This is a genomic window from Solimonas soli DSM 21787, from assembly GCF_000474945.1.
In the GTDB taxonomy this organism is placed as follows: Bacteria; Pseudomonadota; Gammaproteobacteria; order Nevskiales; family Nevskiaceae; genus Solimonas; species Solimonas soli.
On the sequence record NZ_AXDW01000001.1, the window covers coordinates 338,699 to 396,369 of the forward strand.

General features: G+C 68.9%; 48 protein-coding genes and 3 tRNA genes (2 of these 51 running past the window's edge). 24 read left to right on the forward strand and 27 right to left on the reverse strand.

Translation table 11 applies throughout. The features are described 5' to 3' along the window. The 7 genes from K344_RS0101615 to pspF all read right to left on the reverse strand — a co-directional run. Positions 1 to 466, reverse strand: the 5' portion of a protein-coding gene (locus K344_RS0101615; RefSeq protein WP_043113458.1) for a tetratricopeptide repeat protein. It extends 188 nt beyond the left edge of the window; only the first 466 of its 654 coding nucleotides appear in the window; its start codon is at positions 464 to 466; its stop codon lies off the left edge, out of view. Then, positions 450 to 3,311, reverse strand: a complete 2,862-nt coding sequence (locus K344_RS19640) for a tetratricopeptide repeat protein (RefSeq protein ID WP_051361764.1) — start codon at positions 3,309 to 3,311, stop codon at positions 450 to 452. The genes K344_RS0101615 and K344_RS19640 overlap by 17 nt, the downstream gene beginning before the upstream one ends. Beyond that, on the reverse strand, positions 3,308 to 4,960 hold the full coding sequence (locus tag K344_RS0101625) for a hypothetical protein (RefSeq protein WP_157622709.1): 1,653 nt from the start codon (positions 4,958 to 4,960) through the stop codon (positions 3,308 to 3,310). The genes K344_RS19640 and K344_RS0101625 overlap by 4 nt, the downstream gene beginning before the upstream one ends. Next, positions 4,923 to 5,135 (reverse strand): hypothetical protein, encoded by a 213-nt coding sequence (locus K344_RS0101630; RefSeq protein WP_028079211.1) that lies wholly within the window; start codon positions 5,133 to 5,135, stop codon positions 4,923 to 4,925. Before K344_RS0101630 ends, K344_RS0101625 begins: the two co-directional genes overlap by 38 nt. Before the next feature lie 146 nt (positions 5,136 to 5,281). Continuing rightward, positions 5,282 to 6,487, reverse strand: coding sequence for a CmpA/NrtA family ABC transporter substrate-binding protein (locus K344_RS22710; RefSeq protein ID WP_245586085.1), 1,206 nt, complete (start codon positions 6,485 to 6,487; stop codon positions 5,282 to 5,284). A 5-nt stretch (positions 6,488 to 6,492) separates the two neighbouring features. Beyond that, a complete protein-coding gene (locus K344_RS19650) occupies positions 6,493 to 7,086 on the reverse strand; it encodes an ANTAR domain-containing response regulator (RefSeq protein WP_245586066.1) in 594 nt (197 codons plus the stop codon). 291 nt (positions 7,087 to 7,377) lie between these two features. After that, a complete protein-coding gene (pspF, locus tag K344_RS0101645; protein WP_028079212.1) occupies positions 7,378 to 8,424 on the reverse strand; it encodes a phage shock protein operon transcriptional activator in 1,047 nt (348 codons plus the stop codon). Between the two features lie 208 nt (positions 8,425 to 8,632). On the opposite strand from pspF, the gene K344_RS0101650 reads away from it, so the two are divergent. The 11 genes from K344_RS0101650 (at position 8,633) to K344_RS0101705 (ending at position 17,679) form a co-directional block, all read left to right on the forward strand. Further along, complete coding sequence (locus tag K344_RS0101650) at positions 8,633 to 8,872, forward strand: hypothetical protein (RefSeq protein ID WP_028079213.1); 240 nt, start codon at positions 8,633 to 8,635, stop codon at positions 8,870 to 8,872. 41 nt (positions 8,873 to 8,913) lie between these two features. After that, complete coding sequence (locus K344_RS0101655; protein ID WP_028079214.1) at positions 8,914 to 9,600, forward strand: PspA/IM30 family protein; 687 nt, start codon at positions 8,914 to 8,916, stop codon at positions 9,598 to 9,600. Between the two features lie 3 nt (positions 9,601 to 9,603). Further along, on the forward strand, positions 9,604 to 9,846 hold the full coding sequence (locus tag K344_RS0101660; protein ID WP_043113461.1) for a hypothetical protein: 243 nt from the start codon (positions 9,604 to 9,606) through the stop codon (positions 9,844 to 9,846). Further along, positions 9,833 to 10,258 carry a PspC domain-containing protein gene (locus K344_RS0101665; RefSeq protein ID WP_028079216.1) on the forward strand — a complete coding sequence of 142 codons (426 nt, stop codon included), beginning with the start codon at positions 9,833 to 9,835 and terminating at the stop codon, positions 10,256 to 10,258. The genes K344_RS0101660 and K344_RS0101665 overlap by 14 nt, the downstream gene beginning before the upstream one ends. 14 nt (positions 10,259 to 10,272) lie before the next feature. Beyond that, positions 10,273 to 10,482: a hypothetical protein gene (locus tag K344_RS0101670; RefSeq protein WP_028079217.1), complete on the forward strand. Its 210-nt coding sequence runs from the start codon at positions 10,273 to 10,275 to the stop codon at positions 10,480 to 10,482. A gap of 64 nt (positions 10,483 to 10,546) precedes the next feature. After that, on the forward strand, positions 10,547 to 11,182 hold the full coding sequence (locus tag K344_RS0101675; RefSeq protein WP_028079218.1) for a TetR/AcrR family transcriptional regulator: 636 nt from the start codon (positions 10,547 to 10,549) through the stop codon (positions 11,180 to 11,182). Positions 11,183 to 11,310: 128 nt separating this feature from the next. Further along, a complete protein-coding gene (locus K344_RS19655; protein ID WP_084196816.1) occupies positions 11,311 to 13,698 on the forward strand; it encodes an efflux RND transporter permease subunit in 2,388 nt (795 codons plus the stop codon). Further along, positions 13,695 to 15,053, forward strand: a complete 1,359-nt coding sequence (locus K344_RS0101685) for a DUF1329 domain-containing protein (protein ID WP_028079219.1) — start codon at positions 13,695 to 13,697, stop codon at positions 15,051 to 15,053. Before K344_RS19655 ends, K344_RS0101685 begins: the two co-directional genes overlap by 4 nt. 255 nt (positions 15,054 to 15,308) lie before the next feature. Then, on the forward strand, positions 15,309 to 15,617 hold the full coding sequence (locus K344_RS19660; RefSeq protein ID WP_043113462.1) for a hypothetical protein: 309 nt from the start codon (positions 15,309 to 15,311) through the stop codon (positions 15,615 to 15,617). A 38-nt stretch (positions 15,618 to 15,655) separates the two neighbouring features. Further along, positions 15,656 to 16,333, forward strand: a complete 678-nt coding sequence (locus K344_RS0101700) for a response regulator transcription factor (RefSeq protein ID WP_028079220.1) — start codon at positions 15,656 to 15,658, stop codon at positions 16,331 to 16,333. A gap of 53 nt (positions 16,334 to 16,386) precedes the next feature. Continuing rightward, positions 16,387 to 17,679, forward strand: coding sequence for an ATP-binding protein (locus K344_RS0101705; protein ID WP_245586068.1), 1,293 nt, complete (start codon positions 16,387 to 16,389; stop codon positions 17,677 to 17,679). A 21-nt stretch (positions 17,680 to 17,700) separates the two neighbouring features. Here the strand turns inward: K344_RS0101705 and orn are convergent, their stop codons facing one another. Then, positions 17,701 to 18,258: an oligoribonuclease gene (orn, locus tag K344_RS0101710; RefSeq protein WP_028079222.1), complete on the reverse strand. Its 558-nt coding sequence runs from the start codon at positions 18,256 to 18,258 to the stop codon at positions 17,701 to 17,703. Positions 18,259 to 18,336: 78 nt separating this feature from the next. On the opposite strand from orn, the gene K344_RS0101715 reads away from it, so the two are divergent. The 3 genes from K344_RS0101715 to K344_RS0101725 are packed head-to-tail and all read left to right on the forward strand — an operon-like array spanning position 18,337 to position 21,296. Further along, entirely contained in the window at positions 18,337 to 19,719 is a 1,383-nt protein-coding gene (locus tag K344_RS0101715) for a pyridoxal-phosphate dependent enzyme (RefSeq protein WP_028079223.1), read from the forward strand. Positions 19,720 to 19,734: 15 nt separating this feature from the next. Further along, positions 19,735 to 20,904: a cystathionine gamma-synthase gene (locus K344_RS0101720; protein ID WP_028079224.1), complete on the forward strand. Its 1,170-nt coding sequence runs from the start codon at positions 19,735 to 19,737 to the stop codon at positions 20,902 to 20,904. Positions 20,905 to 20,960: 56 nt separating this feature from the next. Next, on the forward strand, positions 20,961 to 21,296 hold the full coding sequence (locus K344_RS0101725) for a 4a-hydroxytetrahydrobiopterin dehydratase (RefSeq protein ID WP_028079225.1): 336 nt from the start codon (positions 20,961 to 20,963) through the stop codon (positions 21,294 to 21,296). 141 nt (positions 21,297 to 21,437) lie between these two features. Here K344_RS0101725 and recR read toward each other — a convergent pair whose 3' ends face one another. Both recR and ppsR read right to left on the reverse strand, forming a co-directional pair. Further along, on the reverse strand, positions 21,438 to 22,037 hold the full coding sequence (gene recR / locus K344_RS0101730; protein WP_028079226.1) for a recombination mediator RecR: 600 nt from the start codon (positions 22,035 to 22,037) through the stop codon (positions 21,438 to 21,440). An 88-nt stretch (positions 22,038 to 22,125) separates the two neighbouring features. Next, on the reverse strand, positions 22,126 to 23,172 hold the full coding sequence (ppsR, locus tag K344_RS0101735) for a posphoenolpyruvate synthetase regulatory kinase/phosphorylase PpsR (protein WP_245586069.1): 1,047 nt from the start codon (positions 23,170 to 23,172) through the stop codon (positions 22,126 to 22,128). A gap of 25 nt (positions 23,173 to 23,197) precedes the next feature. On the opposite strand from ppsR, the gene ppsA reads away from it, so the two are divergent. Both ppsA and K344_RS0101745 read left to right on the forward strand, forming a co-directional pair. Then, entirely contained in the window at positions 23,198 to 25,570 is a 2,373-nt protein-coding gene (gene ppsA, locus K344_RS0101740) for a phosphoenolpyruvate synthase (RefSeq protein WP_028079228.1), read from the forward strand. After that, positions 25,570 to 26,202 (forward strand): ribonuclease T2 family protein, encoded by a 633-nt coding sequence (locus K344_RS0101745; protein ID WP_157622710.1) that lies wholly within the window; start codon positions 25,570 to 25,572, stop codon positions 26,200 to 26,202. The genes ppsA and K344_RS0101745 overlap by 1 nt, the downstream gene beginning before the upstream one ends. Before the next feature lie 76 nt (positions 26,203 to 26,278). Here K344_RS0101745 and K344_RS0101750 read toward each other — a convergent pair. Together K344_RS0101750 and K344_RS0101755 are read right to left on the reverse strand one after the other, a co-directional pair. Next, positions 26,279 to 26,354 (reverse strand) — tRNA-Glu (locus tag K344_RS0101750). A gap of 16 nt (positions 26,355 to 26,370) precedes the next feature. Further along, positions 26,371 to 26,446, reverse strand: a tRNA-Ala gene (locus K344_RS0101755). 154 nt (positions 26,447 to 26,600) lie between these two features. Here K344_RS0101755 and K344_RS24535 point away from each other — a divergent pair. Both K344_RS24535 and K344_RS0101765 read left to right on the forward strand, forming a co-directional pair. Continuing rightward, the gene (locus K344_RS24535) at positions 26,601 to 29,579 is read left to right on the forward strand and encodes a discoidin domain-containing protein (protein WP_051361767.1); all 2,979 of its coding nucleotides are present in this window, start codon (positions 26,601 to 26,603) and stop codon (positions 29,577 to 29,579) included. Beyond that, positions 29,576 to 32,842, forward strand: a complete 3,267-nt coding sequence (locus tag K344_RS0101765) for a GH36-type glycosyl hydrolase domain-containing protein (RefSeq protein ID WP_028079230.1) — start codon at positions 29,576 to 29,578, stop codon at positions 32,840 to 32,842. Before K344_RS24535 ends, K344_RS0101765 begins: the two co-directional genes overlap by 4 nt. Here the strand turns inward: K344_RS0101765 and K344_RS0101770 are convergent. The 6 genes from K344_RS0101770 to cysC all read right to left on the reverse strand — a co-directional run bounded on the left by K344_RS0101770 (position 32,839) and on the right by cysC (position 41,690). After that, entirely contained in the window at positions 32,839 to 34,551 is a 1,713-nt protein-coding gene (locus K344_RS0101770; RefSeq protein ID WP_051361768.1) for an ABC transporter ATP-binding protein/permease, read from the reverse strand. The two genes, K344_RS0101765 and K344_RS0101770, sit on opposite strands and share 4 nt — an antisense overlap. 230 nt (positions 34,552 to 34,781) lie before the next feature. After that, positions 34,782 to 35,003: a DUF1161 domain-containing protein gene (locus K344_RS0101775; RefSeq protein ID WP_028079232.1), complete on the reverse strand. Its 222-nt coding sequence runs from the start codon at positions 35,001 to 35,003 to the stop codon at positions 34,782 to 34,784. A gap of 91 nt (positions 35,004 to 35,094) precedes the next feature. Then, positions 35,095 to 38,496 carry a pyruvate carboxylase gene (locus K344_RS0101780; RefSeq protein ID WP_051361806.1) on the reverse strand — a complete coding sequence of 1,134 codons (3,402 nt, stop codon included), beginning with the start codon at positions 38,494 to 38,496 and terminating at the stop codon, positions 35,095 to 35,097. A 263-nt stretch (positions 38,497 to 38,759) separates the two neighbouring features. Continuing rightward, entirely contained in the window at positions 38,760 to 39,728 is a 969-nt protein-coding gene (locus tag K344_RS0101785) for a hypothetical protein (protein WP_028079234.1), read from the reverse strand. A 101-nt stretch (positions 39,729 to 39,829) separates the two neighbouring features. Next, positions 39,830 to 41,029 (reverse strand): sulfate adenylyltransferase, encoded by a 1,200-nt coding sequence (gene sat, locus K344_RS0101790; RefSeq protein ID WP_028079235.1) that lies wholly within the window; start codon positions 41,027 to 41,029, stop codon positions 39,830 to 39,832. 46 nt (positions 41,030 to 41,075) lie between these two features. After that, positions 41,076 to 41,690, reverse strand: coding sequence for an adenylyl-sulfate kinase (cysC, locus tag K344_RS0101795; RefSeq protein ID WP_028079236.1), 615 nt, complete (start codon positions 41,688 to 41,690; stop codon positions 41,076 to 41,078). A gap of 149 nt (positions 41,691 to 41,839) precedes the next feature. Between cysC and K344_RS0101800 the strand changes: the two genes are divergently transcribed. After that, positions 41,840 to 42,730, forward strand: coding sequence for a LysR family transcriptional regulator (locus K344_RS0101800; protein ID WP_028079237.1), 891 nt, complete (start codon positions 41,840 to 41,842; stop codon positions 42,728 to 42,730). Positions 42,731 to 42,733: 3 nt separating this feature from the next. Here the strand turns inward: K344_RS0101800 and K344_RS0101805 are convergent, their stop codons facing one another. The 5 genes from K344_RS0101805 to K344_RS0101825 form a co-directional block, all read right to left on the reverse strand. Then, positions 42,734 to 43,273, reverse strand: coding sequence for a thermonuclease family protein (locus K344_RS0101805; protein ID WP_084196818.1), 540 nt, complete (start codon positions 43,271 to 43,273; stop codon positions 42,734 to 42,736). Beyond that, positions 43,254 to 44,525, reverse strand: a complete 1,272-nt coding sequence (clpX, locus tag K344_RS0101810) for an ATP-dependent Clp protease ATP-binding subunit ClpX (RefSeq protein WP_028079239.1) — start codon at positions 44,523 to 44,525, stop codon at positions 43,254 to 43,256. The genes K344_RS0101805 and clpX overlap by 20 nt, the downstream gene beginning before the upstream one ends. Positions 44,526 to 44,624: 99 nt before the next feature. Continuing rightward, positions 44,625 to 45,260, reverse strand: coding sequence for an ATP-dependent Clp endopeptidase proteolytic subunit ClpP (gene clpP, locus K344_RS0101815; protein ID WP_043113466.1), 636 nt, complete (start codon positions 45,258 to 45,260; stop codon positions 44,625 to 44,627). Between the two features lie 122 nt (positions 45,261 to 45,382). Further along, a complete protein-coding gene (gene tig / locus K344_RS0101820; RefSeq protein ID WP_028079241.1) occupies positions 45,383 to 46,705 on the reverse strand; it encodes a trigger factor in 1,323 nt (440 codons plus the stop codon). A gap of 49 nt (positions 46,706 to 46,754) precedes the next feature. Next, positions 46,755 to 46,840, reverse strand: a tRNA-Leu gene (locus K344_RS0101825). Between the two features lie 185 nt (positions 46,841 to 47,025). On the opposite strand from K344_RS0101825, the gene hemP reads away from it, so the two are divergent. The 5 genes from hemP (at position 47,026) to K344_RS24760 (ending at position 52,145) form a co-directional block, all read left to right on the forward strand. Beyond that, on the forward strand, positions 47,026 to 47,205 hold the full coding sequence (gene hemP, locus K344_RS0101835; RefSeq protein WP_051361770.1) for a hemin uptake protein HemP: 180 nt from the start codon (positions 47,026 to 47,028) through the stop codon (positions 47,203 to 47,205). 45 nt (positions 47,206 to 47,250) lie between these two features. Continuing rightward, positions 47,251 to 48,285 carry a FecCD family ABC transporter permease gene (locus tag K344_RS0101840; protein WP_028079243.1) on the forward strand — a complete coding sequence of 345 codons (1,035 nt, stop codon included), beginning with the start codon at positions 47,251 to 47,253 and terminating at the stop codon, positions 48,283 to 48,285. Next, positions 48,282 to 49,064 carry a heme ABC transporter ATP-binding protein gene (locus K344_RS0101845; RefSeq protein ID WP_043113469.1) on the forward strand — a complete coding sequence of 261 codons (783 nt, stop codon included), beginning with the start codon at positions 48,282 to 48,284 and terminating at the stop codon, positions 49,062 to 49,064. Before K344_RS0101840 ends, K344_RS0101845 begins: the two co-directional genes overlap by 4 nt. Before the next feature lie 131 nt (positions 49,065 to 49,195). Further along, positions 49,196 to 50,335 carry an acyl-CoA dehydrogenase family protein gene (locus K344_RS0101850; protein WP_028079245.1) on the forward strand — a complete coding sequence of 380 codons (1,140 nt, stop codon included), beginning with the start codon at positions 49,196 to 49,198 and terminating at the stop codon, positions 50,333 to 50,335. Positions 50,336 to 50,444: 109 nt separating this feature from the next. Beyond that, the gene (locus K344_RS24760) at positions 50,445 to 52,145 is read left to right on the forward strand and encodes an OmpA family protein (RefSeq protein ID WP_084196820.1); all 1,701 of its coding nucleotides are present in this window, start codon (positions 50,445 to 50,447) and stop codon (positions 52,143 to 52,145) included. Positions 52,146 to 52,240: 95 nt separating this feature from the next. Here K344_RS24760 and K344_RS0101860 read toward each other — a convergent pair whose 3' ends face one another. The 4 genes from K344_RS0101860 to K344_RS0101875 all read right to left on the reverse strand — a co-directional run. Beyond that, the gene (locus tag K344_RS0101860; protein WP_028079246.1) at positions 52,241 to 54,247 is read right to left on the reverse strand and encodes an acetyl/propionyl/methylcrotonyl-CoA carboxylase subunit alpha; all 2,007 of its coding nucleotides are present in this window, start codon (positions 54,245 to 54,247) and stop codon (positions 52,241 to 52,243) included. 22 nt (positions 54,248 to 54,269) lie between these two features. Further along, the gene (locus K344_RS0101865) at positions 54,270 to 55,895 is read right to left on the reverse strand and encodes an acyl-CoA carboxylase subunit beta (protein WP_028079247.1); all 1,626 of its coding nucleotides are present in this window, start codon (positions 55,893 to 55,895) and stop codon (positions 54,270 to 54,272) included. Positions 55,896 to 55,982: 87 nt separating this feature from the next. Then, a complete protein-coding gene (locus tag K344_RS0101870; protein WP_028079248.1) occupies positions 55,983 to 56,858 on the reverse strand; it encodes an SDR family oxidoreductase in 876 nt (291 codons plus the stop codon). Between the two features lie 152 nt (positions 56,859 to 57,010). Continuing rightward, positions 57,011 to 57,671: the 3' portion of an electron transfer flavoprotein subunit alpha/FixB family protein gene (locus K344_RS0101875; RefSeq protein WP_028079249.1), read on the reverse strand. Its footprint extends 272 nt past the window's final position; 661 of the gene's 933 nt are visible here — the last part of the coding sequence; its start codon lies beyond the right edge, outside the window — the gene reads right to left on this strand; its stop codon occupies positions 57,011 to 57,013.

The following is a 57,671-nucleotide window of genomic DNA, read 5'->3' on the forward strand; positions in this document are numbered from 1 at the left end:
CCGGCGCGTAGTCGGCCTGCGCGGCGAGCGCGCGCTGGTAGCACTGCTCGGCGCGCGCGAAATCGCCGCTCTCCCGATACAGCACGCCGAGACCGTTGAGCGCCACGGCGTTGCGCGGATTGGCCTGCACAGCCTGATTGAAGGCGGCGATCGCCTTCGCCGGCTTGTGGACCTGCGCGTAGAGAATGCCGAGGTCGGTGGCCGGCCCGGACAGCTTCGGATAATCCGCGCTCAGCACTTCGAGCGCGTTGATCGCCTCGTCGCGCCGGCCTTCCTTCATCAGCTGCAAGGCGGCGGCGAAACGCGCCTGCGGATCGCCCTTGCCGTCATCGGTCTTCGCCGCCGCGCGCGGCGGCGTGCTCGTCGCGGCACGCGAGAGTTCCGGGCGCGTCGGCGTGCCGCTGCCGCAGGCGGCGAGCAGCGCGCACAGCGCGGCGATCCACAGAGAGCTACTGCAGCGCGTCATAGCGGTCCTCGCGCATTTCGTGTTTGCCGTAGCGCGCCGGCGCCAGTTCGGCCAGCGACGCGGCGCTACGCCGGATCGCATCGTTCCACAGGCCCTGACGGACGCGGCCGAGATTGGCCTCGTAGGCTTCGATGGATTTCTGCTCGAACGGATCGGCCTGCTCCTCGAGCAGGATCTGATACTGCTCCAGCGCATCGCCGCTCAGGTTCCTCGGTCGCTCGGAATGCAGCAGCGCGGCGCCGAAATCGCGGTAGACGTTGCCGATCTCGTCGCTCGCCGCCGTGGTGATGTCGGCGTCGTTGCTGTTCGCCGCGCGCAGCAGCGTGGCGATCGCCGTCTCCGCCGCCTGCTTGCGGCGCGGCAGGCTCCTGGCGATCGGCGCGTCGAGTGCGATGCGCCGCGCCGCCTCCGCATCGAGCCGGCCGAGTTCGAGATTGGCCTGCGCCGCCATCAGCGCCGATTGCGGCGTGCGGCGCCCGCCGGCGTCGACCGCGACCAGGGTCTGCAGCCAGCGGCGATAGGTCGCGTCGTCGTGCAGCTCGTCGCGGGCGAGATCGGCGAGACGACGGCGCGCCTGCAGCTCGCGGTCGAGCGGCTGCGCGAAGCCGTCGAGGCTTGCCTCGTAGGCCTGCGCGGCCGGCGCCGCGAGCCTGGCCTTGTCGTAGAGCAGCGCGGCCTGCCAGGCGGCGTCGCGGCGCAGTTCCGGCGCCTCGCCGTCGCGCGCGGCGATGCGCCGGTAGGCGGCGGCCGCGGCGGCGAGCTGGCCGTCCTGCTCGTAGGCGAAGGCAAGCTTCTTGTCGACGTCGGCCAGCAGCGCGTGCTGCGGATAGCGTGAACGGAATGATTCGAGCGCCATCTCCGCGGCGCGCCAGTCCTTCAGCGTCATCAGTGCCGTCGCCGCATCGTAGTCGGCGGTGGCGCGGATGCTCGCATCGGGGGCCAGCTGACCGACGCGCTGGAAAGCGGCCGCCGCCGCGCGCGGGTCGCCGGCATCGCGCGCCGCTTCACCCTGGCGATAGATCGCCGTCGCCAGGCGCTCGACCCTGGCGCCGCGCTGCTCGGGCGCCACGCCGCTCTGCAGCAGCGCCAGGTACGCGGCCTCGGCCTTGGCGTAGTCCTTGGCACTGAACTGCGAATCGGCGATCACCGTCAGCAGTTCGGTGCGCTGCGCCGGCGTCGCGCGCCCGGCGTCGAGCGCGCGCTGCGCGACGCCGATCGCCGCGGCTTCCTTGCCGGTCTCGTAGAGATCCTGGGCGCTGCGCGTCAGCGCCGCCGTCCACTGCGGATGGTCGGGGTAACGGTCGGCGAAGCGCTGCGCCGAGGCGATCGCCGGCGCCAGCGCCGCGGCACGCTGCGCCGGCGGCACTTCGCCGGCGAGGCGCTGCCAGGCCTGCAGCGCGGCGTAGGCGGCTTCCGCGCCGTGGCGATTGCCGCTGTCGTAGGCGATCGCTTCGTAACGCTGCGCCGCGTCGCGCGTGCGGCCGCCGTCGTACAGCGAATCGGCGTAGTGCATGGCGATTTCGGCGGCCCCATCAGTGAATGCTACGCCGGCCGGCTCGAGTTCGAGACGGCGCCGGTACCAGTCGGCGGCGACCAGGAATTCCTTGCGGCGCGCGTCGCCGTCATCGGCCGGCATGTCCTGCGCCCGCGCCCGGTGCCAGCGGGCGAGATCGTCGAGGTCGCCGCGCAGCGCCGTCAGCACGGCCTCGGGCGGCGCCGCGTTCGCGCCTTGCGCCTGCCAGTAGGACGTGCCCGGGCTGTAGCGCTGCACATAGGTTTCCCTGGCGGCCATCATCGGTTCGTTGAAACCGCCGGCTTCGTAGGCGGCGATCGCGCGCTGCTGGAAGTCCGGCGCGAGCCGATGCTGCGGATGGCGCTCGATGAAGGCGGCGTAGACCTGCGCGGCGTCGACGTAGCGGCGCTGCTCGAGCAGGGTGCCGCCGAGCGCGGCGTAGAGCAAGGTGGCGAAGCGCGGTTCGCCGTGCTGCGCGAGATAACGGTTGATCGCCACGCCGCCGCCGAGCGCGGCGAACGAGCGGCCGGCGAGACTCAGGGCATCGCCGGCGAAATCGCCCTTGCGCTTCTCGGCGGCGGCGAGCGCGATCTTCGGATCTTCGAGCGTGCCCGGCGGCAGGTCGCTGTCGAGAATCGACAGCAGCACCGGCAGCGCGGTTTCGTACTTGCCTTCCTGATAGAGCGTCCAGCCGTACTTGGCGCGCGCCGGCGCGAAGTACGGCGTGTCGGCGCCCTGCGCGACGACCGCCGCGTACAGCGGCTCCGCCTCGTCGTAGCGCTGGCGCAGGTAAAGCAGCTCGGCGGCGCGGAAGCGCGCATCGGCGACCAGCGGCGAGCGGCCATAACGCTGGCCGAGATCGCGCAGCGCGACGATCGCCGCATCGTTGTCGCCGGCGAGCTGCTCGGCGCGCGCGAGCTGATAGATCGCCAGATCGTTGGCCGGATCGTCCGGGTACTCGCGCAGCAGCTGCCGGTAGATGGCGATGGCCTGCGCGACGTCCGCCGAGGAGGTCGTGCCGCCCTCGCCGTCGTCCGCCAGTTTCACGCGCAGATAGGCGGCGCGGCGCATGGCCTCGGCGCGCATCGCCGGATCGGCGTCGCGCAGCGCGATGATGCGGTCGTAGTGCGCGATCGCCTGGCGCGGGTCGGGCTTGACCGCTTGCGACGGTTCGATGCGAAGGATGTTCGGCGTCTTGACGATGAAGCGGCCGTTTTCGGTGAGGCCGTTGTTCTTGGTCACCGAGCCCACCGTCGGCACGTCGTCGGCCCGCGCCGCGCCGGCCGTCATCGCCAGCAGCACCATGGCCCAGCGGCTGAGACGAAACTTCATTGCTGTGCGACTCCGTGCGGATCGCGATCGTAGATGCGCGCCATGGCGAACTCCGCTTCGGCCTGATAGCGCGTCGTCTGCTGTTCGAGCTTCTGCAGCACGCCGAACATGGCGCTCTGCAGCCGCGCCGCCGCGGCGGCGCTGGCGGCGGCGATGCGCCCGCGCAGCGCGCCGGGGCTCGCCGACGTGTCGCCGGCTTCGCCGCGCGCCGCCAGCAGGCGGTCGAGCGTGCGCAGCTGGCGATACTCGCGCAGCGGTTCGGTGACGGCGGCGTCGGCCACCAGCATGCGCAGCGGCACCGCCAGCGCGTCGTCGCGCTGCTCGACCAGCAGGCGCGGCCAGCCGCTGGAGACATCGGCGTCGCGCGCATCGAGCGCCGCCAGCACCTGGCCGCCGCTGATTTCGCGACGCGCCGCCGCCAGCATGCCGTGCGCCGTGTCGAACGTGGCCAGGGCACGCTCGTAGTAGCGGCGCGCCTGCTCGTGCGCGCCGAAATGGTCGAGCGCGTACGGAATCGCCAGCAGGCCTTCCTGCACGGCCGGATCGAGCGGGTCGCGGCCCAGCAGCTCGGCCCAGGGAATCAGCGCGCGACGCAGATCCTCGGCGCGCGCGCCGGAGGCGATGGCCTGCAGATAGCGGAACGGCGTCTGGCGCCGCGTCGCGGCGATCGCGTCGGCGCCATTGGGCCGCAGCGACACCTCGCGGGCCGCGGCGTTGGCGTTGCTCGGCCACAGGTAGCACCAGCCGAGCCCGAGCATGGCGGCGCTCGAATACGGCCCCGGGCTGCGCACGAGGCGGAAGTACGGCATCGCCGCCTCGCCGCGCCCGGCCGACAGCTCGCGGTAGCCGGCGCTGACGTTGGCGAGGTCGCGCAGGGCGAGCGCGTCGGCGCCGGCGCCGGCATCGGCACTGCCGAGCGCGGCCAGCGCGGCGACATCGCCGGCGCCGAGCGCCTGGTTGTAGGCGACCAGCGCCGTCGGCGCTTCGCCCGGTGCCGGCGCCGCCAGACCGAGCGCGCGATAGGCGGCGTCGAGGCGCTGCGGATCGCGCGCCGACGATTCCAGCAGCACCGCCGCTTCGACGGCGCGGCCGGTCGCCAGCAGGTAGTCGGCCTCGTGCTGCGGCGCGGCCGGCGTCGCCGGCTGCAGATCGGCGCGCGCGGCGCTGAGCATGCCGCCGTCATCGAAGATCAGCTGATAGGACTGCGCGGCGACGGTCACGGTCTGATCGAAGCTGGCCGAGTAGCGCGTCGCGCCCGGCTTGCCGGTCGCCGCCCGCGCGACGATTTCGCCGCGCAGGCGGTGCTCGCCCGGCGGCAGCGGCAGCACGCGCTTGAGCCCGCCGGCGACGAGGGCACGCGCCTCGTCCTCGCTGAACTGGTAACGGATCACGCTGCGGTCATCGACCTGCACGCGCAGGTCGCGCAGCAGCGGCGCTTCCGCGGCGGCGCCGACGTAAAGGACCGCGGCACTGTCGCCGGCCGGCGCGGCGGCGAGCAGTTGCAGGCTGGCGCGCGTCAGCTCGGGCACGCCTTCGGCGGCAATGGCGGCGGCGCTGGCGAACACCATCAGCAGCGGCGCGAGCCAGTGCCGCGAGCCGCCGCGGCGCACTTCAGGAGGCGCTGGCTTGCTGATCGATCGTGGAGACATGGGCACAGGCCATGGCGTTCGCATCCGTGCGCGGCGAACGCCGCGTCCGGCGCTCGCGGGCGCGCAGGGCATCACTGAGGGAAGACAGGAAGAACAGTAGCACCAGAGCGGCGGCGCAGATGACGATGAGCCGCACGGCGGGATCGATGAACGGGAACAGCACGGCTTCCTGCATGACTACGACTCCTGGCAATACGGCTGGGGAGATCGCGGGCATCGTTGGCCGCGGTATCGATCGGTCGTTCTCCGACCGCTCGGTCTCGCATCGGAACTCGATTCTTGAAAAGCAACCACTGTGCCACTTTGGTGCAGGCCGGCGTCTTATCCGGCGATCACCGCACGCGCGACGTCGCGGTTCCAGCCGCGCGCCGCGAGGTACTCGGCCGGGTTGGCGGGATCGAGTTCGCCGCCGTCGATGAAGCGCGACTCGACGATCGCGCCGTCGGCGCCGAGCGGCACCGCGCCCGCGCCTTCGCGAATCGCGTCGGTGATCGGCAAGGGCAGTTCGAGCGTCGCCGCCGCGTCGCAGAAGGCACGGACGTCGACCACCGAGGTGGTCAGCTCGGCCAGGCTCAGCGGCGTGCTCCATTGCCGCCAGCGCAGCATCTGCAGCGCGCACCACATGAGCTGCGAGCGCCGCGGAAAGGCCACGAGGCCCTGCGCGAAGCGCGGCGGCGTGCCGGCGCCCTGGCCGCGCAGCACCTGCTCGATCCACGAGTCCGGCACCGATACCACCTGCAGGCGATGCAGCAGCGTGGTCAGTTCGCGTGTGACGTCGCGGCTGGTCAGCTCGTGCAGTGCCGACATCACCGCCGCGAGCAGGGCGCGATGCGTTTGCGGGAACTGCTGCGCCCATTCGCGGGTGACGCCCAGTACTTTCTCGGCGCCGCCGTCCCAGATGCTGCTGGTCGGCGTGACCACGAACCCGAGGCCACCCTTGACCGCCGCCGTGTTCCACGGCTCGCCGACGCAGAAGCCGTCGACCGCGCCGCTCTCCAGCAGGCGCACCATCTGCGGCGGCGGCGCGACCGATAGTTCGATGCCGGCGGTGTCGAGACCGATGCCGCCGAGCGCGAGCCAGTCGCGCAGCAGATAGTGGTGCATCGAGAAGGCGAACACGTGCGCCAGACGCAGACGCCCGCCGCCGCGCACGTACTGCGCGACCGCGGCGGCGCTGTCGGCGACGTTCATGCCGGAACGCAGGCCGATGCGATCGGCCATCGAGCGCGAGAAGGTGATCGCCGAGCCGCCCTGCGACAGGCACAGGCCGGTGACCATCGGCACGCCGACGCCGTCGGCGCCGAGCGTGGCGGCGACCGGCATCGGCGACAGGCATTGCGCGGCGTCGAGCGCGCCGTAGGCCAGCCGATCGCGCAGGCTGGCCCAGGACACCTCGCGCACCAGTTCGACATCGAGTCCGGCGGCGCGGAAATAGCCGCGATGCTGCGCCCACAGCAGCGGCGCCGAATCGAGCAGCGGCATGTAGCCGACCGTCAGATGCGTGATCTCCGGCCGGAACGGCAGCATCAGGTTCACGGCGCCGACTCCAGCGGGTCGAGGCCGGCGCCGGCATCGAGCAGCTCGGCGGCGGCGAGCACGGTACGCGCCGCCTCGCCGATGGTGATGCGGCGCGCCATCGCGCTCTTGCGCAGCAGGGTGTAGGCCTGCGCTTCGTCGAGCTTGCGCAGGCGCACGAGCAGCGCCTTGGCGCGCTCGACGTCGCGGCGGTCGGCGAGCCGCGTGCGCATTTCGTCGAGCTCGTTGCGCAGCTTCTGGTGTTCGTGGAAGCGGGCGATGGCGACGTCGAGGATCGGCTTCAGGCGGTGCGCCGCCATGCCGTCGACCACGTAGGCCGAGACACCGGCGCGCACGGCGCGGGCGATGGTGTCCGGATCGGAATCGCGGGCGAAGAAAATGATCGGCCGCGGCACTTGTTGGGTCACGGCTGCACAGTTATCGAGCACGTCGCGCGCCGGATTGTCCATGTCGACGAGGATCACGTCCGGCCGCACGCGGCGCACGGCCGCCAGCAAGTCCTCGGTCGCCGACATGCGCGCGACCACATCGTGTCCCGCTGCGCGCAGCGCCTGCGTCACGAACGCGGCACGCGCCCCGTCGTCGTCCACCAGCACGACGCGCAAACATGTGCCCGGCCTGCTGGCTGGCGTCCCCCGCCGGTCTTTCGAAGGACCTAGCTCGTCGAGCATCTGCATCTCCACACCCCGCAGTCGCAAATGATCCAAATCACCGATGGGATCCGTGGCTACGGATCCGTCGCTGTGGACGTCTTTGTCCTGTGGGCCCCTGATCCGCAACCGGACCGCACGGCAACACTGCCGCTGGCACTAAGTCGTTGATGTGCCAATTCCGTGCCATTCGGGCACGTAGGGAAACGCCGTTGAAGCTTCAGATTTTTCTTACTCGCTATCGAGCAATTTGTACTTTTTCAGCAGGCCGCGGAACTGGTGGTAGGTCAGTTGCAGCAGTTCGGCGGCACGGCGCTGGTTGTAGCGCCCGTCTTCGAGGGCCTGGCGCAGGAGGCGCGTCTCGAAATCGGCCACCGCCGCCTCAAAATCGAGCGGCAGCTGCGGCACGGCGGCGATAGACGGCGGCTCCTGACTCGCCGGCGCCGCGACCGGCGGCGCGGCGCCGGCCAGCTGCGCGGCCATCGCGCGTGGCCGGTATGGCGAGGCGAACGGATCGAACTCGATGCTCTCGACCACGCGGCGCTCGTTCTCGAGGCGATACACCGCGCGCTCGACGACGTTGCGCAGCTCGCGCACGTTGCCGGGCCATTCATAAGAAAGCAGCGCGCGCTCGGCCGCCGGCGAGAAGCCGGCGAAGTACTCGCGGCCCAGCTCGCGCGACATGCCTTCGGCGAATTTCTGCGCGAGCAGCGGAATGTCCTCACGCCGCTCGCGCAGCGGCGGCACCGTGACGACATCGAAGGACAGACGATCCAGCAAGTCCTCGCGGAACCTGCCGGCGCGCGCCAGCGCCGGCAGATCGACGTTCGCCGCGCCGATCAGGCGCAGGTTGACCTTCACCGTCTCGCTCGAACCGACGCGCTCGAACTCGCCGTACTCGACCACGCGCAGCAGCTTTTCCTGCAGACGCAGCGACATCGAGGCCAGCTCGTCGAGAAAGATCGAGCCGTTGTTGGCCAGCTCGAAGCGCCCGACGCGCGTCTTCGCGGCGCCGGTGAAGGCGCCGGCGACGTGGCCGAACAGCTCCGATTCGAGCAATTCCTCGTTGAGCGCGGCACAGTTGAACTTCACGTAGGGCCGCGCCCAGCGTTCGGAGAGGTAGTGCACGCGCGCGGCGATCAGCTCCTTGCCGGAGCCGCGTTCACCGATGATCAGCACCGGCTTCGACAGCGGCGCGACCCTCGAGACTTTTTCCAGCACGGCCAGGAAGTTGTCGGCTTGGCCGAGGATCGGGTCGAGAGTGTCGCGCAGTTCCATGCCGGCATTCTGCTAGATGTTGGCGAAAATCGCCAAGAGGCGGCTTACAATCCCAAGCAATACGGCGCCGCGCCGCGATGCGGAAAAACAAATCAAATATAATTCAATGTGTTACGACTAAAGCCCGGCTTGGCACGGACCTGGCGTTATCACTCCCGTCAACCACTCACGCAGTGAACACTGCAGAACGCCAACAAGGGGATTTGCCATGAACTTCAAGAGCCACCTGATCAGCGCCGCCGCCGCCCTCGTCATGACCGGCGCCACCTTCGCCAGCATCAGCGGCTACGCGACCCATGTCGCCGACGCCGGCCACCAGCAGGCCGTGCAGCTCGTCGCCGCGACGACGGCCGCGCGTCCGGCCGACGTGCACGAGGTCAGCTACAACGCGGTCGACACTGAACTGCCGACGGTGACGGTCGTCGGGCACCATAAGCGCGCCGCGTAACCGCAGCGGCGCCGTACCCGCAGTTTTTCGAGGATGGATGGATGGGAATTTTTTCCAGAACGCGAGACGTCATTGATTCGAATCTGAGCGCCTTGCTCAACAAGGCCGACGATCCGGAGAAGATGGCGCGGCTCATCATCCAGGAAATGGAGGACACGCTCGTGGAAGTTCGCTCGACGGCGGTTCGCTTCCTGGCACGCAAGAAGGAGCTGCAGCGCGCGATCGACACGCTCGGCGCCGAAGCGGCCGACTGGGAAGCCAAGGCCGAGCTGGCGATCCGCAAGGACCGCGAGGATCTCGCCCGCGGCGCGCTCGCCGCCAAGCGCCGCGCCGGCGAACGCATCGACGAGGCGCGCCGCGAACTGGCGAGCGTCGACGTCGAGATCGGCAAGCTCGACGAGGACATCGGCAAGCTGCGCAGCAAGCTTTCCGAGGCCCGCCAGCGGCAGAAGAACATTCATCTGCGCACGCAGTCGGCGAGCTCGCGCATCAAGGTTCGCGAGCAGATCGACGACAAGCGCACGGCGACGGCCAGGACGGCGCTCGATCAGGCCGAGCGGGCGGCCGACGAGCTCGAATCGCGGGTCGATGCCTTCGAGCTCGGCGCCGATCGGCTGCGCGACGAGTTCGCGAAGCTCGGCGACGACAAGCTCGAAGACGAACTGGCAAGATTGCGCGCCAAGGCCGGCAAGCAATCGCCGATGGACAAAGACAAGGCGCAGGAGTGAGGGGTGGAAACCATTTCGGCATTGCTGATTCCGCTGGTCGCGGTCACGGGACTGTTCATCGTCATCCCGCTGCTGATCTTCCGGCACGTCGCGCAGAAGCGCGAGCTGGAGCTCAAGCACAAGACGGTCGTCAGCGGCGAGCTGACGGAACTGGCGGATCGACTGGAAAAACGTATCGACACGCTCGAGCGCCTGCTCGACGTGGAAGCTCCGGGCTGGAGGGAGAAGCATCATGAGCAGCACTAGCAGAGCGCCGCGCGACGACAACGGCACCCTGTCGGCCATGCGCCGCTATCCGGGCGAAGGCTGGATCGCCGGCGTCTGCGCCGGTGTCGCCGACTACTTCGGCTGGAGCGTGAAGGTCGTCCGCGTGCTGGTCATCCTCGCGCTGATCTTCAGCGGCTTCTTCCCGGTCGGCGTGATCTATCTCGCGCTGTGGTACCTGATGGACCCGGCCGACGCGCCGGCGCCGTACCGCGGCACGGGAGCCGGCGGCGGCCCGCGCACGCCCCCGGCCGGCGGCCGTCCCGGCGGCCTGTCGCCGGGCGACGCCAAGGCGCGCTTCGAGAAGCTCGACCGTCGCCTGCGCCAGATCGAAGCCTGCGTGACGCAGGACGAACTCGATCTGCGCCGGCAATTCAAGGATCTGGAGGCCTGAGGCGCGCACGCACCATGAACGCTCTGCTCTTCTTCATCGGCTGGTGCCTGCTCGCCGCGCTGTGCTGGCCGCTGGCGCTCCTCGCGCTGCTGCTGGCGCCGCTGGTCTGGCTGGTCTCGCTGCCGCTGCGCCTGGTCGGCATCGGCGTCGGCGCGGTGTTCGCGCTGATCGGCGCCCTGCTCTACCTGCCCGCTCGCCTGCTCGGCCATCGCCGCACGGCCTGATCGCGACGTTATCCGACGCCGCGATCTGGCGCGACGCGGCGGTTTCATCGAGAATCGCGGCCCTATGCCGCGCAAGCCAGCCCACGAGCAGTTCGATACCGTCAAGGCGATCGGCGATCAGGCCTTCGAGCTGTTCGGCCGCTACGGCTACGAGGGCGTGTCGATCGGCGACATCGCCAAGGCCGCCAGGCTCTCGAAAGGTGCGCTGTACTGGCATTTCCACGGCAAGGAAGCGCTGTACCTGGATTGCCTGAAGCGCCTGCACGGCATCTTCGACCAGTACATCTTCGATCCGATGCGCGCCGAGGCCGAGCCGGTGCGCGCGGTGCTGCACGTCTTCACCGGCCTGCAGAAGCTCCTGCTCGATCGCCGCGTCGCCAAAGGCGTCGCCGGCTACTGGCTGATTCCCTCGCGCCCCGAGACCGCGACGCTGATGGCGGCGCAGCGCACGTTCGAGGCGGCCTCGATCGCGACCCTGCGCGACGTGCTGCAGCGCGCCGGCGAACGCGGCCAGCTCGAGCTCGGCGGCGACGCCGACCAGATGGCACGCGCCGTCATCGCCCTCATCGAGGCCTGCGTCGTGCCGATGCGCCAGTACAGCGCCGAGGAGATGCACGGCATTCTCGCCGTGCTCGCCCGCACCCTGTTCCGCGCCTACGCGAAATCCGAACAGCTGCTGCAGCTGGCGCGCACGATCTGAATCCCTCGCGCTGACGCCAGCGCCAGACGGCGCTGCCGCGGCGGACCTTGTTCGCCCCGCCGGCCGCATCCCACAATGCGGCCAAGTCCGTCGCCGCGACGGACGCAGAACAAGAAACGGAGAAACGGGTGGGCCCCTACGCCGAACGCATCCTGCGCCGGGTCGAGCCGCTGGTGTACGCGCGGCGCTGGCTCACGTTCGGCATCCTGCTGGCCTTCACCGCGCTGATGCTCTGGCAGGCGCTGCGCCTGCAGCCGGATGCCGGCTTCGAGAAGCAGATCCCGCTCGACCATCCGTACATGCAGGTGTTCAAGCGCTACGAGAAGGCCTTCGGCGGCGCCAATCTGATTTCGATCGCCGTGATGCAGAAAACGCCGGGCGACATTTACGACCCGGCCTTCCTCGACGCCCTGCGCAAGATCACCGACGAGGTGTTCTTCCTGCCGGGCGTCGACCGCTCGCGGGTGACCTCGCTGTTCACGCCGGGCGTGCGCTACATCGAGAACGTCGAGGGCGGCTTCGCGTCCGGCGACGTGGTGCCGCGCGACTACCGGCCGACGCCGGAGATGCTGGCGCGCATCCGCGCCAATGTCGGCAAGGCCAGCATCATCGGTCGCCTGGTCTCGCTCGACCAGCGCGGCGCCCTGGTGGTCGCGGAGCTGCTCGAGCACGATCCGGAAACCGGCGCCCGCCTCGATTACCGCGAGGTGGCGCGCAAGCTGGAGGCCATTCGTGCACGCTACGAGAACGAGCGCATCGGCGTGCACATCATCGGCTTCGCCAAGGTCGTCGGCGACGTCGGCGACGCGGCCCACGAGGTCGTCGGCTTCTTCGTCATCGCGCTGGTCGCCACGTTCCTGCTGCTGTGGGCCTTCTGCGGCTCCTGGCGCCTGGCCCTGCTGCCGCTCGGCGCCGCGGTCGCCGCGGTCTGCTGGGAACTCGGCCTGCTGCGCGTCGCCGGCTACGGCCTCGATCCGTTCGCGATCCTCGTGCCGTTCCTGATCCTGGCGATCGGCGTGTCGCACGGCGTGCAGTACGTCAATGCCTGGCGCTACGAGGTCGCGGTCAACGATCTCGATTCGCTCGATGCCTCGGTCGCCACTTTCCGCCAGCTGTTCATTCCCGGCAGCGTCGCCATCCTCACCGACGTGATCGGCTTCGCGACGCTGGCCTTCATCAAGATCGACATCGTGCGCGAAATGGCGATCAACGCGGCGATGGGCATGGCGGCGGTCATCGTCACCAACAAGCTGATGCTGCCGATCGTGCTGTCCTGGGTGCGCGTGCACGACGTGCAGCGCTTCCGCGCGCAGCAGCGCCGGCGCGTGGCGTTTTCCGATCGCCTCTGGCGCCGCCTGTCGGTGTTCGCCAGCGGCCGCGCCGCGCTGCCGGCGCTCGCCGCCGCGGTCGTCGCGCTGGCCTGGGCGCTGTGGATGTATCCGAAGCTGACCGTCGGCGATCGCCAGATCGGCGTGCCGGAGCTGCGGCCCGACAGCCGCTACAACGTCGACTCGCGCGTCATCGGCCGCAACTTCGCGATCGGCGTCGACGTGCTCAAGGTCCTCGCCGTCGCCGGCGAATACGGCTGCGTCGATGCGCGGAAGATGGAAACGATCGACCGCCTCGCCTGGCATCTGCAGAACACCGACGGCGTGCGCTCGGTGCTGGCGCTGCCACAGCTCGCCAAGCAGGTGCGCGCCGGCTGGTTCGAGGGCGCGCCGAAGTGGCGCGTGCTGCCGCGCAACCAGGACCTCTCGCAGCTGGTTTCGCCGATTCCCAGCCAGCTCGGCCTCGCCAATCCGGATTGCAGCGTCATGCCGGTGCTGGTCTTCACGCAGGATCATCGCGCCGAGACCATCGACCGTGTCGTGGTGGCGGTGAAAGCGTTCAACAAGGCCAACGCCGGCGCGGGCGTCGACTTCGAGCTGGCCTCCGGCAATGTCGGCGTGTGGGCGGCGACCAACGAGGAAATCCGCGCGCGCGAGCTGCTGGTGATCGTCTGGGTGCACGCGACGCTCGGCCTGTTCGCCTGGCTGTCGTTCCGCAGCGGCGTCGCCGTGCTGTGCATCCTCACGCCGCTGGTGCTGTGTTCGCTGCTGACCTACGGCCTGATGGCGATGCTCGGCATCGGCATGAAGCCGGCGACGCTGCCGGTCGCCGCCTTCGGCGTCGGCATCGGCGTCGACTACAGCATTTACCTGTGGAGCGTGTTCGCGCGCCATCTGCAAGCCGGCTCCGCCCTGCGCGAGGCGTACTACGAGGCGCTGCGTCACACCGGCAAGGCGGTGGTCTTCACCTCGGCCTCGCTGCTGCTGTCCGTGTTCACCTGGCTGTTCTCCAGCCTGCAGTTCCAGGCCGACATGGGCCTGCTGCTGCTGTTCATGTTCAGCACCAATCTCCTTGGCGCCGTCGTGCTGCTGCCGGCGCTGGCCTGGCTGGCGCTCGGCCGGCGCCCGAACCCCGGCGCCGCCGCCGCAGTCCAACATCGAGAAACCCGAGGCGAGGACCGCTCATGAACCCGTCGCACAACCGGCCGCTCATCATCCTCGCGGCGCTGTTCGGGCTGGCGCTCGCCGCCAACGCGAGCGCCAAGGTCGACGGCGACGAAGCCGCCAAACTCGGCAAGGAACTGACGCCGATCGGCGCCGAGGCCGGCGCCAACGCCAAGGGCACGATCCCGAAATGGGACGGCGGCCTGCCAAAGGCCGACATGCCGCGCGGCGCCAATCCTTACGCCGCCGACAAGCCGCTGTACACGATCACCGCGCAGAACGTCGTCCAGTACGGCGAGGTGCTGACCGAGGGCTACAAGGCGCTGTTCAAGACCTTCCCCGACTACAAGATGATCGTCTACCCGACGCATCGCAGCGCCTCGTACCCGGCCTGGTTCTACGCCGCCACGAAGAAGAATGCGAGCACCGTCGAGCTGACCGACAACGGCTACGGCTTCTGTTGCGCGGCGCAGGGTTATCCGTTCCCGATTCCGAAGAACGGCACCGAAGTGATGTGGAACCACATCATGCGCTACAACACGCGCGGCCTGCGCGGCTACGTCAACTCGGCAGCGACCGCGCCCGACGGCAGCTTCGTCGTGCAGCGCGACTATGTCGAGCTGGCGTTCATGTACAACAATCCGGAGGCGACGCCCGACTCGATCAAGGGCATGAACCTCTACGCTTTCCAGAAGACCATCGCGCCGCCCAATCTCGCCGGCGAGGCGCACCTGCTGCACGTGCCGATCGACCGCATCGCCGACGAAACCGGCGTCTGGGTCTACAACAACACGGTCGGCCGCGCGCGGCGCATCGGCGAAGTGGGCTACGACAATCCGCTGTACGACGGCCTGATGACGCACGACCAGCTCGACATGTTCAACGGTCCGCTCGACCGCTACACGATCAAGCTGATCGGCAAGAAGGACCTGCTGATCCCGTACAACAGCTACAGGCTCTACGACCCGAAGCTGAAGTACAAGGACATCGTCAAGGCCGGCCACATCAACCAGGACCTCGCGCGCTACGAGCTGCACCGCGTCTGGGTCATCGAGGCCAATGTGAAGCCGGGCTTCGCGCACCGCTACAAGAAGCGCGTGTTCTATCTCGACGAGGACTCGTGGATCGTCCACGCGCAGGACATCTACGACGAGCGCGACCAGTTCTGGCGCACCGCCGAGTCGCATTCGATCGCCTTCGCCAATGTGCCGGTCGTGGTCAACGGCGTGCAGGTCCACTACGACCTGCAGTCGCGGCGCTACGTCATCATCAACATGACGAACGAAGAACGAAAGCTCATGGAATACGACGTCGGGCAGAAGCCCGACTACTTCTCGCCGGCCACGCTGAAGCGCTTCGCGACCACCGCGCAGCAGTGAGTGAGGCCCGGGAGCCGCTCTGGTCGTCGACCTTAGTTGCTGAAAAATCGATAAAAAGTTAAGGACGAATTCAGTTTATCGCGATACGCTGGCGCCGATGAGATGCTGCATGCAGCCACGTCGAGCAACGGAAGGACGATCATGAGCCAGTTGACGCACTTCTCCTGCCGCGTGGCCGCCGGCCGAGCTCTTCACGATGTCGCCCCGCCCGTCCGGTGCGTGGACGTTCGCGCCGGGGCCGATTAAATTCCGGCCATGCCCATCTTCCGGACCGTCGCCGCGCTGATCGTCAGCGGCATGTTGCTGCATGCCGCCGAGGCGGCGTATGCGCGGGCACCGGGCAAGGAGCGCGAGAGCACGCCGCCGTCCTTGCCGCCGGCCGGCCTGGTGCAGGGCGAGTCGCTGCGCGCCCCGAGCGGCCCGGCCCTGACGCCGGACGACGCCGCCCGCGAGATCCAGCGCCGCCACGGCGGTCGGGTGCTGGCGGTGCAGCCGGACGGCGCGGGCTATCGCGTGAAGATGCTCAAGGACGGCGAAGTCCGCATCTATCAGGTCAATCCTTAGGCGGCGTTCGCCGCCATTCCAGCCAGGGAGTTTCATCCATGCGCGCTTTGGTCATCGAAGACGATCCGGATCTGCGCGAGCAGGTTTCCAAGTTTCTCAGCGACGAGGGCTTCGCCGTCGATGCGGCGGCCGACGGCGACAACGGCGCCTACATGGCCGAGGAGTATCCGGCCGACGTCGCCGTCATCGACCTCGGCCTGCCCGGCCTGCCCGGCATCGACGTCATCCGCCGCGTGCGCAAGGCCGGCCGCAAGTATCCGATCCTCATCCTCACCGCCCGCGACGGCTGGCAGAGCAAGGTCGAGGGCCTCGAAGCCGGCGCCGACGACTACCTCGTCAAGCCCTTTCACAAGGAAGAGCTGATCGCCCGCGTGCGCGCGCTGGTGCGCCGCGTCGGCGGCTGGACGCAGGCGACGCTGAGCTCCGGCCCTTACGTCGTCGACACCAGCGCCAAGTCGGTCGCGGTCGACGGCAAGCCGGTCGACCTGACCAGCTACGAATTCCGCGTGCTCGAATATCTGCTGACGCACGCCGGCAAGGTGATCTCGAAGAGCGAGCTGACCGAACACCTCTACACCGAGGACGAGGAGCGCGACAGCAACGTCATCGAGGTCTTCATCCGCCGCCTGCGCGCCAAGCTCGACGCCGACAGCCGCTACAACCCGATCACGACCCTGCGCGGCTCCGGCTACCGGTGGGATCTGCCGCGCGCCTGAGGCGCCCCCCGCGGCTCAGCTCACTGCGGGCGCGGCTGCTCGTTTCGACGGCCGTGGTCCTGCTGGTGTTCGTCGGCCTCGGCGGCTTCGCGCTCGAGAAGGCGTTCGAGAGTGCCCTGCTGCAGGCGCAGCAGGACAAGCTCGAGGGCCTGATCTACGCGCTGCTCGGCGCCGCCTCGCTCACGGAGGCCGGCGAACTCACCATCGCGCTCGACGCCGTCCCCGACCGCCGCCTGCGCGAGCCGCTGTCCGGCCTGCAGGCGGCGCTGTTCAACGAACTCGGCGTGATGGTCTGGAGTTCCTCGCATACGCTCGATGTACCGCCGCCGCCACATCTGCAGGTCGGCGAATGGCGCTTCCAGCGCCTGCGCTCGCCGGACGCCTTCAGCCTCAGCTTCGGTCTGCGCTGGGTCGATTCGGACGGCAACCAGCCGCGCCAGTACGTCGTCAGCGTCATCGACGACACCAGTTCCTTCGATCGCCAGCTGGTGATCTTCCGCCGCACGCTGTGGCTGTGGCTCAGCGCCACCGTCGCTGCGCTGGTCGTCACCCTGCTGCTGATCCTGCGCTGGGGCCTGGCGCCGCTGCGCAAGCTGGGCCGCGAGCTGCAGCTCATCGAAACCGGCCAGCAGACCGGCATCGAGGGCAGCTATCCCGACGAGCTGACGCCGCTGACGCGCGATCTCAATGCGATGATCGTCAACGAGCACAACCAGCAGACGCGCTACCGCAACGCGCTCGGCGATCTCGCGCACACGCTGAAGACACCGCTGGCCGTGCTGCGCGGCGTGTCGAGCGACGGCAACATTCCGTCGCCACAGCAGCAGCAGCTGCACGAGCAGCTGAGCCGCATGCAGCACATCGTCGATCACCAGCTGCGCCGCGCCGCCGCCGCCGGCAGCCGCACGCTGACCGAGCCGGTCGTGCTGCGGCCGCTGGCGGAGAAGCTGATGATGGCGCTCGCCAAGGTCTACGGCAGCCGCAACATCCGCTTCGACAACGCGCTCGATCCGGGCCTGCGCCTGCGCGCCGACCAGGGCGATCTCTACGAGCTGCTCGGCAATCTGCTCGACAACGCCGCCAAGTACGGCAACCGCCGCGTGCGCATCGCCGCGCAGGTCGACGGCAAGCTGTGCCGCATCGACGTCGACGACGACGGCCCGGGCTTCCCGCAACAGCCGGAGAAACTGCTCGAGCGCGGCGTGCGCGCGGATACGCGCAAACCCGGCCAGGGCATCGGCCTGGCGGCGGTGCGCGAAATCATCGAGGCCTACGGCGGCAATCTGACGCTTGAACGCGCGCCGCTCGGCGGCGCGCGGGTCAGCGTCATCCTGCCCTTGCGCTGACGAGCATCGCGCGCCCGGCGCTCACACCGCCGGGAAGCGCAGGAAGTGGTTGCGGTAGTAGCGCAGTTCCTCGATCGACTCCTTGATGTCGTCGAGCGCCAGATGCTTGCTCTGCTTGTTGTAGCCCCTGGCGATGTCCGGCGCCCAGCGCGCGCAGAGTTCCTTGAGCGTGCTGACGTCGAGATTGCGGTAGTGGAAGAAACGTTCGAGCGCCGGCATCCAGCGCGCGAGGAAGCGGCGGTCCTGGCAGATCGAGTTGCCGCACATCGGCGACTTGCCGGCCGGCACCCATTTCTCGAGGAAGGCGATCGTCTGCCGCTCGGCCTCGGCATCGTCGATACCGCTCTCGCGCACGCGGCGCGTCAGGCCCGACCTGCCGTGCTGGGTCACGTTCCACTCGTCCATCATCGCCAGTTCCTCGTCCTTGCGGCGGATCGCCAACACCGGGCCTTCGGCGAGGATGTTGAGATGCAGATCGGTGACGACCGTGGCGATCTCGATGATGCGGTGCTGCTCCGGAACCAGGCCGGTCATTTCCAGATCGATCCAGATCAGGTTCAGCGGATTCGGTTCGGTCACGGGGTTTTCTTTCATTCGAGGGATCGGGGAGCGATGGTATCGTGAAGCCATCGCGCACAACACGACGCGGAGGAGCCGATGGCCCACCAAGGGGCTCACCAGGGTGCGATCCTGCAGGCGATCGGCAACACGCCGCTGGTCGAGCTGAAGAATCTCGATGGCGGCCACTGCCGCCTGTTCGCCAAGCTCGAGAACCAGAATCCGACCGGCTCGATCAAGGACCGCATCGGCCTGTCGATGATCGAGGCCGCCGAACGCGAAGGCCGCATCGCGCCCGGCGGCACGCTGATCGAAGCGACCGCCGGCAACACCGGCCTCGGCCTCGCGCTGGCCGCGAGCCAGAAGGGCTATCGGCTGATCCTCGTCATCCCCGACAAGATGGCGCAGGAGAAGATGCTGCATCTGAAAGCGCTCGGCGCCGAGTGCCGCATCACGCGCAGCGACGTCGGCAAAGGGCACCCCGACTACTACCAGGACGTCGCCGAGCGCCTGAGCCGCGAGATTCCCGGCAGCTTCTACGTCAACCAGTTCGCCAACCCGGCGAACCCGCTCGCGCACGAGGCGAGCACCGGCCCGGAGATCTGGGCGCAGATGGGCCAGATGCTCGACGCGGTGGTGGTCGGCGTCGGCAGCGGCGGCACGCTGACCGGCCTGTCGCGCTACTTCGCGCGCGTCGCGCCGCACGTCGAAATGGTGCTCGCCGATCCGCAGGGTTCGGTGCTGTCCGACGTCGTGCGCACCGGCAGGATCCAGAAGGAGGCCGGCAGCTGGCTGGTCGAAGGCATAGGCGAAGACTTCGTGCCGCCGAACTGCGATCTCGCCCGCGTGCGCCAGGCCTACGAGATTCCCGACCGCGAGAGCTTCGCCGCGGCGCGTGAACTGCTGCGCCGCGAAGGCATCCTCGGCGGCTCGAGCACCGGCACCCTGCTTGCCGCGGCGCTGCGCTACTGCCGCGACCAGACTGCGCCGAAGCGCGTCGTCACGCTGGTGCCGGACAGCGGCAACAAGTATCTGTCGAAGATGTACAACGATGCCTGGCTGTTCGAGCAGGGCCTGCTCGAGCGGCCGAGCGCCGGCGGCGTGGTCGATCTCATCGTGCGCCGCTACGCCGAGGGCTCGGCCGTCACCGTGCGGCCCGACGACTCCCTGCTGCACGCCTACCGGCGCATGAAGCTGTTCGACGTCTCGCAGCTGCCGGTGATGGACGGCGACCGGCTGGTCGGCATCGTCGACGAATCGGATCTCGTGCAGCACGTCGCGCTCGATCCGGCGCGCTTCCGCGATCCGATCGGCACGGCGATGGTCGGCAGTCTCGAGACCGTCTCGCCCGACGCGCCGATCGCCGACCTGCTGCCGGTGTTCGCGCGCGATCACGTCGCCATCGTCGCCGGCCGCGACGGCTTCGTCGGCTTGATCACCCGCATCGACCTGCTGAACTATCTGCGCAAGCAACTCGCCTGACAGGAGAGCCACACGATGAGCGATTCCTCGCCGCGCAGCGCCTTCGCGACGCGCGTCATCCACGCCGGCCAGGCTCCCGATCCCTCGACCGGCGCCATCATGCCGCCGATCTACCAGACCTCGACCTACGTGCAGTCCTCGCCGGGCGTGCACCAGGGCTACGAGTATTCGCGCTCGCAGAACCCGACGCGCTTCGCCTACGAACGCTGCATCGCCGATCTCGAAGGCGGCCGCCACGGCTTCGCCTTCGCCTCCGGCATGGCGGCCACCGCGACGCTGCTCGACCTGCTGGAGCCGGGCGCGCACGTGGTCGCCAGCGACGACATGTACGGCGGCAGCTACCGCCTGTTCACGCGCGTGCGCGCCGCATCGGCGGGCCTGCGCTTCTCCTTCGTCGACATGCGCGAGGCGAACAAGGTCGAGGCGGCGATCACCCCGGACACCAGGCTGATCTGGGTCGAGACGCCGACCAATCCGATGCTAAAGCTCTGCGATCTGGCGGCGATCGGCGCGATCGCGCGCCGTCGCGGCGTGCTCGCCATCGCCGACAACACCTTCGCCAGCCCGTATCTGCAACGGCCGCTCGAACATGGTTTCGACGCCGTGATGCATTCGGCGACCAAGTACATCAACGGCCATTCCGACGTGGTCGGCGGCATCGTCGTGGTCGGCGACAACGCGGAACTGGCCGACCGCCTGCGTTTCCTGCAGAACGCGACCGGCGCAATCGCCGCACCGTTCGACAGCTTCCTCGCCCTGCGCGGCGTGAAGACGCTCGCCGTGCGCATGCAACGCCACTGCGAGAACGCGCTGGCACTCGCGCAGTGGCTGGAAACGCATCCCAGGGTTTCCCGCGTGCACTATCCCGGCCTGCCTTCGCATGCGCAGCACGCGCTGGCCGCGCGCCAGATGCACGGCGGCTACGGCGGCATGATCAGCCTCGAGCTCAAGGGCGGGCTCGACGACGCGCGCCGCTTCCTCGAACGCTGCCGCGTCTTCGCGCTGGCCGAATCGCTCGGCGGCGTCGAAAGCCTGATCGAGCATCCGGCGATCATGACGCACGCCAGCGTGCCGCCCGAGGCGCGCGCCGCGCTCGGCATCAGCGACACGCTGTGCCGGCTGTCGGTCGGCATCGAGGATCTCGACGATCTGCGCGCCGATCTCGCGCAGGCGCTCGACGCCTGAGCGACGGCCAGGCGATACGCGTAGAATCGCGCGCCTTCCCGTCGGAACCGCCTGCCATGACCGATCTCGCCTCCCGTCGTTGCAAGCCCTGCGAGGGCGGTGTGCCCGCGCTCGATCTCGGCGCCGCCAGCAAGCTCAAGGAACAGCTGGACAAGCGCTGGAAATGGGCCCGCGAGGGCAAGGGCATCGAGGCCACGTTCGACTTCGACAACTACTGGCAGACCACCGCCTTCGTCAACGCCGTGGCCTGGATCGCGCACACGACCGACCACCATCCGGACATCAGCTTCGGCTACAAGAGCTGCACGGTGACGTACTGGACGCACACGGTGAACGGGCTGACCGAAAACGACTTCATCTGTGCGGCGAAGATCGACACGCTCCTCGACTAGCCTGGGGCCCCAGCCCCAGGCGTTCGCCGGGCATGAAGTGCCACTGGCACTTCATGAAATCCCCGGCTCACTCTGTGCGGCGAAGATCGACACGCTGCTGGAATAGGTCGCGCCGTCGGGCCCGCGCGGCCGGCATGACCTTCAGACCGCGCGCCGGTCGCTCAGGGCGTGCGCCAGCGTGCCGCCGTCGATGTATTCCAGTTCGCCCCCCATCGGCACGCCGTGCGCGATGCGGGTGACGCGAAGACCGCGCGCCTTGGCCATCTCGGCGAGGTAGTAAGCCGTCGCCTCGCCTTCGACGGTCGGATTGGTGGCGATGATCAGCTCCTGCACCCAGCCTTCGTCCAGCATCGCCGCGAGGCGCGGCAGGCCGAGTTCGTCGGGGCCGATGCCGTCGAGTGGCGACAGGCGGCCCATGAGCACGAAGTAGCGGCCGCGGTACGGCGTGCCCTGCTCGATCGCCATCAGGTCGGCCGGTCCTTCGACGACGCAGAGCTGACCCTGCTGCGCGCGCGATGCGCTGCAATAGCGGCAGGCCTCGTCCTCGCAGAACATGCGGCAGCTCGGGCAGCGGCCGATGCCGGACAGCGCGTCGCCGAGCGCCGTGCCGAGCAGCGCCGCCGCGTCGCGGTCGCGGTCGAGCAGGTGGAAAGCCATGCGCTGCGCGGATTTCGGGCCGACGCCCGGCAGGCGGCGCAGCGCCTCGATGAGGCGGTTGAGGCGGGGACTGTAGAGGCTCACTTCTCGTGATTCATGATTCGCGACCCGTGATGGGCAAGTATGGCGCTTTTACGAATCACCAGTCACGAATCGCCGCTCACGCCTTCATTCAGAACGTCTGCCGCCGCAGGCTCTTCTCCTGCATGACGGTCGCGGCGATTTCCTCGACCGACATGTTGCTGGAGTCGACGTAGGGAATGCCGTGGCGCTGGTAGAGCTGCTCGGCGCGACGCAGTTCGTAGGAGCACTGCGCGAGCGAGGCGTAGCGCGAACCGGGGCGCCGTTCGTTGCGGATCTGCATCAGGCGCTCGGCGTCGATGATCAGGCCGAAACAGCGGCTTTCGCAGCCGCGCAGGACCTTCGGCAGCACGAGGTTCTCGAGGTCGTCCTCGGTGAGCGGGAAGTTGGCGGCGAACACGCCATGCTGCAGGGCCAGGTACAGCGTGGTCGGCGTCTTGCCGCAGCGCGACGGCGCGACGAGGATGACGTCGGCGCGGGAGAGATCGCGGGTCGAGGCGCCGTCGTCGTGCTCCATCGAGTAGTTCATCGCCGCGATGCGGGCGTTGTAGCGGGCGGTGTTCGCGCCGCCGTGCGCGCGGCCGGCCGCGTGCGACGAATCCTGGCCGACTTCGGCCTCCAGGATGTGGATGAACTGGTCGAACAAATCGAGGAACAAGCCATTGACGGTGCGGAGGATTTCCCGCACTTCGTCGTTGACCGTGGTGCTGAAGACGAGCGGCCGGACCGCGCTCTGGGTAGCGACGAAATTGATATAGTCGACTATGCTTCGCGCCCGCTCGGCGGAGTTGATGAATGGCAGGGTGGTTTTTTCGACCTCCAGGCCGTCGAACTGCGTCAGGAGCGTGTTGCCGAGAGTTTCGGCGGTGATGCCTGTGCCGTCCGAGACGAAGAAAACGGTGCGTTGTGTCATCGGCGCAGTTTCAGTTTTTTTCGGCGGGCGTGCCAGTCCGCCGCCGGCAACGGGAGATTCTGCAGTCTTGCGGTCCGCGGCAGGCGGTGCCGCGGCGCATACGGATTCGTGCAGCGCCTCGGCGTCGCGTCGAACCGGCGCCGCGCCAGTCTGCTTCAGCCCCAGGACAGCTTGATCGCCAGATAGTCCGCACGTTTGTGTCCTGAAGAGGCCAGCCGTGCACACCCCTACCCATCATCGAGATTCGATAGTGACCCGCAACGTCCTCTGGTACTCCGAACTTGGCATGCACGACGTGGAGATCGTCGGCGGCAAGAATGCCTCGCTCGGCGAAATGATCCGCAACCTCGCCGCCTCCGGCGTGCGCGTACCGAACGGATTCGCGACCACGGCCGATGCGTACCGCCAGTTCCTGAGCCACGAAGGCCTCGCCGCGCGCATCAACGAGATGCTCGCCAAGCTCGACGTGGACGACGTCACCGCGCTCGCCAGGACCGGCAAGGCGATCCGCGAGGCGGTGCTCAAGGCGCCGTTCCCGGCCGAGCTCGAGCAGGAAATCCGCGCGCACTACGACCAGCTGGTCGCCGAGTCGGGCAAGGAAATCTCCGTCGCCGTGCGCTCGTCGGCGACCGCCGAAGACCTGCCGGACGCCTCGTTCGCGGGCCAGCAGGAGACCTTCCTCAACGTCAATGGCATCGACAACGTCCTGCACGCGATCAAGGAAGTCTTCGCCTCGCTCTACAACGACCGCGCCATCGCCTACCGCGTGCACCACAAGTTCGACCACGCCGCCGTCGCGCTGTCGGCCGGCGTGCAGCGCATGGTGCGCTCGGACAGGGGCGCGTCCGGCGTCATGTTCACCATGGACACCGAATCGGGCTTCCGCGACGCCGTGTTCGTCACCTCCAGCTACGGCCTCGGCGAAGCCGTCGTGCAGGGCTCGGTGAATCCCGACGAGTTCTACGTCTACAAGCCGAACATCCGCGCCAAGCGTCCGGCGATCCTCAAGCGCGGCCTCGGCGAGAAAGCCAAGAAGCTCATCTACTCGGCCGACAGATCGGTCGGCAAGACCATCGAGTTCGCCGCCGTCACGCCGGAGGAGCGCAACCGCTTCTCGCTGTCCGACGCCGAGGTCGAAGCGCTCGCCGTGCAGGCGCTGACCATCGAGGAACATTACGGCCGGCCGATGGACATCGAGTGGGGCAAGGACGGCATCGACGGCCAGCTCTACATCCTGCAGGCGCGTCCGGAAACCGTGCAGTCGCGCGCCAGCGCCAACGTGCTGCGCCGCTACAAGCTCAAGGGCAAGGGCCCGAAGCTCGCCGAAGGCCGCGCGATCGGCCAGAAGATCGGCGCCGGCGCCGTGCGCCTGCTCAAGTCCATCGACGAAATGCACCGCGTGCAGGCCGGCGACGTGCTGGTCACCGACATGACCGACCCGGACTGGGAACCGATCATGAAGCGCGCCAGCGCCATCGTCACCAACCGCGGCGGCCGCACCTGCCACGCGGCGATCATCGCCCGCGAGCTCGGCATCCCCGCCGTGGTCGGCTGCGGCGACGCCACCGAGGTGCTGAAGGACGGCGCCAAGGTCACGGTGTCCTGCGCCGAAGGCGACACCGGCTTCGTCTACGAGGGCAACATCGACTTCAGCGTCGACGAGATCGCCCTCGACAAGATGCCGGACATCCCGGTCAAGATCATGATGAACGTCGGCACGCCGGAGCAGGCGTTCGACTTCGCCTCGTTGCCGCACAAGGGCGTCGGTCTCGCCCGCCTCGAGTTCATCATCAACCGCCAGATCGGCATCCACCCGCAGGCGCTGCTCGAGCTCGACAAGCAGCCGGCCGAGCTGCGCCGCATCATCGATCCGATGATCGCGCCGTACGGCAGCCCGGTCGACTACTTCGTCAAGCGTCTCGCCGAGGGCGTGGCGACGATCGCCGCGGCGTTCGCGCCGGAACCGGTGATCGTGCGCATGTCCGACTTCAAGTCGAACGAATACGCCAACCTGATCGCCGGCAAGCGCTACGAGCCGCACGAAGAGAACCCGATGATCGGCTTCCGTGGCGCCTCGCGCTACATCGCCGAATCGTTCCGGCCGTGCTTCGAGCTGGAGTGCCGCGCGCTCAAGTACGTGCGCGACGAGATGGGCCTGACCAACGTCAAGATCATGATCCCCTTCGTGCGCACGCTCGACGAGGCGCGCCAGGTGGGCGAGATCCTCAAGGCCAACGGCCTCGAGCGCGGCAAGAACGGCCTGCAGCTGATCATGATGTGCGAGCTGCCGTCGAACGCCGTGCTCGCCGACAAGTTCCTCGAATACTTCGACGGCTTCTCGATCGGCTCCAACGACATGACGCAGCTGACGCTCGGCCTCGATCGCGACTCGGGCCTGATCGCCCATCTGTTCGACGAGCGCAACGAAGCGGTCAAGCGCATGCTGCACATGGCGATCGACGCCTGCCGCAAGCAGGGCAAGTACATCGGCATCTGCGGCCAGGGTCCTTCCGACCATCCGGACCTCGCGCGCTGGCTGCTCGACGAGGGCATCGAGTCGATGTCGCTGAATCCGGACACGGTCGTCGAAACCTGGCTGTTCCTGGCCGGCCAGAAGGCCTGATGCCGATGCGGCGCCGTTGCGGACTTCTCGTCGCGGTGCTGCTGTCCCTGCTGTGCAGCGCCCGGACCGTCGCCGGCGATGCGCCCGGGCGCTTCGATTACTGGGTGCTGTCGCTGTCCTGGTCGCCGGAATATTGCCAGGCGAACGTCGGCGACGAGCAGTGCCGTCAGCATTACGCCTTCGTCGTGCACGGCCTGTGGCCGCAGTACGAGCGCGGCTACCCGTCGCGCTGTGCGCGGCGCGAGCGCGTGCCCAAGCCGCTGATCGCGCGCATGCTGCCGCTGATGCCGAGCGAGGCGCTGATCCAGCACGAATGGGACACGCACGGCAGCTGCTCGGGACTGTCGCAGGAGGACTACTTCGCGCTGGTCGAGCGCGTGCGGCGCAAGATCGAGATTCCCGCCGAATACCGCGAGGCCGAGGACTATCTCAGCACCAGCGCCGACGCCATCGAACGCAGCTTCATCCGCGACAATCGCGACTTCGACCGCGACGGCATCGCCGTGCAATGCCACGGCCGCTACCTGCGCGAAGTGCGCATGTGCTTCGACACCGATCTGCAGCCGCGCGCCTGCGGCCGCGACGTCGACGATCGCTGCCGCGATCAGGTCGTGCTGCGCCCGAACCGCTAGCGGAGCGGCCGGCGTGGCGCACCAACAAAAATGCCCGCTGCGTGCGGGCTCTTTTTCATGCGGCCATCGTTCGAGATGGCGTCCCCACGGGGATTCGAACCCCGGTACTTACCGTGAAAGGGTAATGTCCTAGGCCTCTAGACGATGGGGACGAGGCAATCCTGTATTTGGTGGAGCTAGTCGGGATCGAACCGACGACCTCTTGCATGCCATGCAAGCGCTCTCCCAGCTGAGCTATAGCCCCACGACAGGGGCGCGCATTATAGCCAAAGAGCGCCCGATGGGAAGCTTTTTTTGCGCTGCCGGCGGCATCGCCGGTCGTGCCGGGCCGCAGCGCCGCGACGACCTTGACGGCGGTCCATGCGCCGCCGCGAAGTGCGCAGTAATCTGCCTTCACGATGCCGCCCCGCCAGCCCTCCGACCTGCTCGACGTCTCGACCTGGCGCAGCATCACGCCGGGCACCGGCCGCCTGACGCTGTCGGCGACGCGGCGGGCGCGACGCCCCGCCCTGCGCCTGGACTTCGATTTCCGCGACGGCAGCGGCTATGTGATCGCGCATCGCGACTGGTGTCGCCGCATGCCGGAGGCCTACACCCTGCGCCTGCATCTGCGCGGCGAAGGGCGCCTGAACGATCTCGAGATCAAGTTCGCCGATCGCGGCGGGCACAACGTGTGGCGGCATGTGCTGCACGATCTGCAGCTGCCGGCGCACTGGCGGCGCATCGAAATTCCCAGCCGCGCGCTGCCTTTCGCCTGGGGCCCCGACAGCGGCGCGCCGCTCGAGGAAATCGGCTCGCTCGAATTCGCGGTGGTCGCCGGCGAAGGCGGCCGCGGCAGCTTGAGCATCGCCGACATCGAGCTGATCGACGAGACGGCGCGGGCCGCGCCACGGCCGACCAGTTCGAGCGGTCGGGCCAGCGCCGACGCCGCACGCCGCGACACCTTCGGCTGGCATCCGCAGGGCGACGATCCGGCACCATGGCTTGCGCTCGATGCGCACGCGCCTCGCGACATCGGCGGCCTGATCCTCGAATGGCAGGACACGGCGCCCGCGCGCGGCTTTCGCGTGCGCGCCTCCAACAGCGGCACACGCTACCGGACCGTGTATGAAACCCGGCGCGCCGGCGGGCGGCGCAGCTACGTGGCTCTGCGCGCGCTGCGCGCACGCTGGCTGCGCATCGAGCTGCACGGGCCTTCGTCCGGCGCGCAGCTGGCGCTGCAGTCCTTCGAGTTCTCGCGATCGCCCGAAGCGTTCTGGCAACAGCTCGCACGCCACGAACCGCGCGGCTGGCATCCGCGCTGGCTGCATCGCGAGCAGGCGCCGTGGACACCGTCCGGCACGGCGCATGGCCGCGACTGCGCCCTGCTGTCGATCGACGGCATCGTCGAGCCGCACCGCGGCGCCTGGTCGCTGGAACCGATGCTGTGGCTCGGCGATCGTCTCCACACCTGGGCCGAGGTGCAGACGCGGCCGGCCCTTCGCGATGGCTGGAAGCCGCAACCGTCGGTGACGTGGACGCTTGAAAACTGGCGCCTGCACATCGCGCTCGACGTCGACGATCAGGGCAGCCCGCGCGTGACCTACCGCTACGAGCACGATGACCCGGCGGCGCCCGAGGCGCGGCTGTTCGTCCTGCTGCGGCCCTTTCAGCTCATGCCGCCGTGGCAGCAGTACGACGGCATCGGCGGCGTGCGGCCGATTCACGCACTGCGCTGGCGCGATGGCGCGGTCGAGATCGACGGACTAAGCAGCGTGCGGCCGTTGCGGTCGCCTTCCGGCTTCGGCGCACAGGGCTTCGCCGAGGGGCCGCTGGCCGGGCAGCTCGCCGGCGGCGAGTTGCCGCCGCGCCGCAGCGTCGACGATCCCGCCGGCTTCGCCACGGGCGCACTGCGCTTCGATCTCTCGCCGCGCGGCGCGACGTCGTGCATCACCCTGCTCTGCCCGTCGCCGCAGGCCGTCGATGCGGCGACGACGCGGCCGGCGTTCGACTGGGCGACGCCGTTCGATAGCGTGCACTGGTCGGCGCCCGGCTGGGGCCGCGACGTGCTGGGCACGATGCGCACCGCCGCCAGCCACATTCTCGTCACGCGCAGCGGCGCGGCGCTGCAGCCCGGGCCGCGCCGCTATACGCGGGCCTGGATCCGCGATGGCGCGGCGATGGGCGCGGCGCTGCTGCGCATGGGCTGCAGCGCGCCGGTGCGCGAGTTCATCGACTGGTATGCGCCGTACCAGCGCGAAGACGGCTTCGTGCCCTGCTGCGTCGATCGCCACGGCCCGGACTGGCTGGTCGAGCACGACAGCCACGGCGAGCTGGTCGCCTTGATCGCCGATCATTTCCGCTTCAGCGGCGACGCGGCGGCGCTGGCGCGGCACTGGCCGCATCTCGAACGCGCCCTCGCCTGCATCGAGAACCTGCTCGACGACAGCGGCCTGCTGCCGCGCTCGGCCAGCCACGAGGGCTATCTCGGCAATCCGGTGCACGCCTACTGGGACGATTTCTGGGCGCTGCGCGCGCTGCGCGACGGTGCGGCGCTGGCGCGGCAGCATGGGCTGGCACCGGCGGCGCTGCACTGGCAGGCGCTGCACGACCGCCTGGCGGCGGCGCTGCTGGCATCGATCCGCACGACGCGCGCCACGCATCGCATCGACTATGTTCCGGGCAGCGTCGAACAGCACGATCTCGATCCGACCGCGACCGCCGACGGCATCTCGCGGCTCGAGCTGCCGCCCGGCCTCGACCGCGGGCCGGTCGATCGCACTTTCGATCGCTACCTCGAAAACTGGCGCGCGCGGCGCGCCGGCACGGCGGCGTGGACCAACTACACGCCCTACGAAATCCGCATCATCGGCGCGCTGCTGCGCCTCGGACGTCGCGAGGACGCGCTCGAGTTGCTGCGCTATTTCCTCGACCAGCGTCAGCCGCCGGCCTGGCACCAGTGGCCGGAAATCGTCTGGCGCGAGCCCGCCGCGCCGGCCCATCTCGGCGATCTGCCGCATACCTGGATCGCCGCCGAATACGTACTCGCCGTGCGCGCCTTGTTCGTCTATGAAAGCGAGGCCGAAGACGCGCTCGTGCTCGGCGCCGGACTGGCGCCGGAATGGCTCGAAGGCGATGGCGTGCAGGTGCGCGGCGCACCGACCATGGCCGGCCGCCTGCACTACACGCTGCGCCGCGTCGACCAGCGCACCCTGCATTTCGAGATCGCCGACGGCGTGCACTGCGCCCTGCTGCTGCGGCCGCCGCTGGACGGCCGGCGCATCCTCGCCGTCGACGCCGAGGCCGGCACCGTCCTGCATGTCGACGCGCAATCGCTGCGCATCGCCGCCGCGCCGGCGCGGCTGCGTCTGCATCTGGCGCCGAAGGACCTGACGTGAAGCGCCGGGCGCCCGCGGCGATCCACGATCTGCTGCGCGGCCACTCACGCGTGCGGCTCGGCGAAGCCGGCGGCGGCGTCTCGCTGTGGAACGCGCTGGCGCTCAATCGCTGGCCCGGCGACGCGGTCGAGGACGCGCACGGCTTCTTTCTCTACCTGCGCGACACCGACGACGACCGGCTGTGGTCGGCCGGCCTGCAGCCGGTCGCGGCGCAGCCCGCGCATTACGCCTTCGCCGCCGATGCGCAGCGGCTGCGCATCGAGCGCCGCGACGCGGACATTGCGACCCGGCTCGATGTCGAGCTGATCGACGACGGCGTCGAACGTCGCCGCCTGACGCTGCGCAACGCGTCTTCGCGCCGCCGCCGCATCGAAGTGACGAGCTATCTCGAAATCGCACTGGCGCCGCCGCAGGCCGATCTCGCGCATCCCGCCTTTCTCAAGCTGTTCGTGCAGACCGCCTGGCAGGCGGCGCCGGCGGCGCTGCTCGCCCGTCGCCGGCCGCGCGCGAAGGACGAATGCTGGCCGACGCTGTTCCATACCCTGCGCGGCGCGCCGATCCGGCAGTGGGAAACCGATCGCGTCCGCTGCGTTGGCCGCGGCCGCAGCGTCGCGCGACCCGCCTTCGATCTGCGCGGCACGACCGGCAACGTGCTCGACGCCGCCTTCTGCCTGCGCACCCACGTCGAACTCGCGCCCGGCGAAACGCGCGTGCTCGACTTCCTGCTCGGGGCCGCCGCCGACGACGACGTCGCGCGCACCCTGCTGCAGAAGCACGCGCCCGACGCCGTCGCCGAGCCTTCGGCGGTCGCCGCGCATGACGACGCCGGCGCGCCGCGCGCGCGATTCAGCGAGGACGGCCGCGAATATCTGCTCAGGCTCGAAGCGCGGCGCGACGGCCTGCGCCTGCCGCCGATGCCCTGGGTCAACGTCATCGCCAATCCGCGCTTCGGCACCATCGTCAGCGAAACCGGCGCGGCCTGCACCTGGGCCGGCAACAGCCAGGCGTGGCGCCTGACGCCGTGGGCGAACGACCCGGTCTGCGATCCGCACGACGAGGCCCTGTACCTGCGCGACGAGGACGACGGCCACGCGTGGACGCCGCTGCCCGGCCCGCTGCCGGCCGCCGCGCCCTACGACGTCCGCCACGGCTTCGGCTACACGCGCTTCGAACTGCAGGCCGAGGGCCTGCGTCACGAGACCACCGTCTTCGTCGATCGCGAGCTGCCGCTGAAGTTCGTGCGCCTGTGCCTGCGCAACACCGGCACGCGGCCGCGGCGGCTGTCGCTGTACGCCTATCAGCGGCTCGTGCTCGGCACGCTGCCGGACCCGGCCGGCGTTCGCAGCTGGCGGCACGAGGACGTGCTGTGCGCCGCGCGCGAACGCGGGCCGATCGCTTTCACGCTGGTGCTCGGCGACGGCGAGACACGCAGCGTCAGCACCGATCGCGCGCATTTCCTCGGCATCGGCGGCAGCCCGCACGCGCCGCGCGCCCTGCGCGAGGCGCAACTCGAGGCCGCGCCGGGCGACGGGTCCGATCCCTGCTTCGCGCGGCAGGTCGCGCTGCACCTGCCGGCCGGCGCCCGGCTCGACTGCTGCATCGCGCTCGGCAGCGCGCGCGACGCCGATGAGCTGCGCCAGCTCGTCGCGCTCTGCCGGCAGCCCGGCGCGGTCGAGGCGGCCTTTGCCGCCGCGCGCGACGCCTGGCGCGACGCGCTCGACGGCATTCGCGTGCGCACGCCCGCGCCGGAACTCGACGCGATGATCAACGGCTGGCTGCCCTATCAGGCCCTGTCCTGTCGCCTTCACGGCCGCAGCGCGCTGTATCAGTCGAGCGGCGCCTATGGTTTTCGCGATCAGCTGCAGGACGCCGGCAACCTCAGCCTGCTGTGGCCGCAGCGGACGCGCGCGCAGATCCTGCTGCATGCCTCGCGCCAGTTCGTCGAGGGCGACGTGCTGCACTGGTGGCACGAGGAGGACCCGCCGCGCGGCGTGCGCACGCGCTTCGCCGACGATCTGCTGTGGCTGCCCTTCGTCGCCCTGCGCTACGTGCGCGAAACGGGCGACGCCGCGCTGCTCGACGAGCCGGTGCCCTTCCTCGCCGCGCCGCCGCTCGACGCCTGTGAGGACGAACGCTACGCGGCGTTCACTGCCGGCGGCGAAACCGCCAGCGTCTACGAGCACTGCGCGCGCGCCATCGAGCGCGCGCTGACCGCCGGCGCGCACGGCCTGCCGCTGATGGGCAGCGGCGACTGGAACGACGGCATGAATCGCGTCGGCCGCGAGGGCCGCGGCGAGAGCGTCTGGCTCGGCTTCTTCCTCTGCGACATTCTCGCCGCCTTCGTTCCGCTGGCCCGCGCGCGCGGCGACGCGGCGCGCGCCGAACGCGGGGCGGCGTACCGCGAACGTCTCGCCGCAGCCCTGAACGACAGCGGCTGGGACGGCGGCTGGTATCGCCGCGCCTACTACGACGACGGCACGCCGCTCGGCACGCGTGACGCGTCGGAATGCCGCATCGACGGCCTTGTGCAGGCCTGGGCCGTGCTGTCGGGCATCGCGCCGCCGGCGCGCGCCGCGCAGGCGATGGATGCGGTGGAAGCACAGCTGGTCGACGCCGCGCACGGCTTGATCCGCCTGCTGACGCCGCCCTTCGTCGACGCCGCCGAAGATCCCGGCTACATCAAGGGCTATGTGGCCGGCGTGCGCGAGAACGGCGGCCAGTACACGCACGCCGCCTGCTGGATGGTCGCCGCCTTCGCGGCGCTCGGCCGGCGCGATCGCGCCGCGCCGCTGCTGGCGATGCTGAGCCCCATGCACCACACGCGCGACGCCGCCGCCGTGGCGCGCTATCAGGTCGAGCCCTACGTGATCGCCGCCGACATCTACGGCGCCGCGCCGCACGCCGGCCGCGGCGGCTGGACCTGGTACACCGGCGCGGCCGGCTGGGCGTTCCGCGTCGCGCTCGAAGCGGTGCTCGGCCTCGCGCTCGAAGACGGCCGCACGCTGCGCATCGGGCCCTGCGTGCCGGACGACTGGCCCGGCTATCGCATCGACTACCGTGTCCCCGGCGGCACGACCCGCTACGAGATCGAGGTCCGCAACACGCGGCGGTGCTCGGCGGCGGTGGTCGCCGCCACGCTCGACGATGCCGCGCTGCCGGTCGATCACGGCGTCGCCCGCATCCCGCTGTGCGCGGACGGCGCGACGCACCGCGTCACGCTCGATCTCGGGCCGTGGCCGGACGCGGCGATCCAGGACCTCTAGCCGCCCGGCGGCTGCCAGCTCCAGCGGCCGTCGGCGGCGATGTCGAGCACCGCGTCGAAGCTGCCGCCCGGCGCGTCCTCCGCCTTGCCAAGCACGAGATAGCCGATCCCGCGCGCCGCGACCGCCTGCAGAATCGTCGCCGCTTCGTCGCGATGCAGGGCGAGGCTGAGGCGATCGAAGAACACGAACTGCGGCCGCTCCAGCAGCACGCGCACGACGGCCAGTGCCGCGCGCTCGCGGACGGCGAGCCGCTCGTTCCAGTCGCGCTCGACGTCGAGGCCGCCGGCCTGCTCGATCGACGCGTCAAGGCGCAGCTCGCGCAGCACGCTCCAGATCTCGGCATCGTCGCCCGCCGCGCGCCCGTCGTCGCGGCGCAGGAGATCGCGAATGCTGCCGCGCGCCACGAACGGCATGTCCGGCACGAACAGCATCGCCTCGTCCGACGGCCGCACGATGACGCCCTCGCCTTCTCCCTCGGCGAGCAGGCCGGCCGTGGCCTTGAACAAGGCGACCTTGGCATGGCCGTACGTTCCCGTGATGAGCACGCGCGCGCCGGCGTCGACGGCCAGCGTCAGCTGCGCGAGCAGCACGCGGCCGTCCGGCCGGCGCAGCGTCAGATTCTCGAAGGCGAGCCGGCCTTCGCTCTCGCGAATGTCGAGCCGCGCGTGCGGCACGCCGGCCTGCTCGAGCGCCGCGAACAGCCTGCCGAGACGTCCGGCCACCGCCGCGTACGAGGAAATCGACTGGAACTGCGTGATCGCCAGCGAGAACGCGGCCATCAAGGTGGAGAACGCCATCGCCGACTGCGTCACCACACCGAACTGCACTTCGCCGCGCATGAACATCGGCGCGACGATCAGCGCCGGGATGATCTGCACGAGATAGTTGTAGCCGTTGGTGAAACCATTGAGATTGCGGTTGATCGCGATCATGCGCCGCGTGTTGTCGGCGATCTGCGTGAAGCGCTGCAGCAGGCGCCGGTGCATGTGCACTTCGCCGTGCATCAGCGCGAGCGTCGCGGCGTGATCACGGATCAGGATCAGATCGGTGCGGAAGTTGGCTTCCTTGTCGAGCTGCGCGCTGTTGAGGCCGATCAGCCGCTTGCCGAGAAAGATGGCGATCAGCGAGCCGACGCCCGCGTAGGCGACCGCGACCACGAACAGCCGCGGCGCGATCGACCACAGCACGCCCGAGAAGGCGATGATGGTGAACGACGCATTGAGCAGCAGCAGCAGAAAGGACAGCGAGGTGGTCGTAAAGGTGCGCACGTCCTCGGCGATGCGCTGGTCCGGATTCTGCAGCCCGCCGTCTTCCTCGATGCGGTAATAGCGCCGCTTCGCGAGGTAAAGATCCAGCAGCTGCCGCGTCTGCCAGGTACGCCAGAGCAGGCCGAGCCGTTCCTCCACGTAGCGCCAGGTCACGGCGACGACGGTCGAGCCGGCGAACACCGCGACGTACAGCCAGGCTTGGCGAACGAAGCGCGCGGCGTCGCGACGCTCGATCGCCGACATGAAATCACGGCCAACGTAGCTGTTGAGGACGTTGAGCGCGTTGAACGAAATCAGCGCGGCGACCAGCAGGCCAAGCATCGCCAGGGCTTTCATGCCTTCCGCCGTCGCCGCGAACAGGCGCAGCTGGCGAATGACCCGCCGCCAGGCCTCGCGCCCGAAGCGCTCGCCGCCATCGATCACCGGATCGGGCGCGGTCATGACGGACACGCGAACGCGCCGCACGGCGAACGGCGGACCGGACCCATGCAGTGGAAACGCATGCGAGCGTGCGACGGGCTCAGGCGCGACGCCGGACGGGCGCCGCGGTCTCGCCGCGGCCGGGCGAGGACAGCGGCCATCCGCGGGACGCGGCGCGCGCCGCCGGACACGGCTGCGCGCGCATCAGCCCACGCCGACATTCGCGATCGCGGTGACGTGTCCGGCGCCCTTCAGCCGCGACGGTAGACGATCTTCTTCGTGCCGCCGTCGCAGCTGCCGACTGTCCTGCCGTCGACCGTCGCCGCGGTGTCGACGACCTCGAGCCTGTAGGCCTGCACGCCGTGCGACCGGATCTTGGCGTCGATCTCGGACTTCAGCGACTCGCAGTCCTTCGCCGCCCAGGCGGGCAGCGCCGGCAGCGACAAGGCCAGACACAACAGGATCGATCTCATGAGCGCAGTCCCCCGGCAACGCAGACCGCCGGCACGGCGGCGGCGCCACTGTAGCGCCAAGCGCCGCGCGACGCGACGCGCCGGCGCGGCCTCACGCTTCGAGTTCGATCAGCAGGTCGCGCGCACCGACCGGCTGTCCGGCGATCGCCAGTACCCGCCTGACGCGCGCATCGCGCGGCGCGGCAATGACGGTTTCCATCTTCATCGCCTCGATCGAGACCAGCGGATCGCCCTTGCTCACCGTGTCGCCGACCTTCACCGCGACGCGCGACACCATGCCGGGCATCGGCGCGCCGATCTGGTTGGCGTCGCCCTCGGCCGCCTTCGGGCGCTCCTGCTGCGATGACTTCGCACCCGCTTTCGGCACGCGCACGGCGCGCGGCTGGCCATTGAGCTCGTAGAACAGCTTCTCGCTGTCCTCGGCCTCGGCCCGGCCCTGCAGCCGGATGACCAGGGCCTTGCCCCGGTCGATGTCGACGCTGATCTCGTCCTGCTGTTCGCGCAGGCCGTAGAAGAAGGCGGTGGTCGGCAGCTTCGAGACGTCGCCGTATTGCTTGAGATGCTCGGCGTAGTCGCGAAAGACCTTGGGGTACATCAGGTAGGAAGCCAGATCGGTATCGGACAGCGGCTCGCCCAGGGCTTTCTCGGCCTCGGCGCGCGCCGCCTCGAGATCGACCGCCGGCAGGCTCTTGCCCGGCCGCTCGGTGAGTGCCGGCTTGCCCTTGAGGATCTTTGCCTGCAGCGCCTTCGGCCAGCCGTCGGGCGGCAGGCCGAGCTCGCCGCGGAACAGCTGCACGACGGACTCGGGAAAGTCGATCGGCCGGTCCGGATGCTCGACGTCGTCCGCCGTCAGGCCGTTGCCGACCATGAACAGCGCCATGTCGCCGACCACCTTCGAGGTCGGCGTGACCTTGACGATGTCGCCGAACAGGCGGTTGACGTCGGCATAGGCCTTCGACACTTCGCCCCAGCGCGATTCGAGGCCGAGCGCGCGCGCCTGCTCGCGCAGATTGGTGTACTGGCCGCCCGGCATTTCGTGGCGGTAAACGTCGGCGGTGCCGGAGCGGATGTCGGCCTCGAACGGCGCGTAGTAGCGGCGCACGTCCTCCCAGTAGTCCGACAGCTGCTGCAGCGCGTCGAGATCGACGCGCGGATCGCGCTCGCTGCCCGACAGGCCCGCGGCGATCGCGCCGAGGTTGGGCTGCGAGGTGAGGCCCGACATCGCATCGAGCGCACCGTCGACGGCGTCGCAGCCGGCCTCGACCGCCGCCAGCACGCTGGCCGCGGCGATGCCGCTGGTGTCGTGCGTGTGGAAGTGGATCGGCAGGCCGATCTCCTGCTTCAGCGTGCGCACCAGCTCGCGCGCCGCGCGCGGCTTGCAGACGCCGGCCATGTCCTTGATGCCGAGAATGTGCGCGCCGGCCTTTTCCAGCTGCCTGGCCATGTCGACGTAGTACTTGAGGCTGTACTTCGGCCGCGAGGCGTCGAACAGATCGCCGGTGTAGCAGATGGTGCCTTCGCAGACCGCGCCCGACTCGATCACCGCGTCCATCGCCACGCGCATGTTGTCTACGGCGTTCAGCGAATCGAAGACGCGAAAGATGTCGATGCCGTTCCGCGCCGCCTGCCGCACGAAAAACGTCACCACGTTGTCGGCGTAGTTGGTGTAGCCGACCGCGTTCGCAGAGCGCAGCAGCATCTGCAACGGCAGGTTCGGGATCGCGCGGCGCAGCTGCGCGAGTCGCTCCCAGGGATCTTCCTTAAGGAAGCGCATGGCGACGTCGAAGGTCGCGCCGCCCCAGCATTCCAGCGAGAACAGGTTCGGGGCCAGGCGCGCGTAATACGGCGCGATGGCGAGCATGTCGGCGGTGCGCATGCGCGTCGCGAACAGCGACTGGTGCGCGTCACGCATCGTCGTGTCGGTCAGCAGCACCCGCTGCTGGTCCTTCAGCCATTGCGCGAAACCGGCCGGGCCGCGCTCGAGCAGGATGTCGCGCGTGCCGCCCGGCGCCGGCGCGGCGAGGCTGAGCTTCGGCAGGCGCGGCTCCGGCAGCGGCAGCTTCGGCGGCTCGCGGCCTTTCATCTCCGGGTTGCCGTTGACGATGACCTCGCCGAGGAAGCGCAGCAGCTTGGTGGCGCGATCGCGCTTCGGCGTGAAGACGAACAGCTCCGGCGTGGTGTCGATGAAACGCGTCGTGCATTCCCCCGACTTGAACAGCGGGTGATTGATGACGTTCTCGAGGAAGGCGAGATTGGTCGACAGGCCGCGGATGCGGAACTCGCGCAGCGCGCGATCCATGCGCGCGATGGCGTCGCCCGTGGTCGGCGCCCAGGCCGTGACTTTCACCAGCAGCGAGTCGTAATACGGCGTGACGACGGCGCCGCCGTAGGCGGTGCCGCCATCGAGACGAATGCCCAGGCCGGCCGGGCTGCGATATGCGAGCAGGCGGCCATAGTCGGGCGTGAAGCCGTTCTCCGGATCTTCCGTCGTCACGCGGCACTGCAGGGCATGTCCGCTGAGCTGGACCTGCGCCTGCGTCGGCAGCGCCGGCACGTGGTCGTGCGCCGGATCGCCGATCTTCGCGCCTTCCGAGACCCGGATCTGGCTCTTGACGATGTCGACGCCCGTCACTTCCTCGGTCACCGTGTGCTCGACCTGGATGCGCGGATTGACTTCGATGAAGTAGAACGCGCCGGTGTCGGCGTCCATCAGGAACTCGACGGTGCCGGCATGCGAGTAGCTGACCTGGCGGCACAGACGCAGCGCGGCTTCGCACAGTTCGCTGCGCTGCGCATCGGACAGATACGGCGCCGGCGCGCGCTCGACGACTTTCTGGTTGCGGCGCTGCACCGAGCAGTCGCGCTCGAACAGATGGATCAGGTTGCCGTGCGTGTCGCCGAGCACCTGCACTTCGACGTGCCGAGCGCGCCGCACCAGCTTCTCGACGTAGACCTCGTCGTTGCCGAATGCGGCCTTGGCCTCGCGGCGCGCCGTTTCCATCTGCAGCGGCAGCTCGGCTTCGCTCTCGATCACGCGCATGCCGCGTCCGCCGCCGCCCCAGCTGGCCTTCATCATCACCGGGTAGCCGACTTCGGCGACCAGCTTCTTGCATGCTTCCAAATCATGCGGCAGCGCCTTCGATGCGGGCAGCACCGGCACGCCGGCGGTGATCGCCGCCTGGCGCGCCGCGACCTTGTCGCCGAGCGTCCGCAGCACGATCGGCGAGGGGCCGATGAAGGTGATGCCGGCGGCCGCGCAGGCTTCCGCGAACTGCGGGTTCTCGGACAGAAACCCGTAGCCCGGATGGATCGCGTCGACGTCCGCTTCGCGCGCGATGCGCACGATGTCGGTGATGTCCAGGTACGCCGCGATCGGCTTCTGGCCCTTGCCGACCAGATAGCTCTCGTCCGCCTTGAAGCGATGCAGCGCGAAGCGGTCCTCGTGCGCGTAGATCGCCACGGTGCGAATCCCCATCTCCGCCGCCGCGCGCATGACGCGAATCGAAATCTCGCCGCGATTGGCGACGAGCAGCTTGCGGATTGGCTTTCTGGGGAACGACTGACTCACGACACCCTCCTGATCGGCTCTATGGCCCTGACACGAAGAACCCGCGGCCAATGTGCTGCGCCGCGGGTTCAGTTAGGCGAAAGGTTATCGCTTCGAGCGCGGAGTGTCATCCTTTCGCCGTGATTTTTTTGCCGGGCGCAAGAGGAAACACCCCCGGGGCGCGGCTCGGCAGGCCGCTGCGGCGCCGTTCAGACCGCGTACTGTGCCGTGAACTGCCGGGTGAATTCGCCGAGCTGCGAGGCCGGCAGATCGTTGATGCCGGCGGCGGCGGCGCGACCGCCGCCGGTCGGGAAGCGACGGCACAGCTCGTCGGCGCCCTTCTTGCGGTTCAGCGGCGCGCGCACGCTGATCAGGTAATGGCCGCCGGCTTTCTCCGTCAGCACGGCATGCGCGCGGTCGGGAAACTGGTTGACGAGATCATTGCTGTAGACGCCGCTGACGCGGCGCGCCCAGGGCGCGTCGGGCAGGATGAACAGTGCGGCATGTTCGGTCGAGCCGGCGACCGGCTGCATCGCCGCGGCCTTGCCCATGTCGGCCTGATAGCCGTCGGCCAGCTTCGCGAAATGCTCGCGCCCTTCGCCTTCGATGAAGTCGAACGGCGACGCGTGCCGGCTGACCAGACGGAACAGCTGGTCCGGGGCGAAATGCAGATCGCCGACCGATTCGCCGTAGCCGTTGTAGTTCAGATAAGTGCCGAGCTCCTCGAGCCGGCGCAGCTGCGCCTCGCCGATGTCCAGCCCCTTGGCGATCGTCTCGGCGCTCTTCTTCAGGTTGTCGCCGAACGCGCCGACCACCGCCCACGCGAGAAAGCGATTCTTCAGATGGCCGTTGACGAGCAGGCTCGTGCAGACGTCCGGCGCCTCGTTGATGATCGTCTTCAGCCCGTCAGCGGACGGAATCTCGCCGGCGAAGTGATGATCGACGTAGAACACCTCGGCCCCGGCCGCGAGCAGGCGCACGACGCCGTCGCGGTTCTTGTCGAGCGACACGTCGAGCACCGTCACCCGGTCACCGGCCTGCGCCTCGACCTGCTCGAGCAGCTCGATATCCCGCTTGACGCCGGTGACGAGGCGCGCCTCGCGCGGTTCGGCGAGATGCAGCTGGGTCAGCGCACAGATGCCGTCGGCGTCGCCATTGAATACGTCGATATAAGTCATTGTGTCCTCGCTGCGCCGGTCGTCGCTCGGCTGTTTTCTCTTCACCGCAGACAAAACGGGCCGGATTTGCTCGGCAAACCCGGCCCGGCAGACCTCTACGCTCAGGCCTTCTTGGCGTCTTCGATCTGGTAGTACTCCATCAGCACCTTGGCCACTTCCGGACGCGAGAATTCCGGCGGCGGCGCGATGCCGGCGCCGAGCATCTGGCGCACCTTGGTGCCCGACAGCGCGACGAAATCTTCCGGCACGTGATCCGGCGCTTCGCGCATCATCACCACGCGGCCGAGCTTCTTGCTGAACGCGGTGTTGTCGGCGCGGAAGATCTCGATCTGCAGCGCGCCCTTCGGCACCTTCTCGTCGAAGATGGTCTGCGCGTCGAACGGGCCATAGTAATCGCCGACGCCGGCATGGTCGCGGCCGACGATCAGGTAATCGGCGCCCATGTTCTGGCGGAACACCGCGTGCAGCACGGCCTCGCGCGGACCGGCGTAGAGCATGTCGAAGCCGTAGCCGGTGATCATTACCGTGTTCTTCGGGAAGTAGTGGTCGACCATGGTGCGGATGCACGCGTCGCGCACCGGCGCCGGAATGTCGCCTTCCTTGAGCTTGCCGAGCAGCATGTGGATGACGATGCCGTCGGTGCCGAGGCGCTCGTGCGCCATGCGGCACAGTTCTTCGTGCGCGCGGTGCATCGGATTGCGCGTCTGGAACGCGACGACCTTCTTCCAGCCACGCTCGGCGATCTCGTTGCGGATTTCGACGGCGGTGCGGAAGGTGTCCGGGAACTCGCTCTGGAAATAGCTGAAGTTCAGCACGTCGATCGGGCCCGACAGCAGCGTGTTGCCGAGGCCGAGGAAGGTCTTGACGCCCGGATGCTTGTCGTCGAGGTTGCCGAAGATCTCCTTGGCCATCGTGCGCAGCTGTTCGTCGCTGACCGCTTCGACGCCCTGCACGTCCATCACCGCCAGCACCGGATGGCCTTCGACGTTCGGGTCGCGCAGTGCGATGCGCTGGCCGGCCTTGATGCCGGCCTCTTTCGTGATGTTGACGATCGGCACCGGCCAGAACAGGCCCGCCGTCGTCTTCAGATCCCTGGCGACGCTCAGCGCGTCGGTGAGGTTCATGTAGCCGCTCAGCGGGTTGAAGTAACCGGCACCGAGCATCACCGCGTTGGCGGCGGCCGCCGAGTTCAGCAGCAGGCTCGGCAGGCTTTCGGCTTCCTTGCGCAGCGCTTCGTTGCGGGCGCTGTCGTAGACGAAACGCGGCTGCAGCGTGTCGGAACCGTGGGGCTTGATCGTCATGGTCGTTCTCTGAATGGATTCTTTGCGTGTGGGATCCGTCGCCCGATCAGGCAATGATGCCGCGCGTCTTCAGCAGCTTGAGCAGCACCTCGACTTCTTCCTCGACGCTCATCTTGTGGCTGGGCAGCACCAGCTCCGGCGACTGCGGCGCTTCGTAGGGATCGCTGATGCCGGTGAAATTCTTGATCTCGCCGGCGCGCGCCTTCTTGTAGAGGCCCTTCGGGTCGCGCTTCTCGGCCTCCTCGAGCGGCACATCGACATAGACTTCAATGAAATCCATGCCGCCGTCGGCATGCAGCTTGCGCACCACGTCGCGGTCGGCGCGATACGGCGACACGAAACTCGACAGCACGATCACGCCGGTGTCGACGAACAGCTTGGCGACTTCACCGATGCGGCGGATGTTCTCGGCGCGGTCCTCGGCCGAGAAGCCGAGATTCTTGTTGATGCCGAGGCGGATGTTGTCGCCATCGAGCCGATACGCGAGACGGCCTTGCGCGTGGAGCGCCTTCTCCAGCGCCACAGCCACCGTGCTCTTGCCGGAACCGGACAGGCCGGTGAACCAGATCGTCGCACCCTTCTGGCCGAGCAGCTTGTTGCGATCGGCGCGCGTCACCTCGCCTTCGTGCCAATGGACGTTGGTCGCTTTCTGGAGGGTCATCGTCGTTCCGGTTCGGTGTTGTCGGAGGCTCGGGATTACGCCGCGTGCGCGACGAAACCGACATCTTAGTCGGGCGCCAGACATATTAAAAATATAATATTCTCAATAGAACGTTCTCTTTTAAGAATGGCTATAAGCACTCGCCGCACATGAATCTGAATCATCTGGCGATCTTCCAGGCGGTGGCGAACCGCAACAGCGTCAGCGGCGGCGCCGAACTGCTGCACATCAGTCAGTCGGCCGTATCGCGGCAGCTCGCCGAGTTCGAGCGCGCCCTCGGCGTGCACCTCTTTCAGCGCCTGCCGCGCGGCATGCGCCTGACCGAGGCCGGGCGCGTCCTGCTCGGCTACGCCAACCGCCTGTTCGCGATCGAGGCCGAGGCCGAACAGGCGCTGCGCGATCTGCATCAGGTCGCGCGCGGGCGCATCGCGATCGGCGCGAGTCGCACCATCGGCGCCTACGTGCTGCCGCAGGTGCTGGCCGCGTACCGGCAGGATTACCCCGCCGTCGAGCTGTCGCTGCAGGTGGAAAACACGCAGGCGATCGAAGACCAGCTGATCGCCGGCGAGATCGACATCGGCTTCGCAGAAGGCATCGTGCGCAGCGACCTGCTCGATTACCGCGTGTTCGCGCAGGACGAGCTGGTGGTCATCGCCTCGCCCCGGCATCCGGCCGCCCGGCGCGCGCCGCTGTCACTCGCCGATCTCGCCGAACTGCCGCTGCTGCTGCACGAGACCGGCTCCGGCACGCGTGCCGTCACCGAGCGGGCGCTGGGCGCCAAGGGCATCACCGTGCGCCCGGCGATGACGCTGGCGAGCACCGAGGCCATCAAGCACACGGTGGCGACCGGCGCCGGCATCGCGATCCTGTCGGCGCTCGCCGTCCGCACGGAACTCAAGGCGCGCACGCTGCGCGTGGTTCCGGTACGCGGCCTGCGCATCGAGCGACCGCTGTACCGCGTGCAGCTGAAGAAGACCTGGCCGAGTCCGGCGCTCGAGGCCTTCGTGCCCTACGTCGAGCGCGCCATGGCGCAGGGCTGAGCGTCAGTCGGTACGCGGATGCTCGCGTCGCCATTGCCACGGCGCTTGCGGCTGTGCATCGGCCCACAAGCCACGCCCGGCCTGCCGCGCCTCGCGCAAGGCCGCGCGGCAGGCCGCCGTCGGCCGCAGGCCGCACCAGGCGTGGCCTTCGGCGACGAGCGCCAGGCCTAGGTCGCGGCCATCGACGTCGACGCGGGCGACGATGCGCTCGTAACGATCGACGGCGCGCGATTCGACCCGCAGAGGCCTGCCCTCGACCGCCTGCGCGAGCGCCGCCCGCGCCGCCGCGCCATCGGCCTGATGCAATTCGGGCGCATCGATGTCGGCGAGCCGCAGCTTCACCGGCGCGCCGTCGCCGCATCGCACGCTCAGCGTGTCGCCGTCATGGATGCGCACGACGCGCGCCGCCGCGCATTGCCAGGCGGATGCCTGCGCCGCAGCCAGCAACAGAAGCGGCGCTGAAATCGCGCGCAAAGCAAAGAGCCCCGCGATGCGGGGCTCTCTCGCCACGGAACCGAACCGGTCAGGCCGCGGAGCTTTCACGCTTGGCGTCGTTGTTCTCGTAGACGATGAACGGCTTGGCCTCGCCGCGCACCACCGCCTCGTCGACGACGACCTTGCTGACGTTCTGCATCGAGGGCAGGTCGTACATCACGTCGAGCAGCATGTTCTCCATGATGGTGCGCAGGCCGCGCGCGCCGGTCTTGCGCTCCTTGGCCTTGCGCGAGATCGCGCGCAGCGCATCCTCGCGAATCTCCAGCTGCACGCCTTCCATGTTGAACAGCTTGGCGTACTGCTTGACCAGCGCGTTCTTCGGCTCCTTGAGGATCGACATCAGCGCGGCTTCGTCGAGCTCCTCGAGCACGGCGCAGACCGGCAGACGGCCGATGAACTCCGGAATCATGCCGAAGCGGATCAGGTCATCCGGCTCGACCTTGGCCATCAACTGGTTGACGTGCTTGCTGTCCTTCTCCGACTTCACCTCGGCCGAGAAACCGATGCCGGTGCGCTCCGAACGCTGCTGGATCACCTTGTCGAGGCCGGCGAAGGCGCCGCCGCAGATGAACAGGATGCCGGCCGTGTTGACCTGCAGGAACTCCTGCTGCGGATGCTTGCGGCCGCCCTGCGGCGGCACGCTGGCGATGGTCCCTTCGACGAGCTTGAGCAGCGCCTGCTGCACACCCTCGCCCGACACGTCGCGCGTGATGCTCGGGTTTTCGCTCTTGCGCGAGATCTTGTCGATCTCGTCGATGTAGACGATGCCGCGCTGCGCTTTCTCGACGTCGTAGTCGCACTTCTGCAGGAGGCGGGCGATGATGTTCTCGACGTCCTCGCCGACGTAGCCGGCTTCGGTCAGCGTCGTCGCGTCGGCGATCGCGAACGGCACGTCGAGCAGGCGCGCCAGCGTCTCGGCCAGCAGCGTCTTGCCCGAACCGGTCGGACCGATCAGCAGGATGTTCGACTTGGCGATCTCGACGCCGTCCGTACCCTTCAGCGACAGGCGCTTGTAGTGGTTGTAGACGGCGACCGACAGAATCTTCTTGGCGGTGTCCTGGCCGATCACGTACTCGTCGAGCACGGCACGGATTTCGTGCGGTTTCGGCAGGCCCTTGGTCTGCGGCTTGGCATGCACCTCCTCGCGGATGATGTCGTTGCACAGGTCAACGCACTCATCGCAGATGTAAACCGAGGGGCCGGCGATGAGCTTGCGCACTTCGTGCTCGCTCTTGCCGCAGAAGGAGCAGTACAGGACCCGACCGCTGTGGGCACCGCCGCTCCGCGTTTCGTTGGTCATCTCACATCCTCATCCGGGCTTTGATGCCCGGCGACTCCTGTATAGCACAGGGTCATTTTTCTGCAAAACTTGTATGAATGGACGCCGTGACGCTGCCGTTCAGGCGGCGGAACCGCCCCGTTGGGCCACGATGTGGTCGATCAGCCCGTACTCCTTGGCCTGCTCGGCATTCAGGAAGTAGTCGCGTTCGACGTCGCGCTCGATCTTGTCGAGCGGCTGGCCGGTGTGGTCGGCCATCAGCCTGTTGAGCTTTTCGCGCAGGTACAGGATTTCGCGCGCCTGAATCTCGATATCGCTGGCCTGGCCCTGCGCACCGCCCGACGGCTGGTGAATCATCACCCGCGCATTCGGCAGCGCGAAGCGCTTGCCCTTGGCGCCGGCCGACAGCAGGAACGCGCCCATGCTGGCCGCCTGGCCGATGCACATCGTCGACACGTCCGGCTTGATGAACTTCATGGTGTCGTAGATCGACAGGCCCGCGGTGATCACGCCACCCGGCGAGTTGATGTACAGATGAATGTCCTTGTCCGGGTTCTCGGATTCGAGGAACAGCAGCTGCGCGACGACGAGGTTCGCCATGTGGTCCTCGACCGGACCGACGATGAAAATGATGCGTTCCTTCAGCAGGCGCGAATAGATGTCGAACGCACGTTCGCCACGCGCCGTCTGCTCGATCACCATCGGCACGAGGTGCTGGGCGCGGGTCAGGAGATCGGTCTGAGAACTGGCGGTCATGTAGCAGGCTCTGGTCTTGTTCTTGGAGGGGCGGGAACGGCTTCGGTTCCCTGTCCAGCATGGAGGCGGAACCGCGCCGTTCAAGCTGGCGCGGTTGCCGCCCTTTTTAGCACCACTGCGCCTTACGCGCTCGCCGCCTGCGGATTGAGCAATTGCTCCAGCGACATCGGCGTCTCGCTCGGTGTGACGCCGGCGACCAGCGCATCGACCACCTGATCCTCGAGCACCATCGCACGCAGGCCCTGCAGCAGCTCCGGCCGCGAACGGTAGTAGGCCTTGACCTGCTCCGGCTGCTCGTAATCGGCGGCGATGCCGTCGAGGACCGTCTCGACGCGCGCCGCATCGAGCTTGACGTCCTTGGCCTTGATGACCTCGCCGATCAGCAGGCCCAGGGCCACCCGCTGGCGCGCCGGCTGCTCGAACAGCGCGTCCGGCAGCATCTCGCCGAGCTTGGCCGCATCGACGTTCGTCATGTTCATGCGGCCGGCGGCTTCCTGGCGCAGGCGCGGAATCTCCTGCGCGACGAGCGCCTGCGGCAGCTCGATCGGATTGGCCTTCAGCAGCTGCTCCAGGGCCTGGCTCTTGAGGCGGTTCTGGATGGCCTTGTCGCGCTCCTTCTCGAGCGCGGTCCTGCACTTGGCGCGCAGGCCGGCTTCGCCCGCACCTTCATCGACCTGATGCGCCTTGAGGAACTCGGCGTCGATCTCCGGCAGTTTCGGTTCGCGCACCTCCTTCAGCGTCACTTCGAACTGCGCCGTCTTGTCACGCAGATTCTCGGCGCGGTAGTCGGCCGGGAACCTGACGTCGACGGTGAACGTTTCGCCGGCCTTGTGGCCGACGATGCCGTTCTCGAGATCCGGCAGGAAGCGGCCTTCGCCGAGCTCGAACTGCACGTCCTTGCCTTCGCCGCCGGCGAACGCCTCGCCGTCGACCTTGCCGAGGAAGTCGATCTTGATCGCGTCGCCGTTCTGCGCCGCGCGCTCGACCGCGTTGAATTCGCGGCGCGCCTTGCGCAGGTTGCCGATCAGGCGGTCGATGTCGGCTTCCGTGACCTCGACGACCGGCTTCTCGATCTGCAGACGATCGAGCGCGCCGAGCTGGATCTCGGGGTACACCTCGAAATTGGCGACGTACTCGAAGGCCTCGCCGGCCTTCTCGGCCGTGATGTCGATCTGCGGCTGGCCGGCCGGCGTCACGCCCGCCTGCGTCAGGGCCTGCGGATAGGTCTGCTGCACCAGATCCGAAATCGCCTCCATGCGCGCCGACTCGCCGAACTGCTGCTCGACGACCTTGCGCGGCGCCTTGCCCGGACGGAAACCCGGCAGCTTGGCGCGCTGCGCCAGGCGGGTCAGGCGGGCATCGACCGCCTTCGCGACCTGCTCGGCCGGCACGCGGACACGCATCTGCCGGCGCAGTCCGCCCGGCGAATCGACATGAACTTCCATTTCTAACACTCTGAGGGTTTTAAGTTATTGCCTTTCGGGAAGGCGGCCTTGGTGCGAAAGGCGAGACTCGAACTCGCACGCCTTTACGGCGCTGGAACCTAAATCCAGTGCGTCTACCAATTCCGCCACTCTCGCGAAGCGGCCGAGTATATCAGCCGACCGTCGCCGTCGGTCTGCCGCCGTGGCGCCGCATCGCGGCTGCGCGGCGACCGCGGCCGCAAAACTGACGCGGCGCGCGCCGGAAAAGCACGAAGGCTGGTGATCGCTTGACTATTGAATGCGAATTATTATTATTTAACTTGCCAACTGGAGAGCAGTTCATGGATGACTTCCGCGCCACCCCGCCGACCCCGCCGATCACCAGCAGCCGCGACGGTCTCGCGCCGCGCATACGCAGTGACGAACTGCTGCGCGGGTCGCGCGAACTCGTCATCGAACATCGCGGCCAGGAATATCGCCTGCTGCGCACGCGCAACGACCGCCTGATCCTCAACAAGTAGCGCCTCGCTGCGATTCGCGCGCGCCGGCTGGCACAATGCCGGCGCATGAATCGCCCCACTTCCCTCGCCCTCGTCGGCGGCACCCTCGGCGCCGCCGTGCTGGCGAGTCTGGCCTGGGCGCTGCTGACGGGGCCGCTGGCGATCGATGCGGCGCAGGTCGCCGCCGCCCTGACCGGCGCCGCCAATCGACTCGGCGCCGCGCAGCACACCGTGCTGTTCGATCTGCGTCTGCCGCGCGCGCTCGCGGCCTTGACGATCGGCGGCGCGCTCGCCGTCGCCGGCTGCACCTTCCAGGCCGTGCTGCGCAACCCGCTCGCCGATCCCAGCTTCATCGGCGTATCGGGCGGCGCCGCCGTCAGCGCCGCCGCCTGCCTCGCCGGCCTGCATCTGGTGCCGTCCCTGACCCTGCCTCCGCAGTTGCTGATTGCGCTCGGCGCACTGCTCGGCGGACTGGGCGCCGCGGTTCTGGTCCTGCGCATCGCCCGCCTCGACGGCGACACCCAGCCGATCACGCTGCTGCTCGCCGGCCTCGCGGTCAATGCCTTCGCCGCCGGACTGCTCGGGTTGATCGCCTACGGCGCCAGCGATCCGACGCTGCGCGCGATCACGCTGTGGCTGTTCGGCTCGCTCGGCCGCGCCGGCTGGACGGAACTGGCCGTCGCGATGCCGCTGATGGTCGTGGCCAGCCTGCTGCTCTGGCGGCAGGCGGCTTCGCTCAACGCGCTGCTGCTCGGCGAGGCGGAAGCGGCGCACATCGGCGTCGACGTCGCGCGCCTCAAGCGCGGCTGCATCGCGCTCGCCGTGGTCTGCACGGCGCTGTCGGTCGCCCTCGCCGGCGTCATCGGCTTCATCGGCCTGATGGTGCCGCACATGCTGCGCCTGCTCGTCGGACCGGATCACCGCGCGCTGCTGCCCTTGTCCTTCCTCGGCGGTGCCGCGCTGCTCGGCGCGGCCGACAATGTCGCGCGGCTGGCGCTGCAACCGGCCGAGGTGCCGGTCGGCATCGTCTGCGCCCTGCTCGGCGCGCCGTTCTTCCTCGGCCTGCTGCTGCGCTGGCGACGCAGTCCGGAGCTGGCATGAGCCTGCGCACGCTGGAGGCGTCCTACGCCGCGCGCGGCCGCGAATTGCTGGCGGCGACAAGCGTGGATTTCGCGCCGGGACGGCTGCACGCCATCGTCGGCCCGAACGGCGCCGGCAAGTCGACGCTGCTGCGTCTGCTCGCCGGCGAATGGCGGCCGTCGCGCGGCAGCGTCGCGCTCGACGGCCGCGACCTGCGCGAGTGGGCACCGGCCGCGCTGGCGCGACGCCGCGCCCTGCTGCCGCAGCAGCACAGCCTGTCGTTTCCCTTCACCGCCGCCGAGGTCGTCGCGCTCGGCCGCCTGCACACGCGCCGGCACAAGGCCGAGGTCGAACGCGCGATCGTCGCCGAGGCGCTCGCGTCCTGCGGCGCCGCGCAACTGGCCGGGCGGCTCTATCCGCAGCTCTCGGGCGGCGAGCGCGCGCGTGTGCAGCTGGCGCGCGTGCTGGCGCAGATCCGCGACGAGGCCGACGGCGCGCGCTGGCTGTTGCTCGACGAGCCGACCGCGCACCTCGACCTCGCCTTTCAGCACGCCTGCCTGCGGCTCGCCCGCGAGTGGAGCCGATGCGGCGTCGGGGTGATCGCCGTGCTGCACGATCCCAATCTCGTGCTCGCCTACGCCGATGATGTGCTGGTGCTCGACGCCGGTCGCGCGGTCGCCGTCGGCGCGCCGCGCGACGTGCTCGACGCCGCGCTGATGCGACAGGTGTTCGGGCTCGCGGCGCGGCGCATCGAACTGGCCGACGGCACGCACTGGCTCGCCGTCGGCGCCGACGGCTGAACTCTTTCGCGCGCCTGCATCGCGCGAACGTAAGCGCCATTACCTTCGCGGCTCACCTATAGTCGACGCGCGTGGTGTGCGGCCAGGCGCGCACCGCGTCGAACGCCACCGCCGCGAGACGCCCCGTGAGCATGCAGTCGCCTTTCTACAATGACGCGCACGACGCGTTCCGCCGCGAGGCGCGGCGCTTCGTCGAGCGCGAGATCGCGCCGCACGTCGACACCTGGGAGGCCGCCGGCGAACTGCCGCGCGCGCTGCATCGCAAGGCGGCGCAGGCCGGCCTGCTGCAGATCGGCTTTCCGGCGGCCTACGGCGGCATCGAAACGGCCGATCCGTTCTACATGATCGTGCTCACCGAAGAGCTGGCGCGCGCCGGCAGCGGCGGCGTGATCGCCAGTCTGCTGTCGCATGGCATCGCCACGCCGCCGATCGCGCATGCCGGCAGCGACGAGCAGAAGCGGCGCTTCATGGCGCCGGTACTGGCCGGCGAGAAAATCGCGGCGCTGGCGATCACCGAACCCGGCGGCGGCTCGGACGTCGCCAGCCTGCAGACGCGCGCCGTGCGCGACGGCGATCACTACATCGTGCGCGGCAGCAAGACCTTCATCACCTCCGGCATGCGCGCCGACTTCATCACCACCGCGGTGCGTACCGGCGGCGACGGCATGGGCGGCGTGTCGCTGCTGGTGATCGAGGGCGACACGCCGGGACTGTCGCGCACGCCGCTCAGCAAGATGGGCTGGCACTGCTCGGACACCGCGACCCTGTACTTCGATGACTGCCGCGTGCCGCTCGGCCACCGCATCGGCGCCGAGAACCAGGGCTTCATGGCGATCATGCTGAACTTCAACCAGGAACGCCTGATGCTCGCCGCGCAGGCCTGGGCCTTCGCGCAGCTGTGCCACGACGAGGCGCTCGCCTATGCGCGCGAGCGCACCACTTTCGGCCGCCCGCTGATCCGCAATCAGGTGATCCGCCACAGACTGGTCGACATGCGCATGAAATGCGAGTCGGTGAAGGCCTGGCTCGACCTTCTGGCGTGGCATGTTTCGTGCGGCAGGAGTCCGATCGCGGAAATCTGCATGCTCAAAAACCTGGCGACGACGACGCTCGAGCAGGTGGCCAACGACGCGCTGCAGATTTTCGGAGGTGCCGGCTATCTGAAAGGCAACAAGGTCGAGCGGATCTACCGCGAGACCAAGGTGCTCACGATCGGCGGCGGATCCCTCGAAATCCTGAAAGACCTCGCGGGCCGGCAACTCGGCCTCTAGGCATTTTTTCCTACTATTTGTTCCGCAATCCGCCTACAGGCGGAGCCACTATCGTGCCTGCAGCGGAATAAAATAGTTTTAAAAGACAACGTTTAATCGGGGGAAGTTCATGAAAAACTTCAATCGTGGCCGGCAGCCTCTGCTCGCGGCGATCCTGGGAGCGGGCAGCCTGTTCGCGGCGGCGTCCGCGTCGGCCTACACGCCGGGCTGGTATTTCGAGGTCGACGGGCTCTACACGGACACGCAGGACTCGCACGGCACGACGTACCAGCCGGCGGTCGCGGGCACGCCCGGTTCGCCCGGCGGCAGAAACTGTCTGCTCGGCGACCTGCTCGGGCTCGGCACGCTGATCGACAACCTCGGTGGCACCGGCCCGCAGGGCTGCCTGCTCGGCCTGCTCGGACCGGATATACCGCCGACCGATCCCACCGGCGGCACGCCGGCGGCGAGCTTCGACACCACGATCCGCTACAAGGGCGGTTTCGGCGGCGGCGCGACGCTCGGCTACATGTTCGACGGCGGCCTGCGTCCCGAACTGAACTTCACCTACTCGCAGGCCGACTGGGACACCATCACCCTGCGCGACAGCGCCGGCAACAGCGTCACCAGCTCGCCGGATTCGGCCAAGCTCAAGGCCATGCGCCTGATGGCGAACGCCTGGTACGACATCGATTTCGGCACCTGGGTCGTGCCGTATCTCGGCGGCGGCGTCGGCTACCAGCGCACCGAGATTTCCGGCAGCGGCGCCAACGACAGCGACAACGGCTTTGCCTGGCAGCTCGGCGCCGGCGTCGGCTTCCTGCTCAGCCCGCGCACGACGCTGTCGCTCGACTATCGCTTCGTCAACGCCAGCGATCCCGAATTCGGCACCGCCGACGGCGGCAAGCTGACCACCGAGTACCAGTCGCACAACGTCGGCCTCGGCCTGCGCTACGCCTTCGGCAACGGCGCCAAGGACAGCGACGGCGACGGCGTGCCGGACCGCCTCGACAAGTGTCCGGGCACGCCGGCCGGCGTGCACGTCTACTCGAACGGCTGTCCGATCGACGCCGACGGCGACGGCGTGCCGGACTACCTCGACAAGTGCCCGAACACACCGGCCGGCGTGCAGGTCGATGCCAGCGGCTGCCCGCTCGATTCCGACGGCGACGGCGTGCCGGACTATCTCGACAAGTGCCCCGGCACGCCGAAGGGCGTGCACGTCAACGCCGACGGCTGCAACAGCGCGGACTCCGACGGCGACGGCATTCCGGACGATCTCGATCGCTGCCCGAACACGCCGGCCGGCGTCGCCGTCGGCCAGGACGGCTGCCCGCTCGACTCCGACGGCGACGGCATCCCCGACTACCTCGACGAGTGCCCGCACTCGCCGCCGGGCGCCAAGGTGCTGCCGAACGGCTGCGCGCTGGTCGGCGACTGCCGCAAGCCGCGTCCGGGCGAGCAGGTCGACGCCAACGGCTGCGCGGTCGACAAGAACTTCATCCTCAAGGGCGTGAAGTTCGAGTTCGACTCCGACCGCCTGACGCCGGAAGCCCAGCACATCCTCAACCACGTCGCCACGACGCTGCAGGCCTACCCGAACGTCAACGTCGAAGTCGAAGGCCACACCGACAACATCGGTTCGGACTCGTACAACCTCGGCCTCTCGGAGCGGCGCGCCATCGCGGTCAAGAAGTACCTCACCGACCACGGCGTCGCCGCCAAGCGCATGACGCCGGTGGGCTACGGCGAGACGCGGCCGATCGACAGCAACGAGACCGAGGAAGGTCGCGAGAACAACCGCCGCGTCGAGCTGCACGTCGCCGAGTAAGGCGCGCGGTTGAGAGAAGAAGCCCCGCTCCGGCGGGGCTTCTTCGTTGAGGCGCGCGAAAGCATGCTCCGCGGACGGCGATCGACCGCCTCGCCTCAGCCCGCCGGCTTGATCTGCACGAGCAACTGCCGGCCTTTCACCTGCTGCCCGGCCTGCACGGCGACGGTCTCGACCGTGCCGGCGATCGGCAGGGCGAGCTGGAATTCCATCTTCATCGCCTCGAGCACGACCAGCGTCTGGCCCCTGCCGACGGTGTCGCCGGCCTGCACCCGCACGGCGACGATCCGCCCATCCGAGTGCGCCAGCAGCCGGCCATCGGAACCGGACGCGGCACCGGCCGCCGGCGCCAGCGTGAGATCGCGGTAGACGGCGATGCATGCGTCGGCGTCCAGCCACAGCCGCTCGCCGTCGCGCGCGTGGCGCGCCTTGCCCTGCACGCCATCGCAAGCGAAATGGAAACCGTCGCGCTCGCAGCGCATCACGGTGATGGTCGTCTGCGCCGTGCCGTCGGTGATCGCGAAGTCGCGCGCGCCATCGACACGCAGTTGCAGGCTGCACACCTCGTCGCGCCATCCCAGCCGGCATTGCAGCGCCGCTTCGTGCGAGCTGTGCCAGCCGATGAACTCGTCCGCCAGTCCGAGCGCGTCGGTCAGCGCCCGGGCATCGCCCAGATACAGCGCCACGGCGGCCAGCGCACGATGGCGGAACGTCGGCGTTGCGGCGGCGAGGCGTGCCGGCGGGAAATGCCGCGCGATGAACGCGGTGCTGAAGTCGCCGCGTGCGAACGCGTCGTGCGCGACGATGCGCGCGAGATGGTCACGGTTGCTGACCACGCCGAGCAGCGTCGTATCGCGCAGGGCCTGCAGCAGGCGCGCGCGCGCGATCTCGCGATCCTCGCCCCAGGCGATGATCTTCGCCTGCAGCGAATCGTAGTGCGGACCGATCGCCTGCCCCTCGTGCAGGCCGGTGTCGACGCGCACTCCGCTGCCCTGCGGCGCGCGCCAGCGCAGGACGGTGCCGGTCTGCGGCACATCGTTCTGCTGCGGATCTTCCGCGCAGAGCCGCACTTCGATCGCCGCGCCGCGCCGCCGCGCGAGAATTTCGTCCTGCGCGAGCGGCAAGGCTTCGCCCTGCGCGACGCGCAGCTGCCACTCGACGAGGTCGACGCCGTAGACCAGCTCCGTCACCGGATGCTCGACCTGCAGCCGCGTGTTCATCTCGAGGAAGTAGAACGCGCCGTCGCGCTCGAGGAGGAACTCGACGGTGCCGACGCCGACATAATGCACCGCGCGTGCCGCCGCGACCGCCGCCGTGCCCATTTTCAGGCGCAGCGCGTCGTCGACCGCCGGACTCGGCGCTTCCTCGACCACTTTCTGGTTGCGGCGCTGGATCGAGCAGTCACGCTCGCCCAGGTGCACGACGTTGCCGTGGCGATCGCCGAACACCTGGATCTCGACGTGCCGCGCATCGACGACCGCCTTCTCGATCAGCAGCTGGTCGCTGCCGAAGGCACTGGCCGCCTCGGAACGCGCCGAGCGGATCGCCTCGCCGAGATCGTTCAGGTCGTGCACGAGACGCATGCCGCGCCCGCCGCCGCCGGCCGCCGCCTTGACCATCACCGGCAAACCGAGGCGCGACGCCTCGGCGATCAGCGTCGCATCGGATTGCGCGTCGGCGTCCTCGTCCGCGCTTTGATAGCCGGGCAGGCAGGGCACGCCGGCATCGAGCATGCGTCGCTTCGCCGCCGCCTTGTTGCCCATCGCCGCGATCGACACCGGGTCGGGGCCGATGAAGGTCAGGCCCGCGTCCTGCACGGCCTGCGCGAACGCCTCGCGCTCGGAGAGAAATCCGTAGCCGGGATGGATCGCGCCGGCACCGGACTGCCGCGCGGCGGCGAGGATCGCTTCGATGTTCAGGTACGAAGCCGCCGCCGGCGCGGCGCCGATGCGCACCGCCTCGTCGGCCTCGTGCACGTGCAGCGCGTCGGCATCGGCATCGCTGTAGACGGCGACCGTGCGATAGCCGAGACGCTTGGCGCCACGGATCAGGCGCACCGCAATCTCGCCGCGATTGGCGACCAGCACCTTGTCGAAACGCTTCATCGGCTGCTTCATCTGCATGGCCTCAGAAGCGCGCGACGCCGTAGCTGCTGGCGCGCAGCGGGCGCGCCGCGGCTTCGCGGCAGACCGACAGGCACAGGCCGAGCACCTTGCGCGTGTCGCGCGGATCGATCAGGCCATCATCGAACAGGCGCGCGGTCGCCGAAAAGGCGTGCGACTCCTTGTCGAACTGACCGACGATGCTCTGGCGCAGCATCGCCAGCATCTTCTCGTCGTTGTCGCCGAGCGTCTTGCCCTCCTTCGCCCATTTGTCGCGCGTGACGATCTCCATCACGCTCGCCGCCTGTTCGCCGCCCATCACCGCGGTGCGCGCGTTCGGCCAGGCGAAGATGAAATGCGGGCCGAGGCCGCGGCCGCACATGCCGTAGTTGCCGGCGCCGAAGCTGCCGCCGACGACGATCGTCAGCTGCGGCACCGCCGCGCTGGCCACGGCCTGGATCATCTTCGCGCCGTGCTTGACGATACCGCCCTGCTCGGCCTCGCTGCCGACCATGTAGCCGGTCGTGTTCATCAGATAGACGATCGGCGTATTGGCCTGCGCGCAGAGCTGGATGAACTGCGCCGCCTTGGTGGCCCCGCGCGCAGTGATCGGGCCGTTGTTGGCGACGATGCCGATCGCATGGCCGTGCAGCACGGCGCGGCCGCAGACCGTCTGCGCGTCGTACTCGCTCTTGAAGTCGAGGAACTCGGAGCCGTCGACCAGCCGCGCGATCAGTTCGCGGCAGTCATAGGGCTTGCGGTAGTCCGGCGGCACGACGCCGCACAGCTCGTCGACCTCGTACAGCGGCGCGCGCAGCGGCAGCAGCTCCAGGCGGGGACGCTGCGCATTCCAGTTCAGACTGGCGACGATCTCGCGCGCGACGCGCACGCCGTCGGCATCGTTCTCGGCGATGAACTCCGCGGTGCCGGCGACCTGCGCATGCATCTCGGCGCCGCCCAGCGCTTCCTCGTCGGCGATCTCGCCGGTCGCCGCTTTCAGCAGCGGCGGCCCGGCGAGAAAGACCTTGGCGCGCTTGCGCACCATCACCACGTAGTCGGAGAGGCCCGGCAGATACGCGCCGCCGGCCGTCGACGAGCCGTGCACGACGGTGACCTGCGGAATGCCGGCCGCCGACAGCCGCGCCTGGTTGGCGAACGTGCGGCCGCCGGGAATGAACACCTCGGCCTGGTACATCAGGTTGGCGCCGCCCGATTCGATCAGCGACACGATCGGCAGCTTCTGCTGCAGGGCGATCTCCTGCATGCGCAGGCCTTTCTGCACACCCCAGGGCGTCATCGTGCCGCCCTTGATCGCCGAGTTCGAGGCCGCGATCAGGCAACGCAGGCCGGACACGTAACCGATGCCGACGATCTGGTTGCCGCCGGCCAGCGAACCGTCCTTGTCGTCGTGCTGGCGGTAGCCGGCGAGCGTGGACAGCTCCAGCCACGGCGAGCCGCGATCGAGCAGCAGCTGCACGCGCTCGCGCGGCAGCATCTGGCCGCGCCGGTGGTAGCGCTCGCGCTTGCGCTCCTCCTCGGCGCGGCCCTTGGCCTCGATGGCGCGCCACTCGCCGATCAGCTTCAGCATCTCCTCGCGGTTCTGCCGGAACGCCGCGCTGGCGGGATCGATCTTCGATTCGATAACAGGCATTTCCGCCTCATCCTCTATGCGGGACTGTGAGGCGATTCTAGCTTTGTGCTTAAAGCCTTTTCACCGACAATTCAGATTTCCGGCCGGTCAATGGCCGGCATCGTTCAGCGCCTTCGGCCGCACCGCGCGATGAAAGCCGCGATACGGCCTGGCATTGCGCTGTTCGAGCAGTGGAAAGGCCTTGGCGCCGAGGCTCGCGCCGCCGTCGATCTTGATGCAGCTGCCGGTGACGAAGGCCGCGCCCTCGCTGAGCAGCCAGACGATCGCCGAGCTCACCTCGGCTTCCTCGCCGAGGCGCTTGAGCGGCGCCAGGCCGGCGAGCTTCGGGATCACCTCTTTGGCGAAGCTCGGGTCGTAGTGGTCCATGCCGCTCGAGGCGATGTAGCCCGGCGCCACCGCGTTGACGCGCACGCCGGAGACGGCCCACTCGATCGCCGCGGTCTCGGTGAAGTTCAGCATGCCGGCGCGCGCCGCGCCGCTGTGGCCCATGCCCGGCATGCCGCCCCACATGTCGGCGATCATGTTGACGATCGCGCCGCCGTGCTTCTTCATGTGCTGGTTGTAGACCTCGCGCGCCACGAGGAAGCCGCCGGTGAGGTTGCTGGCGACGACGGCGTCCCAGCCCTTCTTGCTGATCTGCGCGAGCGGCATCGGGTACTGTCCGCCGGCATTGTTGACGAGGCCGTCGATGCGGCCGCGCGCGTCGAGCACCGACTTCACCGCCTGCCTCACCGCCTCCTCGTCGCGGATGTCGAAGACCTGCGTCGACACCGAGCCGCCGTCCTCGACGATCTCGGCAGCCGTCTTCTCCAGCTTCTCCGGCTTGCGGCCGGTGATGACGACGTGGGCGCCGAGGCTCGCGAGCTCGTGCGCCGTGCAGCGGCCGATGCCGGAGCCGCCGCCCGTCACGACGATCGTGCGGCCCTCGAACAGGCCCGGCGCGAAGACCGATTGGTAAGACATATTCCTGTCTCCCGAAACGGCGAAGGCCGGGGAGATCCCGGCCTTCGCGCAAATGCTTTGAACCACAGATTACACAGATTCCATAAATCAGAAGAACGAGCGGTTCCCCCCTTTATGTAGTCTGTGAAATCCGTGGCTAACCGCCTTTTGCCTCAGAGCTTGCTCGTCAGCTCCGGCACGACCGTGAACAGATCGCCGACGAGGCCATAGTCGGCCACCTCGAAGATCGGCGCCTCGGCGTCCTTGTTGATCGCGACGATGGTGCGCGCGTCCTTGATGCCGGCGAGGTGCTGGATCGCGCCGGAGATGCCGATCGCGAAGTACAGCTCCGGGGCGATGATCTTGCCGGTCTGGCCGACCTGCAGGTCGTTCGGCACGTAGCCGGAGTCGACGGCGGCGCGCGAGGCGCCGACGGCGGCGCCGATCTTGTCGGCGAAGTCGTAGATGACCTTGAAATTCTCGCTCGAGCCCAGCGCGCGGCCGCCGGACACGACCTTGCTGGCCGCCTGCAGGTCCGGACGCTCGGACTTCTGCGCTTCCATCTTCACGAAGCGCGTGTGCGACGGCAGCGCCGCGCTGGTGCTGGCCGCTTCGACCGCCGCCGAGCCGCCGGCGGCGACCGCGGTGAACGAGGCCAGGCGCACCGTGGCGACGACGATGCCGGCCGGCGCTTCGACCGTGGTGATCGCGTTGCCGGCGTAGGTCGGACGATCGAAACGGGTCGCGCCGTGCACGTGCATGATGTCGCTGAGCTGCTGCACGTCGAGCTTGGCGGCGACGCGCGGCGCGAGGTCCTTGCCGAAGGCGGTGCCC

Bases quoted from the DNA above. Each gene is read 5' to 3' on its own strand.
- K344_RS19640 (WP_051361764.1), bottom strand. From the start codon at position 3,311: ATGAAGTTTCGTCTCAGCCGCTGGGCCATGGTGCTGCTGGCGATGACG.
- K344_RS0101840 (WP_028079243.1), top strand. From the start codon at position 47,251: ATGAATCGCCCCACTTCCCTCGCCCTCGTCGGCGGCACCCTCGGCGCC.
- K344_RS0101775 (WP_028079232.1), bottom strand. From the start codon at position 35,003: ATGAGATCGATCCTGTTGTGTCTGGCCTTGTCGCTGCCGGCGCTGCCC.
- K344_RS0101715 (WP_028079223.1), top strand. From the start codon at position 18,337: ATGGCCCACCAAGGGGCTCACCAGGGTGCGATCCTGCAGGCGATCGGC.
- K344_RS0101650 (WP_028079213.1), top strand. From the start codon at position 8,633: ATGAACTTCAAGAGCCACCTGATCAGCGCCGCCGCCGCCCTCGTCATG.
- K344_RS0101720 (WP_028079224.1), top strand. From the start codon at position 19,735: ATGAGCGATTCCTCGCCGCGCAGCGCCTTCGCGACGCGCGTCATCCAC.
- hemP (WP_051361770.1), top strand. From the start codon at position 47,026: ATGGATGACTTCCGCGCCACCCCGCCGACCCCGCCGATCACCAGCAGC.
- K344_RS0101625 (WP_157622709.1), bottom strand. From the start codon at position 4,960: ATGTCTCCACGATCGATCAGCAAGCCAGCGCCTCCTGAAGTGCGCCGC.
- sat (WP_028079235.1), bottom strand. From the start codon at position 41,029: ATGACGATCAAGCCCCACGGTTCCGACACGCTGCAGCCGCGTTTCGTC.
- K344_RS0101870 (WP_028079248.1), bottom strand. From the start codon at position 56,858: ATGTCTTACCAATCGGTCTTCGCGCCGGGCCTGTTCGAGGGCCGCACG.
- K344_RS0101845 (WP_043113469.1), top strand. From the start codon at position 48,282: ATGAGCCTGCGCACGCTGGAGGCGTCCTACGCCGCGCGCGGCCGCGAA.
- K344_RS0101685 (WP_028079219.1), top strand. From the start codon at position 13,695: ATGAACCCGTCGCACAACCGGCCGCTCATCATCCTCGCGGCGCTGTTC.
- clpP (WP_043113466.1), bottom strand. From the start codon at position 45,260: ATGACCGCCAGTTCTCAGACCGATCTCCTGACCCGCGCCCAGCACCTC.
- K344_RS0101785 (WP_028079234.1), bottom strand. From the start codon at position 39,728: ATGACTTATATCGACGTATTCAATGGCGACGCCGACGGCATCTGTGCG.
- K344_RS0101860 (WP_028079246.1), bottom strand. From the start codon at position 54,247: ATGAAGCGTTTCGACAAGGTGCTGGTCGCCAATCGCGGCGAGATTGCG.
- K344_RS0101780 (WP_051361806.1), bottom strand. From the start codon at position 38,496: ATGCGCGCGGCGGCGGAGATGGGGATTCGCACCGTGGCGATCTACGCG.
- K344_RS0101665 (WP_028079216.1), top strand. From the start codon at position 9,833: ATGAGCAGCACTAGCAGAGCGCCGCGCGACGACAACGGCACCCTGTCG.
- K344_RS0101630 (WP_028079211.1), bottom strand. From the start codon at position 5,135: ATGCAGGAAGCCGTGCTGTTCCCGTTCATCGATCCCGCCGTGCGGCTC.
- K344_RS22710 (WP_245586085.1), bottom strand. From the start codon at position 6,487: ATGCTGCCGTTCCGGCCGGAGATCACGCATCTGACGGTCGGCTACATG.
- K344_RS0101700 (WP_028079220.1), top strand. From the start codon at position 15,656: ATGCGCGCTTTGGTCATCGAAGACGATCCGGATCTGCGCGAGCAGGTT.
- K344_RS0101670 (WP_028079217.1), top strand. From the start codon at position 10,273: ATGAACGCTCTGCTCTTCTTCATCGGCTGGTGCCTGCTCGCCGCGCTG.
- K344_RS0101865 (WP_028079247.1), bottom strand. From the start codon at position 55,895: ATGCCTGTTATCGAATCGAAGATCGATCCCGCCAGCGCGGCGTTCCGG.
- K344_RS24535 (WP_051361767.1), top strand. From the start codon at position 26,601: ATGCCGCCCCGCCAGCCCTCCGACCTGCTCGACGTCTCGACCTGGCGC.
- K344_RS0101745 (WP_157622710.1), top strand. From the start codon at position 25,570: ATGCCGATGCGGCGCCGTTGCGGACTTCTCGTCGCGGTGCTGCTGTCC.
- K344_RS0101725 (WP_028079225.1), top strand. From the start codon at position 20,961: ATGACCGATCTCGCCTCCCGTCGTTGCAAGCCCTGCGAGGGCGGTGTG.
- K344_RS0101850 (WP_028079245.1), top strand. From the start codon at position 49,196: ATGCAGTCGCCTTTCTACAATGACGCGCACGACGCGTTCCGCCGCGAG.
- K344_RS0101770 (WP_051361768.1), bottom strand. From the start codon at position 34,551: ATGACCGCGCCCGATCCGGTGATCGATGGCGGCGAGCGCTTCGGGCGC.
- pspF (WP_028079212.1), bottom strand. From the start codon at position 8,424: ATGGAACTGCGCGACACTCTCGACCCGATCCTCGGCCAAGCCGACAAC.
- K344_RS0101675 (WP_028079218.1), top strand. From the start codon at position 10,547: ATGCCGCGCAAGCCAGCCCACGAGCAGTTCGATACCGTCAAGGCGATC.
- tig (WP_028079241.1), bottom strand. From the start codon at position 46,705: ATGGAAGTTCATGTCGATTCGCCGGGCGGACTGCGCCGGCAGATGCGT.
- K344_RS24760 (WP_084196820.1), top strand. From the start codon at position 50,445: ATGAAAAACTTCAATCGTGGCCGGCAGCCTCTGCTCGCGGCGATCCTG.
- clpX (WP_028079239.1), bottom strand. From the start codon at position 44,525: ATGACCAACGAAACGCGGAGCGGCGGTGCCCACAGCGGTCGGGTCCTG.
- cysC (WP_028079236.1), bottom strand. From the start codon at position 41,690: ATGACCCTCCAGAAAGCGACCAACGTCCATTGGCACGAAGGCGAGGTG.
- K344_RS0101655 (WP_028079214.1), top strand. From the start codon at position 8,914: ATGGGAATTTTTTCCAGAACGCGAGACGTCATTGATTCGAATCTGAGC.
- K344_RS19660 (WP_043113462.1), top strand. From the start codon at position 15,309: ATGCCCATCTTCCGGACCGTCGCCGCGCTGATCGTCAGCGGCATGTTG.
- K344_RS0101800 (WP_028079237.1), top strand. From the start codon at position 41,840: ATGAATCTGAATCATCTGGCGATCTTCCAGGCGGTGGCGAACCGCAAC.